Genomic DNA, 57,671 nt, shown 5'->3' on the forward strand with positions numbered 1-57,671 from the left:
AGTAATTTACTCTTGATAAGATCCAACACCTTCAAATGAAGATATTAAAACCACCGAAAGACTTAGAGAATGTGGACAACTTTTAGGTATTGATTTATTAGACCATGTCATTATAGGAGACCATGAATATTTAAGTATGGTAGAAGAAGGATATTTTGATTAAACTGTGTTAGTTTAAATGGAGTTAATATTGCTGATGATATTGAATGGCTCTGTCATTATATACTAAATAGTTATTTTGTATCCGAGACATCAAATTAGCTGGTTAAGCAGTAGGCAATATACTTTTAGTTGAGCTATTATTACCTGTGATTTATTAAATGCAAATGATTAAAATGATTATAATGCATTTATATAGTACTATTTTGATTTTGACGGTTGGCGGTATAGTTTCATCAACGCGTCTTAATTTTTGAAAGATTAGGATTATTCATTTTTAGTACGGTCGTCGTTAGATTAATTTGGGCGTTATTATTGTGTGCTTGTTATTAATGTAAGCGTGTAATTGCGAAAACAGTCATATGAATTAAAAAAAGGCGCTTATTGGACATCAATGTCTATAAGCGCTAAAATTTTAATTTATAAAACTGAAAAATTGATTATAATTTTCCATTAACCAAAGAATGCCTTGGTATCCTAGGTAAATACATAATACAATTATGCCAACATAGATTAAAAATCTTAAAATAGATAAACCTACTCTAAATAATAAGATAACTAAGAGTGCAAGCAGGATTATAGATAAAATACTCATTGTCTATTCACTCCTTTTAATATAGTTTAATATTAATGCATGAAACATACATCGGTCTATAGTTAAAATATAAATACACCTATAGTCTGATGATAAACTTTATTAAACATACTATAATTTTGATGAATAAAATAGGAGGATGGTTCATGCGTTTCATATTTAGCATTATAAAGAATATTATAGCTATTATTGCCATTATAGTAATTGTATTTTTCGCACTCAAATACGCGCCTTTTTTAAAAGACCAAGATTGGAATCCAATGCACAATGATGAATCATCCTTAAATAATAGCGCAAATAAAGGGCATCTAACAGGTGGACAAAGATATTCAGTGGAAGATAATGATATTTTAAATAACGTTCCACTTAGTCAAACGAAGAATATGTTTAATTGGATTGATAAACGAGAGTTTATGTCAGTAACTGGTATTGAAAGAATGGGATATAACGACTCTTATTTGGCTGGGCAACGTGGCGATGAATTTATTATATATAAATTTGGTTCTGAATCTATGAGAGTTTATAAAACTGAAATAGAGATGAATCAAGACCTTAATCAATTAGGTGAACATATAGAATTAAAGCCAGCATCAAATTATGAGTAATGGATTTGAATTCTTTTAATAAATAAGTTAGCCTTATATAAGTAATAAGAAAAGGTTGGTGTTTATAATGAGTGAAAAATCTAATGAAAAAAAAGCAGACGAACAAGCAAAAGCACAAAATTTATTTGCACGTTGGCGTAAAGAAGAAACGCTTTATAAAGAAGATGAAAAAGAATCTAGTAAGTCTAACGACTCTAAAACATCATCAGATGAAGAAAAAAATTAGATTTATTTAATCAAGTACTAAAAGTTAATCGAATGTGTATGTAAGAGCAGTTTACACTGCTTCTAAGCATTTCTTAGATTTTTAAAAATAAATAGGATAAATAAGCAGGACGAGTTTTAAAGTCGATTTGGATATGATTGATTTTGACTCGTTCTTTTTTTATGCGGTTGGATATTTATTGAAATGAATAATGGGTTACCTTGACGTTATTTTTAGTTGCCTATTATAAAAATTAATTGATGTGTTAAAATCAATACTAAATAATACACTATTCTATATAATTACTGCTATAATACAAGTTATCACAATGTTTGAATATAAAATATAATAAACTTATCTTCATATTTAAATCCGTAAATAAATTTTGTTCTATATTCTTTATGTTCGTGCTTTATTTCGTTTTAGTAGTAATATAAAATGATAAGAAGAAGATAAAATAGTTGGTTAATAGAGGTGTTTAGGTTGTCAAAGTTTTTTAGAAACAACAAATTGATTGTTATATTATGTGCAATCATTGTGTTTATAGCCTTGATTGGTGTGTCATTACGCTCACAATCACAATCACATGTTGAACAATATGTGGGAGATACGGTTGCTTTTGGCCAAAAAGCTGTGAGTTATCCAGTCCACTTTGTTACTGGATCTATCAATAGTATTTTTTCTAATGGCGACTCCAAAAAGCAATCAAGTGAAATAAAACAGTTAGAAGCAGAAAATCAAAGGTTAAAATCAGAAAATAAAAAGTATAAAAAAGAATTAGATATTGAAGATATATCTAAATTTGATCCAATTTCAAGCACAGTTCTTTCAAGAAATCCTGATCAGTGGATGAATACATTAGTGATTAATCAGGGTGCAAAAGATGGCATCAAAAATAATATGGCAGTAATGACTTCTGATGGATTAGTTGGACGTATCTCTAAAGTGAATCAATTTTCTTCACAAGTAGATTTAATATCAACAAATACAAGGGCGAATCGCTTATCTGTCAATATTCAACATGATGACAAAAATGTGTTTGGTCTCATAGACCATTATGATGCTAAAACTGAAGAGCTAGTAATATCTGATATAAACAATAAAGACAGTATTAAAAAAGGAGATAAAGTAGTTACAAGTGGATTAGCTGATCAGCTTCCAACAGGGTTATACATAGGTGAAGTAGCAAAAGTTGAAAATGATGAGTATGGCTTATCTAAAGAAGTTAGAGTGAAAACTGGTACTGATTTAGCTGATTTAAGCCATGTTTATGTTGCTAAAAGAGACCCTAATACGGTGCCTGATACTGAAAGTGGTGATAATTAATGCGTACGTTTTACTACTTTCTTATTGGTATCATTCTTTTTTATATTGATACTGCAATTGCACTAGTGATACCTATGCAAATTTCTGGAAATGAAATCATCTTCGTGCCTCATTTAACGATAATGTACATCTTAATCATGAGTGTCTATAGAGGTTTTGGTGTAGCAATGGTTTTCTCAATTGTCTTAGGATTAATTACCGATTTATATTATGGAAGTTTTTACGGACTATATTTATTTGGTTATATTTTATTAGTTGTCATCATGGATTTTTTCTTCAAAGTATTTTATCGAGATCATTCGATGCTATTTACAATCGTATTGTTGAGTACACTCGTGTTAGAAATTTATGTAGCAATTATATATAGTGCTTTAGGATTAGTTCAATTTAATTTATTTGAATTTGTGATTTTTAGAATGTTACCGACGTTTATACTAAACTTTATTTTATTAATTATTTTGTATCCGCTAATAACAAAATTTCTCAAAAAAATCCAATTGAAGATTGACAGTAAAAGATTGTAATGCTAAAATGCAGTAGTTGAGTAGTTTCTAGCTACATACAACCGCTCAAATTCAGGTTCAAGTACAGTGATGTCACCTGATTTTGGCGTGACTTAAATTATAGGAGGTGCAAAGTATGTTTGCTATTATTGAAACAGGTGGAAAACAAGTAAAAGTTGAAGAAGGACAAGAAATTTTCGTTGAAAGATTAGACGTAAATGAAGGTGATTCTTTCACTTTTGATAAAGTATTATTTGTAGGTGGAGATTCAGTTAAAGTTGGTGCGCCAACAGTTGAAGGTGCAACAGTTACTGCTACTGTAAACAAACAAGGTCGCGGTAAAAAAATTACTGTATTCACTTATAGACGTCGTAAAGACTCTAAACGTAAAAAAGGTCATCGTCAACCATACACTAAATTAACAATCGACAAAATCAACGCATAATTATGATTAAAGTAGATGTTACATTAAATGACTCGGGCCAAGTAACAGACGTTGTCATGGATGGTCATGCCGAACATGGTGAGTATGGTTATGACATTGTATGTGCAGGAGCATCTGCAGTTATTTTCGGTAGTGTTAATGCTATAATGGGATTAACAACCGAGAAACCCGACATTGACTATAGTGATGACGGTGGATACTTCCATGTTAGAAGTGTCGATACACATAACGAAAAAGCGCAATTAATTCTTCAGGCAATGTTAGTCTCTTTGCAGACAATTGAAGAAGAATACAAAGAAAATATTAGATTAAATTATAAGTGAGGTGCAACCAAATGTTAAAATTAAACTTACAGTTCTTCGCATCTAAAAAAGGGGTAAGTTCTACAAAAAACGGACGTGACTCTGAATCAAAACGTTTAGGTGCTAAGCGTGCGGATGGTCAATTCGTTACTGGCGGTTCTATTTTGTTCCGTCAACGTGGTACTAAAATTTATCCTGGTGAAAATGTTGGTCGTGGTGGCGACGATACATTATTCGCTAAAATCGACGGCGTTGTAAAATTCGAACGTAAAGGTCGAGACAAAAAACAAGTATCTGTATACGCAGCTGCTGAGTAATTTTTGTTAATGTTAACACCAGAAGTGATGACTTCTGGTGTTTATTTTTGTCTTTATTTTCTAGTTATCTAGAAAATGCTATAATATACAAGATATGTAAATTAAATTTAGTAAAAAAGAGGTGAAATCATGTTTGTTGATCAAGTTAAAATATCACTTAAAGCTGGTGATGGTGGTAATGGCATAACTGCATACAGAAGAGAAAAATACGTACCATTTGGTGGACCAGCTGGTGGTGATGGTGGTAACGGAGCTTCAATTGTGTTCGAAGTAGATGAAGGTCTAAGAACGTTATTAGATTTCAGATATCAAACACATTTCAAAGCTAAAAGAGGTGAAGGTGGCCAAAGTAGTAATATGCACGGGAAAAACGCTGAGCATTTAGTATTAAAAGTGCCACCAGGTACAATCATTAAAAGTGTTGAAACTGAAGAAGTATTAGCAGATTTAGTAGAGAATGGACAGCGTGCTACAGTTGCTAGAGGCGGTCGTGGTGGTCGTGGGAATTCACGCTTTGCTTCTCCACGAAACCCTGCACCAGATTTTAGTGAAAATGGTGAACCAGGTGAAGAAATTGAGGTTACTTTGGAATTAAAACTACTTGCAGATGTTGGTTTAGTCGGTTTCCCAAGTGTTGGGAAATCTACATTACTATCAACAGTTTCTAAAGCAAAACCAAAGATTGGAGCTTATCATTTTACGACTATTAAACCTAACTTAGGTGTTGTCTCTACCAAAGATCATCGAAGTTTTGTGATGGCGGATTTACCTGGTCTTATACAAGGCGCTTCTGAAGGTATCGGATTAGGTCATCAGTTTTTAAGACACGTTGAGAGAACCAAAGTAATTGTGCATATGATTGATATGAGTGGTTCAGAAGGTCGAGATCCTTACGAAGATTATCAAATTATTAATGAAGAATTAAAAGCTTATGAACATAGATTAGAAGACCGACCACAAATAGTTGTTGCTAATAAAATGGATATCCCCGATGCAGAAGATAATCTAACTATTTTTAAAGAACAATTAAATGATACCAGTGTACGTATTATTCCGTTGTCTACAGTAATGCACGACAATATTGATGAATTATTATATGCTATTGCTGATACACTAGAAGAAGTTAAAGATGTAGATTTTAATAAGGAAGAAGAAGATTTGGGTGTTAATAGAGTTGTCTATAAACACACGCCTAGCCAGGATGCATTTACGATTACAAGAGACGATGATGCTGCTTACGTAGTGAGTGGTAAAGCCATAGAAAGAATGTTCAAAATGACTGACTTTAATAGTGATCCAGCCGTTAGACGTTTTGCGCGTCAAATGCGTTCAATGGGTATTGACGATGCACTACGTGAACGTGGTTGTGAAAATGGAGATATTGTAAGAATACTTGGTGGAGAATTTGAATTTGTTGAATAGGAGTGCTTGATATGGACAAAAATGAAAATAAAAAGTTTTATTTAATTCGTGAAGATGTTTTACCTGAATCAGTGGTTAAAACTTTACAAATCAAAGAAGTTTTGAAAAATGACCCATCATTGTCCATATTCGAAGCAGTGAAGCAATTCGATTTATCCCGCAGTGCGTTTTATAAATATCGAGACACGATATTTCCAGTTGACGAAAAATTAGAGGAAACAAGAGAATTTACATTGATATTGTATGTAAATGACATCATAGGTATGTTAGCCAAAGTTTTAAATACACTTTCTAAATTAGATTTGTCAGTGCTGACGATTCATCAAAGTATACCGATGGACGGTAGAGCTACCATTACACTATCATTAGATGGTAAAGACACAGATTTAGAAATAGATGAAGTTATAAATTCATTGAAAAAGATTGAACATATTTCTAATGTTGAACTCATTAGTATGACTATATAAGGAAGTGTGACTGTGTACGCATATATTAAAGGAACTTTAACTGTTTTAAATCCTACTCATGTAGTGTTAGAAGCTTCAGGTGTAGGTTATGAGATTCAAACGCCAAACTCATATCGATTTCAAAAATATAAAGATCAAGAGATTTTGATCCATACTTCATTGATTGTAAGAGAAGATGCACAGCTGCTTTATGGGTTTATTAATCAAGAAGAAAAAGATATGTTCTTAAGTTTAATTAAAGTGACAGGTATCGGTCCTAAATCAGCATTAGCAATTTTAGCTAGTAGTTCACCAAATGAAGTGAAAGTCGCAATTGAGAATGAAAATGATGCTTATTTAACAAAATTCCCAGGTATAGGTAAAAAAACAGCGCGTCAAATTGTTTTAGATCTTAAAGGTAAAGTACAAATAACTGAGGAAGATAGTAGTCACTTATTTAATGTAGAACATGATGATCAGCAAAATTCTGCTATTGTTAAAGAAGCGTTACTAGCTTTAGAAGCGCTAGGTTATTCTAAGAGAGAGCTAAATAAAGTTGAAAAAACTTTAAATAAAGAATCTTTTGACTCAATAGACGATGCAGTGAAGCATGGTTTACAATTGCTCATAGCTTAAGTTTGTTGAAATTTTAAGAAGGGGGAATTACAAATGGATGATAGAATGGTAGATCAATCTATGCATGAAGATGAATCATCATTTGAGTTATCTTTAAGACCAGAAAGATTACGCCAATATATAGGACAGTCAACGATTAAATCAAATTTAGAAGTTTTTATCAAAGCAGCTAAAATTAGGAAAGAACCGTTAGATCATGTGCTATTATTTGGTCCCCCTGGATTGGGCAAGACAACTTTATCCAATATCATCGCGAATGAAATGGAAGTTAATATTAGAACCATATCTGGACCATCTATTGAAAGACCGGGTGACTTAGCAGCCATTCTGTCTAGTTTACAACCTGGAGACGTATTGTTTATCGATGAAATACACAGGTTAAGTAGTGTTGTGGAAGAAGTTTTATATCCAGCAATGGAAGATTTCTTTCTTGATATTGTAATAGGCAAGGGAGAAGAAGCACGAAGTATACGTATAGACTTGCCGCCTTTTACATTGATAGGTGCTACAACTAGAGCAGGAAGCTTAACTGCGCCTTTACGTGATCGATTTGGTGTTCACCTGAGATTAGAATATTATAAAGAAGATGAATTAAAAGAAATTATAATACGCACCGCAGAAGTATTAGGTACGACTATTGATGATGAAAGTGCAATTGAACTTGCGAAAAGAAGTAGAGGTACACCGAGAGTTGCGAACAGACTATTAAAACGCGTAAGAGATTTTCAACAAGTTAAAGAAGATGAATTGATTAGTATTGATACGACAAAACAATCACTAGCATTGTTACAAGTAGATGATGAAGGATTAGATTATATTGATCATAAGATGATGAACTGCATCCTAGAACAATATAAAGGTGGCCCAGTAGGTTTAGATACAATTGCTGTTTCTATTGGAGAAGAACGTGTCACAATAGAAGATGTTTATGAACCATTTTTAATACAAAAAGGTTTTATTGAACGTACACCAAGAGGGCGTAGAGCGACAGCTTATGCTTATGAACATTTTAGTAAGAATGGAAAGAAGGAATAGTTTTGGATATTGAAGCATTTGATTATCATTTGCCAGAATCATTAATCGCTCAAACGCCTCTAAAAACTAGAGATGAGAGTAGATTGCTTGTGCTTGGTAGAAAAACTGGAAATATTGTGCATAAACACTTTAAAAATATCATTGATTATTTAGAAGCAGGAGATACATTAGTACTTAATGACACAAAAGTTATGCCTGCACGCTTATTTGGTTTGAAAGAAGAAACAGGTGCAAAAGTGGAAATGCTGATGCTAACGCAACTCGAGGATAATGACTGGGAAGTCTTATTGAAACCAGCCAAAAGAATTAAAGTAGGAGACAAATTGTCTTTTGGTGAAGGCAAAATAATAGCTGAATGTATCGAAACATTAGATCAAGGCGGAAGAATCATGCGTTTAAACTATGAAGGTATATTACAAGAGCGCTTGGATGAATTAGGCGAAATGCCCTTACCTCCTTACATTAAAGAGCGTTTGGATGACCCAGATCGTTATCAAACCGTTTATGCAAAAGCATCCGGATCGGCGGCGGCTCCTACAGCTGGACTTCACTTCACCGATAAACTACTTGAGCAATTGCAAGCTAAAGGTGTTAATATCGCATTCATTACTTTGCATGTTGGATTAGGTACATTTAGACCTGTGAGTGTTGAAAATATAGATGATCACGAAATGCATAGTGAATATTATCAGATGGATCAAGATACGGCAGATTTACTAAACCATACAAAATCAAATGGACATCGTATTATTTCAGTAGGTACGACTTCTACTAGAACATTGGAAACAATCATGCAATCACGTAACAATTTTGTAGCAGACAGTGGATGGACTGATATTTTTATCTATCCTGGCTTTAAATTTAAAGCGATAGATGGATTAATTACCAACTTTCACTTGCCGAAATCCACATTAGTTATGTTAGTTTCTGCATTTAGTTCAAGAGATTACATACTGAACGCCTATCAACAGGCAGTCAAATTGGAATATAGATTTTTTAGTTTCGGCGATGCAATGTTAATTTTATAGGAATGAAACGAAAGGAGTTTTTGTATGCCAGCTGTAACGTATGAACATATAAAAACATGTAAACAATCTGGAGCAAGATTAGGAATCGTGCATACACCTCATGGATCGTTTGAAACACCAATGTTTATGCCTGTTGGAACCAAAGCCACAGTGAAAACGATGAGTCCTGAAGAATTGCATCAGATGGAAGCAAAAATAATATTAGGAAATACATATCATTTGTGGTTGCAACCAGGAAATGATATTATCAAAAAGAGTGGGGGATTACATCAGTTCATGAACTGGAATGGTCCAATACTGACAGATTCAGGTGGTTTTCAAGTATTTAGTTTAAGTAATTTAAGAAAAATTACTGAAGAAGGTGTTGAATTCCGTCATCATACTAATGGTTCGAAATTATTCTTGAGTCCTGAAAAATCAATGCAGATTCAAAATGACCTTGGTTCAGATATTATGATGGCATTTGATGAATGTCCACCTATGCCAGCTGAATATAAATATGTAAAAGATTCAATCGAAAGAACAAGTAGATGGGCTGCTAGATGTTTACAAGCGCATCAAAGACCCGAAGATCAAGCTTTATTTGGTATTATCCAAGGTGGAGAATATAAAGATTTACGTCAACAAAGCGCTGAAGAGTTAGTGGCGTTGGATTTTCCTGGATATGCAATTGGAGGTTTATCTGTTGGAGAACCAAAGCCAGTAATGTATGATATGGTCTCGCATACACAACAATTTATGCCTAAAGACAAACCGCGCTATTTAATGGGTGTGGGTTCGCCAGATGCATTAATAGAATGTAGCATTCGAGGTATGGATATGTTTGATTGTGTATTACCTACGCGTATTGCACGTAATGGTACATGTATGACTTCACATGGCCGTGTTACTATAAAAAATGCTAAATATGCTGAAGATTTAGGTCCACTTGATGATAATTGTGACTGCTATACTTGTAAAAATTATAGTAGAGCATACATAAGGCATTTAATAAAAGCAGAAGAAACTTTTGGTATCCGTCTTACTACTTATCATAATTTACATTTCTTGCTGAAATTAATGGAAAACATCCGACAAGCTATTCGTGATGATCGTTTACTTGATTTTAAAGAAGAATTTTTTGAACAGTATGGACTAAATGTAGAAAACCCAAAAAACTTTTAAAAGGGAGCAATAACTATATGCAATTTACTTCATTGATATTACCGATATTATTATTAGTATTAATGTGGTTCTTCTTAATTAGACCACAACAGAAAAAGGCTAAAGAGCATCGTGAAATGATTAGTCAGATTTCATCTGGACAACACGTTACGACTATAGGTGGCATTAAAGGAACTGTACGTAGCGTTGACGAAACTACAGTTGTATTAACTTTAAATGGCAACGGTACAGAAATTACTCTAGAAAAGCCAGCTATTAAACAAGTTGATCCTTCATAAATCACGTTATAATTACGAACTGATATATACTATCAGTTCGTTTTTTGTTTAACAAAACCTAAAGATATTGGACTTTAAAGATATAGTTGGTGTTATAATGAAAGATAGACAAAAGCAAATATTTTATATAGCTTAAGTAATCATTACAATTGATAACACTTACATTTAAAAAGAAGTTACAAATAAGTTAAGTTTGTTTTTACACTACATGTAATGTGTTAAAATATGTAAGGTTATTGAGAAAAAGTTTAATCGTCGAGTAAATGATAAAGATGGCGATTGAATTCTGAAAAAATTATAACATAAGCTTACAATGAGGTGTTCAAGTGAAGAAGAGTAGTAGAATAGTTGCATTTATATTACTTGTGGTTCTATTGTTAGGCGGGATAGGACTTACATATAAAAATGTAGTTAAAAATGTCAGCCTCGGATTAGATTTACAAGGTGGTTTTGAGGTTTTATATCAAGTTGATCCTTTACAAAAAGGAGATAAAATTGATGATAAAGCTGTCAAAGCCACAGCAAAAACACTTGAAAACCGTGTGAACGTTTTAGGGGTTTCTGAACCTAAAATTCAAGTGGAAGATAAAAATAGAATCCGTGTACAATTAGCAGGTATAAAAAATCAATCTCAAGCTAGAGAAATTTTATCATCACAAGCTAATTTAACGATTCGTGATGCTGATGACAATATCAAACTTACGGGTAAAGATATACAACAGGGTTCAGCGAAACAAGAATTCAAACAAAATACGAATCAGCCCGCGGTTACTTTTAAATTAAAAGATAGTGATAAATTTAAAAAAGTAACAGAAGAAATTTCAAAAAAAGATGAAAATGTCATGGTTGTATGGCTAGATCACGAAAAAGGTGATACTTACCATAAAGAAATGAATAAAAAAGATCCAAAATACGTGTCTGCTGCTTCAGTTGACAAACCTATCAATTCAGATAGTGTGGAAATTTCTGGTGGATTTAAAGGTGAAAAAGGGATTGAAGAAGCAAAACAAATTGCTGATTTATTAAATTCCGGGTCATTACCTGTAGATTTAAATGAAATTTACTCAAATTCAGTAGGTGCACAATTTGGACAAGATGCATTAGATAAAACCATATTTGCTGCGGCAATTGGTATTGCAGTTATTTATTTATTTATGTTAGGTTTCTATCGTTTACCAGGATTAGTAGCTGTTATTGCACTTACTGTTTATATTTACTTAACATTAGTAGCATTTAATTTCATTTCTGGTGTCTTAACGTTACCAGGCCTTGCAGCTTTAGTGTTGGGTGTCGGTATGGCAGTCGATGCGAATATTATCATGTATGAACGGATTAAAGATGAACTGAAAATTGGACGAACACTTAAACAAGCTTACAAAAAAGCGAATAAAAGTTCATTCTTAACCATAGTAGATGCGCAGCTTACAACTGTGATTGCTGCTGCTGTATTGTTCTTCTTTGGTGAAAGTTCTGTTAAAGGTTTCGCAACGATGTTGTTACTTGGCATATTAATGATTTTTGTAACAGCAGTATTTTTATCCAGATGGTTGCTATCATTGCTTGTTTCTTCAAATTTCTTCAAAAAATCATCTTGGTTGTTTGGTGTGAACAAGCATCATATTGCAGATATAAATGAAGGTAAGGAAGTTCATGATTTAAAAACCCCTTATGAGCGTTGGGATTTCATGAAGTTAGCCAAGCCATTGTTGTCACTAAGCGTACTAATTTTAATTGTGGGTGCAGTGATACTGTTTATTTTCAAACTAAACTTAGGTATTGATTTTACAAGTGGTACAAGAGTTGACTTTGAATCAAAAGATAAAATATCTGAAGCGAAAGTGACAAGAACACTTGAAGATCAAGATTTTAAACCTACACAAGTTTCTTTAGGTGAAAATGGTAAAAATGCAACAGTACAATTTAAAAATGATTTATCTAAAGATGAAGTTTCAAAAATTAAGAACACAATTGATAAATCATTTGGCAATGATCCAACGGTAAATACTGTTTCACCAGTTATAGGTCAAGAATTGGCTAAAAATGCGATGATGGCATTATTATATGCTGCCATTGGTATCATTATTTATATCACTTTCAGATTTGAATGGCGTATGGGACTGTCTTCAGTACTAGCATTATTACACGATGCATTTATGATTGTGGCAGTTTTCAGTCTATTTAGATTAGAAGTTGATATTACATTTATTGCAGCCGTGCTAACTATCATTGGTTACTCAATTAATGATACGATTGTAACGTTTGACAGGGTGCGTGAGAACTTGCATAAAATAAAAGTGATTACGAAACCTGAACAAATCGATGATATTGTCAATAGATCGATTCGTCAAACAATGACGCGTTCTATCAATACAGTACTGACAGTTATCATTGTTGTAGTTGCGCTACTAGCATTCGGTGCACCAAGTATTTTCAATTTCTCATTAGCGTTGTTAATTGGTTTAATATCTGGTGTGTTCTCATCAGTATTTATAGCTGTTCCTTTATGGGGAATTATGAAAAAACGTCAGCTTAAAAAATCAGACGACGATAAACTTATTGTATATAAAGAGAAAAAATCAAATGATGAAAAAATATTAGTTTAATTAATATCTAATAGGTACTAACTTAAAAATCAATCATAAATCAGTATGGGAGAAAAAGTCCGTTTCTAAAATAGATGACTAATCCGTGGTAAAAGCGGATTAGTCATTTTTTATATTGAATATATTGTAATTTTTGACTATGCATGTACTCATAGATAAATGATTTATTTATGTCATAAACTATTCAACTATTAAGAATAGGAGTTTTAAGTTATGGTTGAATTAAAGGTTACTACTTTTTATTTTTTGGATTCTTTTGTATAATTGCTTATGGAAATGAGGGAGAATAGTATGATTAAATCAAAATATAATTGGGACGTTAAATTACCTGAAGTTGAAATATCAGATCATATTTCAGCAGATTTAAAGCTAACTCCTATTGTAAAAAAAGTTTTGGAAAGTAAAGGTATTACAGATGAAACCGATATTCGTAATCTTTTAGAAGGAGTCCAAATGACACATGATCCTTGGAAGATGAGCGATATGGAAAAAGCTATTGAACGTATCAATGTGGCGATAGATCAAAATCAAAAGATTTTAGTATATGGTGACTATGACGCGGATGGTGTTACTTCAACGACTATATTGGTCACTACATTGAAAGAACTTGGTGCCCATGTAGGTTGGTATATACCAAATCGTTTTTCTGAAGGTTATGGTCCTAATGAATTGGCTTTTAAGAATGCCTATGATGAGGGGATATCTTTAATCATAACCGTAGATAATGGTATTCAAGGACATGATGAAATACAAATGGTTCAAGACTTGGGTGTTGATGTTATTGTCACAGACCACCATGAAATTGGTGAAACGATGCCTAATGCATACGCTATTGTCCATCCAATGCATCCTGAGTTTGAATATCCTTTTAAATATTTATGTGGTGCGGGCGTTGCTTATAAGCTAGCTCAATGTTTATTGGAAGAACCACCTGTTTATTTTTTAGGTTTGGTTGCAATTGGAACAATCGCTGATTTAGTATCTTTAACGGATGAAAATAGAACATTGGTTCAAAACGGTTTAGCATCATTAAATAAATATTGTCCTCCATCAATAAAAGCTATACTTAACCAAGCAGGTTATAATGATGAAATCAACGAGGAGACCGTCGGGTTTATTATAGGGCCTCGATTAAATGCTGTTGGTCGATTAGAAGATGCTGCACTTGCTGCAGAGCTACTAATGACTGAAACAGAAGATGAAGCGATGTTTTTAGCCGAACAAGTTGAATTTTTTAACCAAGAGCGTAAAGACATCGTGTCTCAAATTACCGAAGAAGCACTTGTAATGGCAGAAGAACAAGTACAGCAAGGCTCAAAATTTTTATTGTTAGCCAAAGCAGATTGGCATGAGGGTGTACTTGGTATTGTAGCGTCAAAAATTGTGGAAACATACAGTCTACCAACATTAATTTTAAATATAGATGAAGCTCAAAATCACGCAAAAGGTTCAGCTCGAAGCATCGATCAAGTGTCGATGTTTGAAATTTTAAGTGATTATTCTCAGTTAATTACAAAATTCGGTGGTCACCATATGGCAGCTGGGATCACAATGCCTATAGAAAATATTCAACAACTACAAAACAGTTTAAATGAGTGGATGGCACAATTAGCCAAAACAACTTCACTTGAACCACGTAAAAAAGTTGATGTATTGATTTCAGAAAGTGACATTACGATACAAAACATCAAAGATATTCAGAGATTACGACCATTTGGCACAGATTTCACTAGCCCGTGCTTTGAATTACAAGACGTTCTTGTACAACAAGTTAAAGGCATTGGTCAGGAGAAAAAACATTTGAAACTCGTTATCGGTGAAAGTCAATTACAAGCAATTTTTTGGCAAAATGGTGCTTTAGTAAAAGAATTGGGTGTACAACAGCCTATTAATGTCATTGGCACATTACAAATTAATGAATGGAATGGATTTCAATCGCCTCAATTTATGATTGAAGATTTAGCGAGTCATAATTTACAGATTTTAGACTATAGAAGTAAAAACAAAGTAAATGATTTAAATGCTGATGCTAAGGATGTTGCTTATTTAATTCATCAAAGAAGTGAAAAGTTAGGTGAAAATTATCATTATTATGGTGATGAAATTAGTAATAACTATGAAAAATACGTCTTTAGAGATCTGCCAACGTCTATAAATGATTTAAAAACAACATTAAAAACTGTTGATATATCCCAAATATATCTCGTGTTAAATCATGATAGATCAATATACTTTGAAGGTATGCCAAAAATGGAAACATTTAAACAATGTTTTAAGGCACTTGCTACTAAAAAAGAAACAAATTTAGCTAATGAAGGCGTACAACTATGTAAATTTTTAAATATTCAACCAAACATGCTTAAATTTATCTTGAAAGTTTTCTTGGATTTAGAGTTTATTCAAGTTGAAGATGGTATAATCAAATTAAAAGATGTTTCAACGAAACGTGACATTGCTTCGAGTAAATATTATCAAAGTCGTATTGATAGAATTGAAGTTGAAAAGTTATTGCTTTATGAAGATTTTAATCGCTTAAAGCAATGGATAAAAGATGAATTGGTACAATAATAGGAGGAAGTTTGTATGGATTTAAAACAATATGTATCTGAAGTTTCAGACTGGCCACAACCAGGGGTTAACTTCAAAGATATCACAACAATAATGGACAACGGTGAAGCTTATGGATATGCAACGGATCAAATTGTTAAATATGCAAAGCAACGAGATGTTGATGTCGTTGTAGGACCAGAGGCTAGAGGTTTTATCATTGGCTGTCCTGTCGCATATTCAATGGGTATTGGCTTTGCACCAGTGCGAAAAGAAGGCAAACTTCCTAGAGAAGTCATTCGGTATGAGTATAATTTAGAGTATGGCACAAATGTATTAACTATGCACAAAGATGCAATTAAACCAGGGCAACGTGTGTTGATTACGGATGATTTACTAGCTACAGGTGGTACGATTGAAGCGGCAATTAAGTTGGTTGAACAATTAGGTGGTATAGTTGTAGGTATCGCTTTCATTATAGAATTAAAATATTTAAAAGGTATTGAAAAAATTAAAGCGTATGATGTAATGAGTTTAATCTCATATGATGAATAATAATATTTATAATTGACGAAATTTTAAAGCCAAATGAAAACATTTAAGATGATTTCATTTGGCTCTTTATATTTATTAAAATAGTATTTATGATTAATTAACTGAAACATCTTTTATGTGTATTAAAAAAATTAAAATTCAACTACATTTTGCCAATTGTCAAAGGTACGCATTTATTTATTTAATAACATGTAGTATTATATAACTATTATACATAATTTGACCTAATAGCGTAAAAATACGTTACAATCGATATAAAATAATACTGGGTATCTAATCATGATTAATATTTAGTATAGGGGTGTCTTAAGTGAACAATGAATATCCATACAGTGTGGACGAAGTATTATCTAAAGCAAAATCATATTTGTCAAAAGAAGATTATGAATATGTATTGAAAAGTTACCATCTAGCTTATGAGGCACACGAAGGTCAATTTCGTAAAAATGGCTTGCCATATATTATGCATCCTATACAAGTAGCTGGGATTTTAACCGAAATGCATTTAGATGGTCCAACCATTGTTGCAGGTTTTTTACATGACGTGATTGAGGACACACCTTATACGTTTGATGATGTAAAAGGCATGTTTAATGAAGAAATTGCCATAATCGTAGAAGGCGTGACGAAGTTAAAAAAAGTAAAATATCGTTCTAAAGAAGAACAGCAAGCAGAGAACCATCGCAAGCTATTTATTGCTATCGCTAAAGATGTCCGCGTTATTCTTGTTAAATTAGCGGATCGGTTACATAATATGAGAACATTGAAAGCAATGCCACGAGAGAAACAAATAAGGATTTCAAAAGAAACCTTAGAAATCTATGCCCCTTTAGCACATAGATTAGGGATTAATACGATTAAATGGGAATTAGAAGATACAGCACTTAGATATATTGATAGTGTGCAATATTTCAGAATCGTTAATCTCATGAAGAAAAAACGTAGTGAACGAGAAGAATATATACAAAATGCTATCAATCGCATAGATACAGAAATGGGAAAAATGAATATAATCGGCGATATTAATGGTAGACCTAAACATATATATAGTATTTATAGAAAAATGGTTAAACAAAAGAAACAATTTGATCAAATATTTGATTTATTAGCTATTAGAATCATCGTTAATTCAATCAACGATTGCTATGCTGTATTGGGTCTTGTGCATACACTATGGAAACCTATGCCTGGTAGATTTAAAGATTATATTGCTATGCCGAAGCAAAATATGTATCAATCTCTACATACTACGGTCGTTGGACCCAATGGCGATCCTTTAGAAATTCAGATAAGAACTTATGAAATGCATGAAATTGCAGAACATGGGGTTGCAGCACATTGGGCATATAAAGAAGGTAAAAAAGTTACTGAGAAAACACAAAATTTCAATAAAAAATTAAATTGGATCAAAGAACTTGCTGAAACGGATAGTACTACGACCGATGCAGAAGAGTTTATGGAAACTTTAAAATTTGATTTACAAAGCGATAAAGTATATGCCTTTACACCAGAAAGTGATGTAATAGAGTTACCTTATGGTGCTGTGCCAATCGATTTTGCATATGCTGTACATAGCGAGGTAGGAAATAAGATGATTGGTGCTAAGGTTAATGGAAAAATTGAACCAATAGATTATGTGCTAAAAACCGGTGATATCGTTGAAATCAGAACAAGTAAGCACTCTTACGGTCCAAGTCGTGATTGGCTGAAAATTGTTAAATCTTCTAGTGCCAAAAGTAAGATACGCAGCTTCTTTAAAAAACAAGATCGGTCTTCTAATATTGAAAAAGGTAAGTTTATGGTCGAAGCAGAAATAAAAGATCAGGGTTACCGAGTAGATGCAGTCTTAACGGATGACAATATAGAAGTTGTAAAAGATAAATATAATTTTTCTAACGAAGAAGATTTATTTGCTGCAGTAGGATTTGGTGGCGTGACTGCTTTACAAATCGTAAATAAGTTAACTGAAAAACAACGGATTCAAGACAAACAAAAAGCCTTGAATTCAGTACAAGAAGTACAAAAATCTGTGCCCATTAAAGACGACATTACAACAGATAGTGGCGTTTACGTTGAAGGAATTGAAAATGTACTGATTAAATTATCAAAATGTTGTAATCCAATCCCTGGTGATGATATTGTTGGATATATCACTAAAGGTCATGGTATTAAAGTGCATCGAACGGATTGCCCTAATATCAAAAATGAAAAAGACAGATTAATTAGTGTCGAATGGGTACGCTCTAAAGATGCGACACAACGATATCAGGTTGACTTAGAAGTTACAGCTTATGACCGCAATGGTTTATTAAATGAAGTTTTACAAGCCGTTAATTCCACTAAAAGTAACTTAGTTAAAGTTTCTGGTCGTTCAGATATTGATAAAAATGCAATCATTAATATTGGTGTTATGGTGAAAAATGTAAATGAAGTCTATCAAGTTGTTGATAAAATAAAACAGCTTGGTGATGTTTACACAGTAACAAGAGTTTGGAATTAGAGGTGAAACATACATGAAGATTATAGTTCAAAGAGTGAAAGAAGCATCTGTTTCTAATGGTTCAATAGATAATAAAATTAATAAAGGCTATTGTTTGTTTGTTGGAGTAGGTAAATCATCTACAGAAGCTGATATTGATACATTAGTAAGAAAAATCGTGAATGCCCGATTGTTTGAAGATGATAATGGCAAACTTAATTTGAATTTGCAGCAAGTACAAGGCGAGATTCTTTCTATCTCACAGTTCACGCTATATGCAGATGTAAGAAAAGGCAATAGACCTGGGTTTTCCAATTCAATGCAGCCTGATAAAGCAAATGAACTTTATGAAAAATTTAATGATGCTTTACGCGATTATGACATAAATGTATTAACAGGTGAATTTGGTACAGATATGCTTGTAAATATTGCTAACGATGGACCAGTGACGATTATTTATGAAAGTCAGGATGGCAAAATCGTATGAAAACAATCAATACTTGGCTAGATAAACATAATTTTAAAAATTTTCCAACGCTAATTGTTGCGTTAGCATTTGTCATATTTATTTTTATGCTCATCGCTTTTCTAAATCATAATGATGAAGATTCGAATACGATATATATTACTGAAGATACTGATTTGAGAACAGGTCCTAATGCTGTATATCCAACTATTAAGCCGGCAAACCAAGGTCAAAGTTATAATAAAATTGGTAAGTCTGGTAAATGGATAGAAGTTGAGTCAAGTAATCATAAAGATAAAGGATGGGTGGCTGGTTGGCATACGAATCTAAATATTCAGGCAGATGCGAACGCAAACGAGAAACCACTAAAAGATAAAACAATTGTACTTGATCCTGGTCATGGAGGAAGTGACCAGGGTGCTTCAAGTAATACAAAAAAGAAAAGTACTGAAAAAGTTTACACACTGAAGACAGCTAAAGAAATGAAAAAAATGCTTGAAAAAGAAGGTGCTACCGTAAATATGACGAGAAGTTCAGATAGTTATGTGAGCTTGGACGATCGTAATATTAAAGGTGATGCTTTTATCAGTATACATAACGATTCACTCAAATCTTCTAAAGCTAATGGGACGACAGTTTATTGGCTTAAAAACAACCAAGAGGCACTTGCAGAAACATTAAATATGTACATACAAAAGAAAGCCTTACTGACAAATAAAGGCGCTAGACAAGAAAACTTCCAAGTATTGAGACAGACGAATGTACCCGCTGTTTTATTAGAGTTAGGTTATATTAGCAACCCAACCGATGAAAATATGATAACAAATCAATTACATCGCCATATTGTTGAACAAGCAGTTGTCGATGGTTTACGTGCATATTTTTCAGAATAAAAAGGTTGCATATTAATCAATAACTCGTTATTATTAAATATGAATTCTATATTAAAACCGTTATTATTCTTGACTATGCTAAATGAAACGTCAACATTTTTAAATGTGTAGAGACATAATTCGTGGCTGGAAAATTATGCTTAGTAGTTTAGTTATAAAAACACAAGAAGAGGTGCTTTATGAAATTAAAGCCGTGTGACGAACGTTATCCGTATGAAGTGGGTTAGAAAAAATTCATTGATGACTTTTTCTAATCAATTAGGGTGGCAACACGGATATTCGTCCCTTGTATAACTGAATAGTTATGCAAGGGACTTTTTATTGTATAAAAGGAGAGGTTTTATGATAAATATTCCTAGAGGAACACAAGATATTTTACCAAGTGAAACAAAAAAATGGCGATATATTGAAGCAAAATTAGATGAATTGATGGAATTATATAATTATGAAGAAATCCGTACACCGATATTTGAAAGTACTGAATTATTTGCACGTGGTGTTGGTGATTCAACGGATGTCGTACAAAAAGAAATGTATACATTCAAAGATAAAGGTGATCGCAGTATCACTCTGAGACCTGAAGGTACTGCTGCAGTCGTACGTTCATATATTGAAAATAAAATGCAAGGGTTACCTAATCAACCAATAAAATTGTACTACAATGGGCCAATGTTCCGGTATGAACGAAAACAAAAAGGTCGTTATCGTCAATTTACACAATTTGGTGTAGAAGCCATAGGTGCAGAAAATCCAAGTATCGATGCTGAAATTTTGGCAATGGTCATGCATATCTATCAGTCATTTGGTCTTAAACATTTAAAATTAGTCATTAATAGTATTGGAGATATTGATTCTCGTAAAGAATATAATGAAGCTTTGGTTAAACATTTTGAACCAGTAATTGGCGATTTTTGTAAAGATTGCCAAGCACGCCTGCACACGAATCCAATGAGAATTTTAGATTGTAAGATTGATAAAGATAAAGAATCAGTTAAAACCGCACCACGAATTACGGAATATTTAAATGCTAATTCAAAGACTTATTTTGAGGAAGTAAAACAACATTTAAATGATTTAGACATTGAATATGAAGAAGATCCTAACTTAGTAAGAGGTCTAGATTATTATACACACACAGCATTTGAACTTATGATTGATAATCCGAATTATGAAGGTGCAATTACGACATTATGTGGGGGTGGCCGTTATAATGGTTTACTTGAATTGTTAGATGGTCCAAGTCAAACTGGTATTGGTTTTGCACTTAGTATTGAGAGATTATTAATGGCTTTAGAAGAAGAAGGCATTGAATTAGACGTAGACCACGACTTTGATTTATTTATCGTTACGATGGGTCAAGAAGCAGACCGTTATGCAGTAAAATTATTAAATGATTTACGTCAAAATGGTGTGAAAGCGGACAAAGATTATATGGAGCGTAAAGTGAAAGGGCAAATGAAACAAGCTGATAGATTAAATGCCAAATATACTGTTGTGATTGGCGATCAAGAGTTAGCAGAAAAAAATATTAATGTAAAAAATATGGAGACCGGGGAATCAGAACGTATTGATTTGAACGAACTTGTTAACTATTTTAGAAATTAAGGAGAAGATATCATGAGTAAGCGTACAACATATTGTGGTTTAGTGACTGAATCACTATTAGAACAAGAAGTTATATTAAAAGGTTGGGTACACAATCGTAGAGATTTAGGTGGACTGATCTTTGTAGATTTACGTGACCGCGAAGGTTATGTACAAATTGTGTTTAATCCAGATTTTTCTGAAGAAGCATTACGTATAGCTGAAACAATTAGATCTGAGTATGTAGTTGAAGTAAAAGGTATTGTAAAAAAACGTGATCCAGAAACAGTAAATCCCAAAATTGCTACAGGTCAAGTTGAAGTACAAGTATCAGATATTGAGATTATTAATAAAGCTGAAACACCACCTTTTGCCTTAAATGAGGATAATCAAAATGTGGATGAAAATATAAGACTAAAATATAGATATTTAGATTTAAGACGTCAAGAATTAGCACAAACGTTTAAGATGAGACATCAAACGACACGTTCAATTAGACAATATTTAGATGGTGAAGGTTTTTATGATATTGAAACACCAGTGTTAACTAAGTCAACACCAGAAGGTGCGCGAGATTATTTAGTACCATCTCGTGTTCATGAAGGTGAATTTTATGCATTACCTCAATCACCACAAATATTTAAACAATTGTTAATGATTAGTGGTTTTGATAAATATTATCAAATTGTTAAATGTTTCCGTGATGAAGATTTACGTGCAGACCGTCAATCAGAATTTACGCAAGTTGATATTGAAATGAGCTTTGTTGATCAAGAAGATGTCATGGACATGGGTGAAGAAATGTTACAAAAAGTTGTAAAAGATGTAAAAGAAGTGGAAGTGCCTCGTCCATTCCCAAGAATGACTTATGATGAAGCAATGGCGCGTTTTGGTTCTGATAAACCAGATACACGATTTGGTATGGAATTAATGAATGTTTCAGAACTTGGTGAAATCATGGACTTTAAAGTCTTCAAAGATGCAGTAAATAACGATGGACAAGTGAAGGCAATTGTAGCTAAAGGTGCGTCTGATAATTATACTAGAAAAGATATTGATGCTTTAACTGAATTTGTTAATATATATGGTGCCAAAGGTTTGGCATGGGTTAAAGTAGTTGATGAAGGTTTAAATGGCCCTATAGCTAAATTCTTTGAAGCAGACCATGTTGAAAAATTAAAAGCCTTGACTGGTGCGCAATCTGGAGATTTAGTCTTATTTGTAGCTGACAAGCCTAATGTTGTAGCTCAAAGCTTAGGTGCACTTAGATTAAAATTGGCTAAAGAACTAGATTTAATCGACGAAAGTAAGTTGAATTTCTTGTGGGTAACAGATTGGCCATTACTTGAATACGATGAAGAGTTAAAACGTTATACTGCTGCACACCATCCATTTACAGCACCGAAACAAGAAGATATTAGCAAATTAGATACTGAACCTGAAAATGCTCAAGCTAATGCATATGATATTGTTTTAAATGGTTATGAACTTGGTGGCGGTTCAATTAGAATTCACAATGAAGATTTACAATCAAAAATGTTTGAAGTATTAGGATTTACTGAAGAACAAGCTAGAGAACAGTTTGGTTTCTTATTAGATGCATTTAAATATGGTGCGCCACCACATGGCGGTATTGCTTTAGGCTTAGACCGCTTAGTTATGTTGTTAACTGGACGTACAAACTTACGTGACACAATTGCATTCCCTAAAACTGCATCTGCAACTTGTTTATTAACAAATGCACCTAGTGAAGTATCAGAAAATCAATTGGAAGAACTCTCATTAAGAATTAGACATTAATTTTTATTAAGTCTTTATTCTTGCTAAATTCTAATAATGTGTTATTATACTTGCATAAGGTAGTCATCTGTAGTGTTCGTAAGTTTGCTTCATATTTGGGCCTAACACTCTTTGATCCGGGAGCCCAATAGGTTTTCTTGCAGCGCACACGCCTCTTAAGGAGGACTTGCAAAACAAGAAACAGGGCACCCACCTGTTAATAGCAGGCCGAATGATTAAGCAATTTATAACTACGGCACGCACGGACTCTATCGGTACGCAAGACTTCGGTCTTGCGTATTTTTTTTATCGTTATAATTTATTGTTTTACAATTAATCGGATCGTAAAAATGTTATGATTATAGTATTCGCTAAATAAGGAGTTTAAAAATGAAACATCAATTTTCAAGAAATGAATTGGCATACGGCAAAGAGGGTTTAGAATTATTAAAACAAAAAACCGTTGTTGTTTTAGGGGTAGGAGGCGTTGGCTCATTTGCAGCTGAAGCATTAGCGCGTACGAATATAGGTCATATTATATTAATAGACAAAGACGATGTTGATATAACGAACGTCAATCGACAGTTACATGCTTTAACATCTACAATAGGTCAAAGTAAAGTCACATTAATGGAAGAGCGCATCAAATTAATCAATCCTGAATGTGAAGTTACATCACTCCATATGTTTTATACAGAAGAAACATACGAAGCCTTGTTTAATAACTATGATATCGATTATTTTATAGATGCAAGTGATACACTGATATATAAAGTTCATCTTATGAAAGAATGTCTTGAAAGAGGTATTTCTGTAATTTCGAGTATGGGTGCCGCAAATAAAACAGATCCGACACGTTTCCAAATTGCAGATATTTCTAAAACTTATATGGATCCAATGGCTAAATTGATACGTCGTAAATTGAAAAAATTAGGTATATACAAAGGGATACCTGTAGTATTTTCAGATGAAAGTCCAATCGTTATAAGAGAAGATGTCAAAGAAACAGTTGGCGATGCAAATGCACCAACTAGGAAAGGGCAAATGCCACCCTCATCAAATGCATTTGTACCCAGTGTTGTGGGGTTGATATGTGCAAGCTATGTGGTTAATGACATACTCAAAGATATACCTGTAACAAGAATCAAAGATAAATAAAGATATCAACGAACCGCGTTAACACAGGAAGTCATTTCAAATGTGTTAACGCGGTTGTTTGATATAACCTTAAACTAATGATTATTTTGTTGTGCCTTGTTGATATTGTCAAAAATAGATTTAAGCTGTTGTTCTGTTTTTGATGTTGTTTTAGGTGTATAGTAAATTTTGTTTTTTAATTTATCAGGCAAATATTGTTGTGCGATAAATCCATTATCATAATTATGAGGATACTTATAACCTATTGCTCTACCCAAAGCTTTGGCACCTGAGTAATGACCATCTTTTAAATGGTCGGGAATTTGTCCTACATGACCTTTTCGAATATCTGACAGTGCTGCGTCGATAGCAGTGATTCCAGAATTAGATTTAGGAGACAGACACAATTCAATTACCGCTTGACTCAAAGGAATTCTTGCTTCTGGAAATCCTAGTCTTTCAGCAGATTCAATTGCTGCTAAAGTTCGTTGGCCTGCACCAGGTGAAGCTAAACCTATGTCTTCATAACTAATCACTAATAATCTTCTGACAATGGTGGGTAGGTCTCCAGCTTCTATTAAACGTGCTAAATAATGCAATGCTGCATTTACATCACTTCCTCGAATTGACTTTTGAAATGCACTCATCACATCGTAATGCATATCACCATCCTTATCACTGACAAAAGCACCTTTTTGCAAGCAATCTTTAGCATCTTCTAATGTAATATGTCTTTGATTTTCTTTAACTTCAGCACTGAGCACAGCTAATTCTAAAGCATTCAGTGCACTTCTAACGTCACCTTGGCTTTGTGTAGTGAAATAATTCATCGCATCTTCATCAATGACTGGATTGTATGAAGCTAATCCACGTGATTCATCGTGGAGAGCCCTTTCTAAAGAAATTTTTATATCATTATCATCTAATGGATATAATTCGAAAATTTGCGCTCTTGATCGAATTGCAGGATTAATTGCGTGATATGGATTTGATGTTGTAGCACCAATCAACACAATTTTTCCACTTTCGAGATGCGGTAGTAAAAAATCTTGTTTAGCTTTATCTAAACGGTGTATCTCATCTAATAATAAAATGACTTGTCCAGACATTTTTGCTTCTTCAACAATGAGTTGCATATCTTTTTTAGTATTTGTAACAGCATTTAGCTGACGGAATTTAAATTGAGTACTACCTGAAATTGCTTTAGCAATACTCGTTTTACCAATTCCAGGTGGACCATAAAAAATCATGGATGATAGTCGTTTGGTATTGACCATTCTACGTATAATACCTTTATCACCAACTAAGTGATCTTGTGAAATAATTTCATCAATATTATTTGGTCGCATTCTTGAAGCGAGTGGTTCGTTCGTCACAATCTTTCACACCTTTCTAATATTATCTTAACGTAAAAAATGATAGAATGTTAATATATAGTATTCGAATTAAGTGAGGTTATATAATGAAAATATCAACAAAAGGCAGATATGGCTTAACACTAATGATATCTTTAGCCAAAAAGCAAGGGCAAGGATGTGTTTCGTTAAAATCTATAGCTGAAGAAAATAATTTAAGTGATCTTTATCTAGAACAACTCGTAGGTCCATTAAGAAATGCTGGTTTAATCCGAAGTGTTCGTGGAGCAAAAGGTGGTTATCAATTGAGAGTATCAGCTGAAGAAATTACTGCTGGTGACATTATTCGTTTGTTAGAAGGACCAATTACATTTGTAGAAAGTATTGATTCTGAACCTCCTGCGCAAAAACAACTTTGGATTAGAATGAGAGATGCAGTTAGAGAAGTATTAGATAATACAACTTTAAAATATTTAGCAGATTATAATGAAACTAATAATTTAGATGGATATATGTTCTATATATAAGATGTAAAATTGTTATTTATTAAAACGTTTCTTTGTCATTAACTGAAAATATTTAAAAAAATTTGTTTTAAATGTTTACGTCTTAAGTATTGTGGTATTTAATAAATACATTGCTAAGGAGGTATTATTTATGGCAGATGAAAATAAATTCGAACAAGCAAAAGGAAACGTTAAAGAAACAGTTGGTAATGTTGCCGACAATAAAGACTTAGAAAAAGAAGGCAAAGAAGATAAAACTTCTGGTAAAGCCAAAGAAGTAGTAGAAAATGCAAAAGATAAAGCAAATGAAGTTATCGATAAATTTAAAAAATAATAATCGGTAACTAATACTAAAAAGGTGGTTTTATTATGTCTGATTTCTTAAATAAAGCAAAAGAAACTGCAAAAAATGTTTCTGATAAATTAAAAGATACGGATAACGAAAAAGCAAAGCAAGCATCTGAACAAATCGATAATTTCACTGGTGGCAGTGACGATAAAAAAGATGACAAAGATAAAAAAGACGACAAAAAATAAAATTGTCTTTAAAGTTTAAGTTTATTCGCTTAAATATAGAAAAGCCCAGGTTTCTAACTAGAAACTGGGCTTTTCTATATTTAATTAAAAAGTTGAAATAATATTTTTAAGTTTACGATACGATTCAAGTTGTGCTTCTTGATCATAGATGTAACTAATTGCCATTAATTCATCTATTTCACCATATTCATCAATAAATGATTGTAATTTTTGTTTAACCGTTTCTTCAGAACCGATGAGTGAACTTTGCATACGTTGTTTGGCAATTTCATATTCAGTAGGCGTGAGTAGTCCCTTTAAATCGTCAGTTGGTGGTTGTACAGGTTGCATTCTTCCTCTAGTAATGCTTACCATTACCTGAGCCTGTGTTGTTGCCAGATATTCTCCTTGTGTATCTGTATCAGCAACGATGGCATTTAAGCAAACAATCACATATGGCTTGCTTAATACCTCTGAAGGTTCAAATAGTTCTTTATAAATTTCAATTGCTTCTTTCATTTGTTGTGGTGCAAAATGACCTGCAAAGACATAAGGTAATCCTTTGCGTGCAGCCAAGTGTGCAGAATCAGTTGAAGAACCCAATATATAAAGAGGTACATTTTTACCAACGGCTGGATATGCACGGACATACGTTTGTTGATTACCTGGACCAAAATAAGTTGCAAGTTGTTCTACTTCTTCAGGGAATTCATAAACGCCATTGTGTTGATCTCTACGTAACGCACTTGCAGTCATCATATCAGTACCTGGCGCACGCCCTAAACCTAAATCAACGCGATTTGGAAATACAGTTTCCATTGTCCCAAATTGTTCTGCAACAATGAGAGGTGCATGATTAGGTAACATGATGCCACCAGAGCCTACCCTTATTTTAGAAGTATGTTCTAATGTATGTTGTATTAATAACGCAGTGGCTGAACTGACAAGGTTAGGTGCGTTATGATGTTCTGCAATCCAATATCTTTCATAATCCAGTTCTTCTAAATTTTGTGCTAATTTAACCATATCACTAATTGCATCTTGGTCCGATTGACCTTCTCTAATTGGAACTAGATTAAGTGCAGATAATTTAATATCGCTCATTTCACTATGTCCTCCTTAAATATATTAATATATTGCAGTATAACAGTCTAAATAAAACTTGCGTAAGAAATTGCTCACTGTTATACTATATGAAATTAAAAAGTTAGGTGGCCTTATTAAGACAATGGATAAATCTCATGAAAACAAACAATATCAATTATTTAATCAAAAAAGTAATATATGGGATAAGACCATGTCTTAATGCAAAATTATCACTCAAGTACCTAACATAAATAATGTTCGGATTGTTAAGGCATGTCGTATCCCTTAAGAAAGAGGGAATTGGTATGTCTTTTTATTTTGTTCAAAAACCATTTGAAAAATTTGGTAAAAATTTAATTAACTCTGTAGAAATTCAAATTGATAAAGGCGAACATATTGCAATGATAGGTAACAATGGCGTAGGCAAAACGACTTTGTTAGAAGCGATAAAATCGAAATATAAAGATGAAACTTATTTAATGTACCAAAATATGTTAGCTGATGAACACTTAACAGGGTTAGATTATGTAATGGAAATAAACCCCGAAATATTGCAGATAAAGCAAAAACTTGAAGACAATTATGAATATATTGCAGACTATAGTGCATTAAATGGTTACGAATTTGAACAGAGTATTATTACGCAAGCGAATCAAATGAATTTAACAGAAAAAGATTTAGAAAAACAAATTCAAGATTTGAGTGGTGGTCAACAAACACGACTGGCGTTATTAAAAGCATTCATGTCAAACAAACCACTGATCTTACTGGATGAACCCACGAATCATTTAGATTTAGAAATGTTGGAACAACTGATTAGAAAAATTCAAAAATCAAAACGTACGATTGTTTATGTATCACACCAGCGTGATTTTATCGATCAAACAGCGACTCATGTCATTGAAGTAACATCTGAAAAAACGAATAAATATAATGGTAATTATTCCAAGTACCGTGAAATTAAAGATTTAACGTTACAAACACAACAAAATATGTACGAAAAGCAACAAAAAGAAATAGCAGAACTTAATCGCACGATACAACGAATCCAAACATGGCATCATTCAGCACGACAAAAAGCAAGTGTTCGTAGCCCTATTGAGCAGAAGAAGCTTAGTAAGTTAGCTCAAAAGGCTAAAGTAAAAGAAAAACAAATGACCGAAAAATTAAATGAGAAGACCATAAACCAGCCAGATAACGAACAAAAACATTATCATTTTAATCATGAAGCCCAATTACGTAAGCGTTTTTTAATTCATTTTGAAGACTTCAATGTTGTTATAAGTGAACATCATGTATTTGAACATGCGCATTTCGAAATGAAACAAAAAGAAAACGTATTAATAACGGGACCAAATGGAAGCGGAAAATCTCTTTTAATTGCGATGATCAGACAAAAGATATTTGCTAATCAAGGACATTTAAAAATCACACCTTCACTAAAAATTGGATATTTCGATCAGACGAACAAAAATTTGAATGAAGCAGAATCTCCACTGATGATGCTATTAAGTACGAATAAAATATCAAGAAGCGAAGCGCAAACTATATTAGCTTCATTTGGTTTTAAAGAGGAAAAAATTAATGCACCAATTGGTCAATTATCTATGGGAGAGAAAAGTAGATTTCAATTTGTACTGCTATATTGCTCTGGTGCCAATTTATTAATTTTAGATGAGCCAACTAATTATTTTGATATTTCAACACAGGACTTAATTTTAAATATGATAAAAAGTTTTAACGGTCAAGTATTAGTTGTGAGCCATGATGAGTATTTTCAAGCTAGGTTTAAAGCGACACACTGGGAAATTAGAAATAAAAAATTATATAACTTAACCCAAAATAAAAAGACAAAATCAAATGTAAACGAAACATTAACATTGTTAGATGGATATGAAATGATAGATGAAAATGGTCATTTTGAAACAGACAACTAGAAAAATTAATTAGATGGTGCTATCATTGGAACATTGATAAATTTGTAAGGAGTGTCAAACATGGAAGTATATGCAGATTATGCTGCTACAACGCCTGTTAAACAACAAGTAATAGATAAAATGATGGAAATCTATACAACACATTACGGTAATCCGTCTTCTATACATAGTATAGGTAGAGATGCACGTAAATATTTAGATGAGTCTCGTCGTTTTGTAGCTAAACAACTCAATGCGAAGCCTAGTGAAGTAATTTTTACTAGTGGCGCAACAGAATCTAATAATACAGCGATTAAAGGTATTGCGTATGCAAACCAAGATAAAGGTAAGCATATTATAACAACTAAAATAGAACATCATTCTGTACTCCATGTTTTTGAACAATTAGCAAAAGAAGGTTTTGATGTAACATACCTTGATGTAGATGAAGAAGGTCTGATATCGTTAGAACAATTGAAAAGTGCAATGACTGATGAGACAATCCTTGTTTCAATCATGTTTGTTAATAACGAAATTGGCACAGTGCAACCAATGTACGATATTGATGAAATTGTTAGTCATTCAAATGCTTTATTTCACGTAGATGCTGTACAAGCTATAGGGCACTTAGACATAGATTTTCATGAATTTGATATCGATGCAATGAGTATTACGGCACATAAATTTGGTGGACCAAAGGGTGTCGGTGTATTACTAATAAAATCAGGTACAAACATTAAGTTTCCACAATTAGGTGGAGAACAAGAAGTGAAAAGAAGAGCAGGTACAGAAAACGTACCTCAAATTGTCGGATTGGCTGAAGCTTTAAAACTAGCAAACCAATATAGAGATGAAAACAATGTCCATTTGATGAATTTAAAAAACCAATTTCTTGTATCTTTACAAGAACGTTCAGTGCCTTTTGAATTAAATGGTTCAATGACTGATACTACTGGTCATATTGTTAATTTGTATTTTCCATTTATTGATGTGGAAACTATGTTAACATTGTTAGATTTAGCTAATATATATGTAGCTTCTGGTTCAGCATGTACTGCAGGTTCTACATCACCTTCACATGTTTTAGTAGCAATGTATGATGACGATACAAGAGCGAATCATTCTGTGCGATTTAGTTTTAATGAACAAACGACCGAACAAGAAATTAAATATTTAGTTACCGAAATTCACAAAATTTATCATAAATTCAAGGAGGAAGTTTAGTTGTCAAATAAAGATACACGTGTTGTAGTAGGCATGTCAGGCGGCGTAGACAGTTCCGTAACAGCACATATATTAAAAGAGCAAGGTTATGATGTCATTGGTATTTTTATGAAAAATTGGGATGATACGGATGAAAATGGTGTTTGTACAGCTACAGAAGATTATAATGATGTTATAGCTGTATGTAATCAAATAGGTATACCATATTATGCAGTTAATTTTGAAAAAGAATATTGGGATAAAGTGTTTACTTATTTCTTAGATGAATATAAAAAAGGCCGTACACCAAATCCTGATGTGATGTGTAATAAAGAAATTAAATTCAAAGCATTTTTAGAGCATGCGCTTAAATTAGGTGCAGATTATGTAGCAACTGGACATTATGCTCGTGTACGACGTCATGAAGATGGACATGTTGAAATGTTGAGGGGCGTTGACAATAATAAAGATCAAACTTATTTCTTAAATCAATTATCACAATCACAATTATCTAGAGTGATGTTCCCAATTGGCGATATTGATAAAAAAGAAGTGCGTAGAATTGCAGAAGCACAAGATTTAGCTACAGCTAAGAAAAAAGATTCAACTGGTATTTGTTTTATCGGTGAACGTAACTTCAAAACATTTTTATCTCAATATCTACCCGCACAGTCAGGTGAAATGAAAACTTTAACTGGTAAGAAAATAGGTACACATGCAGGATTAATGTACTATACTATCGGTCAACGTCACGGTCTAGGTATAGGTGGAGATGGAGACCCTTGGTTTGTAGTAGGCAAAAATTTAAATGATAATGTCTTATATGTAGAACAAGGTTTTCATCATGAAGCGCTTTACAGTGACTATTTGATTGCTTCAGATATTTCATTTGTTAACCCTGTTGATTTAGAAAATGGATTTGAATGTACAGCGAAATTTAGATATCGTCAAAAAGATACTAAAGTTTTTGTTCAAAAAGAGCATGATAATGCAATTCGAGTAACATTTGACGAACCTGTTCGCGCAATTACGCCAGGTCAATCAGTCGTTTTATATGATGGCGATGTTTGTCTAGGTGGCGCTACTATAGATGATGTATATAAAACATCAGGTCAATTAAGTTATGTTGTTTAAACAAATTAATTAAATGCTTCGTAATGATTAAAATAGCAAAATGACATTGCTATATTGTTAATTAAATATAAAGTTTCATAGTTTAATCGTATTTTGAGGAGTAAGCATACAATATCAAATTTTAAATTTTTGATTTGTGACTTACTCCTTTTTACTGTTTTTTCATTCTTAAATGTTATAATAAGATGTTGAGAGAGAGGGATAGCATGAATCAAGAACAAATTTATACATTGATTAAACAAGGTAATTTTGAGCAAGCTTTAACAGCATTATTCGAAAATATAGAAGCAAACCCGAATGAAGTCGAAAATTATATCAATGCAGGTATATTAATCGCAGAAGCGGGTGAAATAGATAAAGCGGAAAAGTTTTTCCAAAAAGCACTAACCATTGACCCAAAAAATGGGGCTGTTTATTACAATTTAGCTAATGTTTATTATAATGAAGGGCGATATAAAGAAGCGGTTAAATTATACCAACAAGCATTACAATATAAAGTTGACGAAATCGACACCAATTATATGATAGGTATGTCGTTTAACCAGTTAGAAGCATTTACAGAAGCACTTCCCTTTTTAATGACTGCTGCTGAAAAAGATAATCGCAAGGATGTAGAGGTACAATTTCAATATGGATTGGTATTATGTCACTTAGAAATGTACGAACAGGCTGTTTCACAATTACAGTATGTAGTCTCATTAGATGACAAACATACAGACGCTTTATATAACTTAGGTCTAGCAACTTATATGTTAACAGAGGATACTGAATGTGCTATCGAATATTTTGAACGTGCAGTTGCTATCAACCCAGAACATTTGATGAGTCAACATGCCATCAAAACGTTTAAATCCATCGCAGAGGAGGAGTAATTAAATGGACAACCCTACATTATTCAATAATTCAATGATTAAAGGTACTGTAGATGCTATCTTGTTTCAAAACAAAGACAATTTTTATACTGTTTTAAAAGTAGATACGATAGAATCTAATGAAGATTTTGATTCTATGCCTACAGTTGTAGGGTTCTTTCCAGAAATTGCTGAAGGCGATGTTTATACTTTTAAAGGTCAAGTCGTTTCACATCCTAAATATGGTAAACAGTTAAAAGCTGAAACGTTTGAAAAAGAGCTGCCTCAAACCAAAGAGGCTATTATTAGCTATTTATCTAGTGATTTATTTAAAGGAATAGGTAAAAAAACAGCTCAAAATATTGTGAATACACTTGGAGAAAATGCTATTTCAGACATTTTAAATGACCCATCTGTTTTAGAAAAAGTACCTAGTTTACCTGGGAAAAAACAAAAGCAAATTGCTGAACAAATTGCGAGTAATCAAGAAACAGAACAAATTATTATTCGATTACATGATTTAGGATTTGGGCCTAAACTCGCTATGGCAATCTATCAGGTTTATTTAGGTGATACACTTAATATTGTAGAAAATAAACCCTATCAATTAGTTTACGACGTGAAAGGAATCGGTTTTAACAAAGCGGATACTTTAGCACGAAATGTGGGTATTCAATTTAATGATGATGAGCGTTTAAAAGCGGGTTTATTATATGTATTAGAAGAAGAATGTATTAAGCAAGGGCATACATACTTACCAACACAAAATGTATTAGAAATGACACAAGATATGTTATCACAATCACCAAATGAAGTGATTGAACTTCAACAATTAGAAAATATGATTCAAATCTTAGTTGAAGATACCAAATTAGTAAAACAGGAACACGAATTAGCAATTCCTAGTTTATACTATTCGGAACTTAAAAGTGTTCAAAACTTATATCGTAATTACACCTATACGAATAAATTAAAAGAAATTGAGCAGTCTGAATTATTATTAGAAATTGGTGAAATCGAACAAAGCAATCAAGTCACTTATGCTAATTCCCAAAGAGATGCGCTACAGACTGCAATCAATAGTAAAGTTATGCTGCTAACTGGCGGGCCAGGAACAGGAAAAACTACTGTGATTAAAGGTATTGTCGAATTATATGCAGAAATACATGGTTTATCTTTAGATTATGATGATTATCAAAACGATGATTATCCAGTTGTATTAGCAGCACCTACAGGTAGAGCTTCAAAACGATTGGCTGAATCTACAGGGTTGGAAGCTATGACTATACATCGATTGATAGGTTGGAATCAAGACACACAGCCAGAAGATATTTTAGATAATGAGATTTCAGCTAAACTAATCATTATTGATGAAATGTCAATGGTCGACACCTGGCTGTTTCATCAATTTCTTAGCGCGGTACCTATTGATGCCCAAGTGATATTAGTAGGTGATGAAGATCAGTTGCCTTCCGTAGGCCCAGGACAAGTGTTTAAAGATCTCATTGATTCTAAAGTTATACCTAGAGTGAATCTGACTGAAGTTTACCGACAACAAGATGGATCTAGTATCATAGAATTGGCGCATAGAATGAAATTGGGAGAACCGATTGATATCACACAAAGATTTCATGATCGTAACTTTATTAATTGTTCAACTGAACAAATACCTTCAGTTGTTGAAAAGGTTGTTTCAAGTGCTGTTAAAAAAGGTTATGATATGAGTGATATACAAGTATTAGCCCCTATGTATAAAGGTTCTGCAGGTATAAAAAAATTAAATGCTGTATTGCAAACAATCTTAAACCCTAAAGAAAAGGATACGCGTGAAATTGAATTCGGTGATGTTGTCTTTAGAAAAGGGGATAAGGTGCTACAGCTAGTAAATAGGCCGAGTGATAATATATTTAATGGCGATATTGGTGTGATTGTTGGCATATTTTGGGCAAAAGAAAATGCCTTAAATAAAGATGTATTGGTCGTTGATTTTGACGGAAATGAAATTACTTTTGTAAGACAAGATTTGTTAGAATTAACACATGCATATTGTACGTCTATACACAAATCGCAAGGTTCTGAATTTCCAATTGTAATTATGCCTATGGTTAAGCAATATTTTAGAATGTTACAAAAACCTATATTATATACAGGATTAACAAGAGCTAAGCAATCACTAGTATTTCTGGGTGATCCACAAGCTTTTGAAATCGGTTTAAATACACATGGTCAAGTGAGAATGACTCAGCTCTGTTCATTCTTAAAAACGTATTTTAATAATGATGATCGTAAAGATGAGGTTGCAGTTGAAGATACGTTTGATGCCACGACTATTTTAACAGAAGAAAATATATATAAAATTAATCCTATGATTAATATGGGAGATATTTCACCATATGATTTTGTTGAACATTGACAACGTAGGTTAAAGTAAATACAATATAATTGATTGTGCATAAAGATGAGTAAATTATGGTAGTCGACAAGAGATGTACTGGCTGGTGAAAAGTACAGATAGCATAGTTGAAAGCTACTTTATGTTAAATAATAAATATACTTATTTTAAGTGATAAGCGGAATTATTAATTATGATTAATGCTTATAACTAGGGTGGTACCGCGAAACGTTCGTCCCTTTTGATAGGATGGACGTTTTTTATTTTCATTTTTATCAAATAACTGATATAACTTGAGTTGAGATGGAGGAATTTTAAGTATGAAAAACTTAAAAGCAAGTGAAATTAGACAGAATTTTATTGATTACTTTGTTGAACAAGGACATATGGTTGAACCTTCTGCACCTTTAGTACCTATAGATGATGATTCTTTACTATGGATTAACTCTGGTGTTGCGACATTGAAAAAATATTTTGATGGCAGAGAAACACCGAAAAAGCCTCGTATTGTCAATTCTCAAAAAGCCATAAGAACAAATGATATTGAGAATGTTGGCTTTACAGCTAGACATCATACTTTTTTTGAAATGTTAGGTAACTTTTCAATTGGTGATTATTTCAAAAAAGAAGCCATTGAATTTGCTTGGACATTTTTAACGAATGAAAAATGGATGGCTATGGATCCAAAACGATTGTATGTAACCATACATCCTGAGGATACAGAAGCTTATAAAATATGGAATGAAGACATAGGCTTAGAAGAGAGTAGGATTATTCGTATAGAAGGTAATTTCTGGGATATCGGTGAGGGACCATCAGGCCCTAATACAGAGATATTCTATGATCGAGGGGATCAATTTGGACAAGATGATGCTGCAGAAGAAATGTATCCAGGCGGTGAAAATGAAAGATTTTTAGAAGTTTGGAATTTAGTATTTAGTGAATTTAATCATAATAAAGACCATACGTACACACCATTACCAAATAAAAATATTGATACTGGAATGGGTCTCGAAAGAATGGCATCTATCGCACAAAATGTTCGTACAAACTACGAAACGGATTTGTTCATGCCTATCATTAATGAAGTTGAAAATGTTTCGGGTAAAAAATATCTTGAAACAGATTCTTATGATGTCGCATTTAAAGTTATCGCTGACCATATTCGCACAATTTCATTTGCAATTGCTGATGGCGCGTTACCTGCAAATGAAGGAAGAGGTTATGTGCTACGCAGACTTTTACGTCGTGCTGTAAGATTTAGCCAATCCTTAGACATTAATGAGCCGTTTATGTATAAATTAGTTGATATTGTTGCAGATATAATGGAACCATACTATCCAAACGTTAAAGAAAAATCAGATTTCATCAAACGTGTGATTAAATCTGAAGAAGAACGTTTCCATGAAACATTAGAAGAAGGCCTAGCGATATTAAATAATTTAATTACAAAAGCAAAGTCGACGACAAATGAAATTAGTGGTAAAGATGCATTTAAATTATATGACACATATGGTTTTCCAGTTGAACTTACTGAAGAAATTGCAACTCAAGAAAATCTTACCGTTGATATGAATACTTTTGAAGAAGAAATGCAAAAACAACGTGACAGAGCTAGACAAGCACGTCAAAACTCACAATCTATGCAAGTACAAAGTGACATATTAAAAAAAATAACAACAGATAGTCAATTTGTAGGTTATGATGTCATGGACCAAAAAACGATTATTACGGACATCATATATAATGGTGAATTAGTAAATGAAGCTGAAGCAGGAGAAACTATTTACTTTATTTTAAAAGAAACACCATTTTATGCAGTGAGTGGTGGACAAGTTGCAGACGAAGGTACTATAAGTAATGAACAGTTCGAAATCAATGTTACTGAAGTTACCAAAGCGCCCAATGGACAAAACTTACACAAAGGTGAAATTCAATTTGGCACTGTTAAAAAGAATGACGAAGTGTTTGCTAGTGTAAACCACATTGAACGTAGAGATATTAAAAAGAATCACAGCGCTACACATTTATTACATGCAGCATTAAAAGAAGTACTTGGAGACCATGTCAATCAAGCAGGCTCACTTGTTGAAGCAGAGAGATTAAGATTTGATTTCACGCACTTTGGACCTTTAAATCAAGCAGAAATTGATCAAGTTGAACGAAGAGTTAATGAAGAAATTTGGAATAGTATAGATGTGGATATTCAAGAAATGCCTATTGCTGAAGCTAAAAAGTTAGGCGCGATGGCATTGTTTGGTGAAAAGTATGGTGAGGTTGTTCGAGTAGTGAATATGTCTCCTTTCTCTATTGAATTATGTGGAGGTATCCATGTTAATAATACTTCTGAAATAGGTTTGTTTAAAATAGTAAGTGAATCAGGTACTGGTGCTGGTGTGAGACGTATAGAAGCATTTACTGGAAAATCAGCATTCCTATATTTAGAAACAATTCAAGAACAATTTAATGCAGTGAAAGCACAAATTAAAGTGAAATCAGATGATCAAGTTTTGGATAAAGTCATCCAAATGCAAGCGGATGAAAAAGAATTAACTAAACAACTTGAGCAAAAAAATAAAGAAATCACTACACTAAAAATGGGTGATATTACAAATCAAGTGGAACAAATTAATGGATTTAAAGTCCTTGCAACTGAGGTTGAAGTCGCAAATGCAAAAGCGATTCGTGAGACAATGGATGACTTTAAATCTAAATTGCAAGATGCTATTATAATTTTAATTAGTAATATAGATGGTAAAGTGTCATTAGTAGCAACAGTGCCAAAAGCTTTAACAGACAGTGTAAAAGCTGGTGATATTATTAAAAACATGGCACCTATTGTAGGTGGTAAAGGTGGTGGCCGTCCAGACATGGCTCAAGGTGGAGGCACTCAACCTGAAAACATAACAGAATCATTACGTTTCATTAAAGATTACATTAAATCTCTATAAGTTCTAACTATTGTCATGTAGAATTAACAATAAGTACTTTTTACTCGATATGAAGGAGTGTTACAAAATGGAAAACTTTGATAAAACAATGAAATTTAATTATGATGAAATTCCAAAAGAAGATGTCAAAACAGTACTTCAAAATGTCTATAACACATTGAAAGAACGTGGCTATAATCCTGTTAATCAAATCGTTGGTTACTTATTATCAGGAGATCCTGCGTATATTCCACGTAATAATGAAGCTAGAAACCAAATTCGTCGTATTGATCGTGACGATATCATGGAAGAATTAGTTTCAAATTATTTACAAGAGAATTCAAAGTAATTAATGCTAAAACATAAAATTTTAGGTTTAGATGTAGGAAGTAAAACTGTTGGCATTGCTATAAGCGATCTCATGGGTTGGACAGCCCAGGGATTAGATACACTCCATATAAACGAAGATAAGAATGAACTAGGTATAGACAGACTAGTAACAATCATAGAGAAAGAAAAAGTTGGTACTGTTGTCATTGGTTTGCCAAAGAATATGAATAATTCTATTGGATTTCGAGGCGAAGCTTCGTTACAATACAAGGAGCAACTTCAAGAAGCATTGCCATCTGTAGAGATAATCATGTGGGATGAGCGTTTAAGTACCATGGCTGCAGAACGTTCTTTACTTGAAGCAGATGTTTCTAGACAAAAACGAAAAAAAGTAATAGATAAAATGGCTGCAGTATTTATATTACAAGGCTATTTAGATTCTATACAATAAAAAGGAGCGTTTTATAATGACTGAACACAACCATGAATCTGAATTAGAAATTAATAATCAAGAGGAACTATTAACTTTATATGATGAAGATGGAAACGAAGTACTTTACCGTAAAGTATTAGAATTTTTCCATCCTGAATTTAAAAAAGAATATGTGATTCTTGCTGAAGAAGATGCAGAATCAGATGATGATGATTTAATCGAATTAGTACCAATGATTAATGAGCCTGATGAAGATGGTGAAGGCGGAAAATTCTTACCGGTTGAAACAGATGAAGAATGGGATATGATTGAAGAAGTCGTTAACACTGAAATGGACGATCATGATCATAACCATGAATAACCTCTAATCTGAACAACTCAAATAATTTGCACCACTAATTAAAACATAAACCTGAACGACACATTGATTTAATAATGTTTATGTTTTTCTTTGGTGACAAAGCTTGTTAGTCAAATCTTGTACAATCGTTAAGGGATAAAATATGAGATACAAAGTGCTTATTTCAAATTATCAAGCCGAGACTTAAAAGTCTCAACTCAGACTGTCAACAAAGTTTCCAGCTTTGTTGACAGTCTTTTTGTGTTTGAATTCTACTGGCGCTAATTTACTCTGTCTCTACCGGCTTTTATTTTATTACAGATGCCAGTTTAGTTTTCATATTCGAATAAGTCGAAGAAAAATATCGATTTAATAATGTCAAACTATTTTTAGATTCTGTTGTTTTAAAAAAAGTATCGTTTATTTTGAACATTTTTAATATCAAATCAAAAAGAAATTTTTCAAAAATACACACAAATGTAGCTTATCGTAACTGAGACTTTTAAGTCCCAATTTTTATATTTAAGAATAAAAGTACTCAATCAGCTACAGTTATATTAACTAGTTAATTATCACAATTTACACTTATAAAATATATGGGTTTGTGGTAAAATATATAAAGTTAAATTTTAAATTTATGAGATATTTTCAAAGAATTATATAAAGTAGTTCGAAAATAACAACTTATAGACGTCATTATTAACCATAATACAATCAGTCACGATTATTGGCTGATTTATTTTATTTGTCAAAAATGCTTTGAAATATCTACATTGAAGGAAGTTTTAAAATGGAAAATAATCAATCATATTTATTAGAATTGCACAAAGAGAATGATATTGCTATTGAACAACTTAGACCGTATGCGTTGGAACACCATGTTCCAATCGTTGATAGACTAACATTAGATATGATTAAACAACTGATCAGAATACATAAACCCAAGCGCATTTTAGAAATAGGTACAGCGATTGGTTATAGCAGTATGCAATTTGCTTCTGTTTCTGATGAAATAAAAGTGGTTACCATCGAGCGTGATGATGATATGCAATTAAAAGCCAAAGAAAATTTTGCGAAATTTGGATTTGAAACTCAAATTGAGTTAATTGAAAAGGATGCGTTAGAAGCTTTAGAAAATATCAAACATGAATCTTTTGATATGATATTTATTGATGCTGCAAAGGCACAATCAAAAAAGTTTTTTTCTTTGTACGCCCCTTTATTGAATGAAGGTGGGATAATAGTTACAGATAACGTTTTGTATCATGGTTTTGTTTCTGATATTTCCGAAGTGAGAAGTAGAAATGTTAGACAAATGGTAAAAAAAGTACAAGAATATAATGAATGGCTTATGGCTCAACCTCATTTCACAACTAATTTCCTTAATATGGATGATGGTCTAGCTATTTCGATTAAAGGAGAATCAAAATGACAGAATTATTAGTAACACCAAAATCTGTTAAACATATTGAGACACTAATTGAAAAAGGTGCAGATGCTTTTGTAATTGGTGAGCAAAGATTCGGCTTAAGATTAGCAGGAGAATTTAAAAGAGAAGCATTGATAGAAGCAGTGGAATTAATACATAATCATGGTAAAAAAGCCTACGTAGCAGTAAATGGTATTTTTCACAATTATCATTTAAATGCACTAAAATCATATATAGATTTTTTACACGAAGTAAGCGTTGACCGCATCATATTTGGCGATCCAGCAGTAGTTATGTATGTGAATGAACAACCAAATCCGATTCCATTAAATTGGGATGCAGAAGCACTAGTCACAAATTATTTCCAGTGTAACTATTGGGGGAAAAAAGGTGCACAACGTGCGCAATTAGCTAGAGAATTAAGTTTAGATGAAATATTAAATATAAAACAAAATGCAGATGTAGAGATTGAAGTACAAGTACATGGTATGACTTGCATGTTTCAATCAAAACGTATGTTATTAGGTAACTATTTTACTTTCCAAGAAAGACAAATGAAAATTCAACGAAATAAAGAAGCGAATGAGTTGCTTTTATATGATGAAGAACGGGATAACAAATATCCTGTTTTTGAAGATTATAATGGAACGCATATAATGTCACCTAATGATATTTGTTTGATCGAAGAGTTAGATCAGCTTTTAGCAGCCAATATTGATGCATTCAAAATCGATGGTGTATTACAAACTGAAGAATATATCAATGTATGTACAGAGCAATATAGAGAAGCGATTGATTTGTTCAAAGAAGATCCTGAAACCTATGATGATGAAAAATTTATGCTTGTAGATCCGATTGAGGCCATTCAGCCTGAGCACCGTCCGTTTGATGAAGGATTCTTGTATAAACAAACAGTCTATTAAAGGAGGTTTAAGTAATGGAATTATTAGAAAAAGTTGAAAATCGTACTAATAATAAGATTAAAAAACCTGAACTACTTGCACCAGCAGGTAATTTAGAAAAACTCAAAATAGCAGTACATTATGGTGCTGATGCTGTATTTTTAGGTGGACAAGCATATGGTTTAAGATCAAATGCAGATAATTTTACGTTGGAAGAAATAAACGAAGGTGTGACATTCGCTCAGCAATATGGGGCGAAAATTTACGTTACGACTAATATTATTGCTCATGATGAAAATATTGAAGGATTGGACGAGTATTTAAAAAATATTGAGTCAGCAGGCGCCACTGGTATTATTGTTGCAGATCCACTTATTATTGAAACCTGCAAGCGTGTAGCGCCGAACTTAGAAATTCATTTATCAACACAACAATCTCTTTCGAATTATAAAGCTGTAGAATTTTGGAAAAATGAAGGTCTAGATCGTGTAGTATTAGCACGTGAAACTGGTGCTATGGAAATGAAGGAAATGAAAGACAAAGTAGATATTGAAATTGAATCATTTATACATGGTGCGATGTGTATTGCGTATTCTGGTAGATGTACATTAAGTAATCACATGACTGCTCGAGACTCTAACAGAGGCGGTTGTTGTCAAAGTTGTAGATGGGATTATGATCTGTTGGAAGTTGATGAAGATGGTGAATTAGATTTATATTATGACGAAAATGCAGTGACTCCATTTGCAATGAGTCCAAAAGATTTGAAACTTATTGAATCAATCCCTAAAATGATGGATATTGGTGTGGATTCACTTAAAGTTGAAGGACGCATGAAATCAATACACTATATTGCAACTGTAGTGTCTGTATATCGCAAAGTCATCGATGCTTATGCAGAAGATCCTGATAACTTTAAAATTAAGCCAGAATGGTTAACTGAGCTGGAAAAATGTGCTAATAGAGATACTGCTTCTGCATTTATTGAAGGCACACCTGGATATGAGGAACAAATGTTTGGGCAACAAAATAAAAAGAACTCAGCTTATGATTTTTGTGGATTGGTTCTGGCTTATGATGAAACAACTAAGCTTGCTACGATTCAACAGCGGAACAAATTTGAACCTGGGGACGAAATAGAGTTTTTTGGTCCTGAAATCGATACATTTAGACAAGTTGTTGACACTATCTATGATGAAGAAGGTAACCAACTTGATGCTGCACGACATCCATTGCAAATCGTGCAAATTAAAGTTGATCATCCAATTTATACCAACAACATGATGAGAAAGGAAATTGGATAATGAAACGTACGACTATTATTGGAATCGCTGGTGGTTCGGGTTCGGGTAAAACCTCAGTGACAAATGAAATAATGAAAAATTTAGAAGGCCATAGTGTTGCATTATTGGCACAAGACTATTATTATAAGGACCAATCGCATTTAAGTTTCGAAGAACGTTTAGAGACCAATTATGATCATCCTTTTGCTTTTGATAATGACTTATTAATAGATAATTTAAACGATTTGAGAAATGGCAAACAAATCGAAGTACCAACATATGATTATACAAATCACACTAGAAGTGAAGAAACGATTGCATTTAAACCAAAAGATGTTATTATCGTAGAAGGCATATTTGCGCTTGAAAATAAAACGTTAAGAGATTTAATGGATGTCAAGATTTATGTTGATACAGATGCAGATTTACGAATTTTACGTCGCTTACTTCGTGATACAGAAGAAAGAGGACGAACAATGGATTCTGTAATAAGTCAATATCTAAATGTAGTTCGACCAATGCATAATCAATTTATAGAACCCACAAAAAGATATGCAGATATTATCATTCCAGAAGGTGGAAGTAATAAAGTTGCGATCGATATAATGACGACGAAAATTCAGACTTTAGTAAGTAAACAATAGTATTATAGTAAAGGAAGATGACAATATGGAAAACCAAAAACAATATCCTATGACGCAAGAAGGTTTCGAAAAACTAGAAAATGAACTTGAAGAGTTAAAAACGGTTAAGAGACCAGAAGTCGTAGAAAAAATAAAAGTAGCACGTTCATTCGGAGACTTATCTGAGAACTCTGAGTATGATGCTGCGAAAGATGAACAAGGATTTATCGAACAAGATATACAAAGAATTGAGCATATGCTACGTAATGCCCTAATAATCGAAGATACTGGTGATAACAACCAAGTACAAATTGGTAAAACTGTAACTTTTGTAGAATTACCTGGTGAAGACGAAGAGGAATACCAAATTGTTGGATCAGCTGAATCTGATGCATTTAATGGTAAAATTTCAAATGAATCACCAATGGCAAAAAGTTTAATCGGTAAAAAATTAAACGAAGAAGTTCGTGTTCCACTACCAAATGGTGCAGAAATTAATGTCAAAATTGTAAATATCAAATAATATCAAAATCCCCTTAACACTTATTGTTAGGGGGATTTTACACTTTATAAATAAAAACATATACTTATCTTCAACTATTTGATAAATTTATATCATTGATACAATAATTGAAATATTGAGATAATTTTGGATTAATTTGTATTTAACAATAGTAGTTTATTATCGACAATTATAACTATTTTTAATTAAACATAGTCTGACAGTTAATGATACAATTATAATGTTGCACACATATTAATGTTTGAATCATAGTTTAATGTATAAAATACAAAGGGGGAAATGTGTTGGAATATAAATTGATCAATGAAGAGACAATTATGATTTACTTTGAACAACAAATCAATCCTTCGACATTTAAGGAAGTTCAAAAAGTTGAAAATTATATTAAAGATCAACAACATAAAGCAATTATTGAAGTGATACCTTCTTATCGGGCAATTATGCTACATATAGATATTACAAAACAAAGTTTAGCGGAAGTAGTTAAAGCGTTGAATCTAGAACAATTAAATCAACTGGATTTTGATGAAAATAATAATGAAGTAAAAATAATTAGTTTACCAGTTCTTTATGGTGGTGATTATGGTCCAGATATTCAAGAAGTAGCTACACATCATCAATTATCAATAGAGGACGTCATTAATTTACATACAGAAAATCGATATTTAATTTATATGCTTGGATTTATGCCAGGCTTTCCGTTTTTAGGTGGTTTAAATCCAGAGCTGGCTACACCTAGAAGAGAAGAACCAAGAACGAGCATTCCTGCGGGTTCTGTAGGTATTGCGAATAATCAAACAGGTTTATATCCAAAACAATCTCCAGGTGGTTGGCAAATCATCGGACGTACACCAATTACTGTATTTGATATTTCAAAAACACCTATGTGTTTATATGAATCTGGTGACTATATAAAATTCTATCCTATCGATGAATCAACGTTCGAACAGATTATAGAAGAACAGCAAGGTGAATTTGATATTAAGAAATGGGTGAAAATTCAATATGAGTATTAAAATTATTAATCCAGGGTTATTTAGTACGATTCAAGATTTAGGAAGAATCGGCTATCAAGACCAAGGATTTTCTACTGCAGGTGTTTTAGATCGGTACGCTTATCGAACTGGACAAGCACTCATTGGCAATGAAGGGCCAGCAATTGAATGTACAATAATTGGCCCAACAATTGAATTCTTAGAAGACAATGCTTTTGTATTAATAGGTGCTGAGTTCAAAGCAACTGTTAACGAAGCAATTATTGATGAATCTACTGTAATAGCAGTAAAAAAAGGTGACGTTTTGAAAGTTGGACAGGTCACTAAAGGGGCTAGAGGGTACTTATTATTTGGTAAACCTTTGACAATTCATAAAGTAGCAAATAGTTATTCTACACACACACGAAGTCAAATTGGTGGTTTTAAAGGGCGCGCATTAAAATCTGGTGATGTAATTGAGTGCGAAAACGATTATCCATATGCACAAAATCTTGGATTGAGTGTACCAAAAGATGTTGGTGAAGTTGAAGAAAAACCTATTCAAATCATCAAAGGGCCTCAATTTGATAGCTTTAGCGAAGAGGCACAACAAAAACTAGTAGCTAATGAATTTAAAATATCAGAAAAGTCAGACCGTATGGGATATCGGTTACAAGGTGAAGCGATTTCACCAAACACATCGGCTGACATAATATCAGAGCCTGTTGCCTTAGGCAGTATACAAGTGCCAAATGATGGCAATCCGATCATTTTATTAAATGATAAACAAACAGTAGGCGGTTATACAAAAATAGCAACTGTTTGCGCATCTGATTTACATAAATTAGCTCAAATGCAACCTAATGATACGATTCGTTTTGAATGGACGACAATCGAAGAAGCAGTTAAAAAATTAGAGCAACAAGAAGAAGCGTTTAAAAATACAATCAATAATATTAAAGAGCAACCAATTTTTGATATTTCACAATTGAGAAATACATCTACTCGTATTAATCATTTATTGAAAGGGGAATTATAATGAATTTTGAAAAAGTAGAACAATTAATAAAGATGGTAAAAGATAACGGGGTTAAAAAATTTAATTATAAAGATTATGAAAATGAAATCACTATAGATTTTACCGATAATACATCTGCATCAACTGCGCAACAACAATTAGTTTCAAATAATGAATCAAGTTTAAATGAACAAAGTGCATCAAATGAAGAACAATCCGATCAAGTTGTCAAATCACCAATGGTTGGAACATTTTATTTACAAGACGAGAAGGAATTAACAAATCCCCTTATTCATGAAGGTGATGAAATTAAAAAAGGAGATACCATTGGTTATATAGAAGCGATGAAAGTCATGAATGAAGTAAAAAGTGATGTGAGTGGAGTAGTCGACACAATACATGTCAATCACGGCGCAAATGTTGAGTATGATCAAACGATTATAACTGTGAAATAAGTATAAAGGGGGTATTTGAGTTGTATCGTTGTTTAATTGCAAATAGAGGAGAAATTGCTGTAAGAATCATCCGCGCTTGTAGAGAAATGGATATTGAAACTGTAGCTATCTATGCTTTAGGGGATGAGTCTAGCCTACATGTCAGCTTAGCTGATCAAGCGATATGTATTGGTGAAGCCAATGCATTAGATAGCTATTTAAACCAAGATAGAATTATTAGTGCAGCAAAAATTAGTGGTGCAAATGCAATTCACCCAGGATATGGTTTTTTATCAGAAAGTACTTCATTCGCTAAAAATGTTGAAGAAAACGGTATTTATTTTATTGGGCCAACTGATCAAACTATGGAGATGATGGGTGATAAAATAACAGCACGACAAACAGTAGACCAAGCTAATGTGCCTATCATACCAGGTTCTACTTCTGCTGTAGAGTCAATCGAAGAAGTTAAGGAAATTGCGCAAGATATTGGTTATCCACTTGTATTAAAAGCTGCCAGTGGTGGTGGCGGTAAAGGGATAAGGATTGTCAAAAAAGAAGAATCTTTAGAAAAGTCATTTAAAGAAGCCAAAAGTGAGGGGCAAAAATATTTTAATGATGATCGCGTATATGTGGAAGCGTTTATCCCAGTAGCTAAACATGTGGAAGTTCAGGTGTTAGGAGACGGTAAAGAAAATTACATACACTTAGGTGAACGTGATTGCTCAGTTCAGAGAAAAAATCAAAAATTAATTGAAGAATCGCCTTGTGCTGCATTATCTGAACATATGAGAACATCTATGTGTAATGATGCTGTGAAAGTAGCAAGAGCATCTGGTTATAGAAGTGCAGGTACTATCGAATATTTAGTGACAGAAGATGCTTATTACTTCATAGAGATGAATGCGCGTATCCAAGTAGAACATACAGTAACTGAAATGAGATCAAATCGTGATTTACTACACGCACAGCTCTATTTAATGAAACACGGTACATTACCGTTCAATCAAGACGAAGTGATATTTGATGGTCATGTCATTGAAGCAAGAATCAACGCAGAAAATCCTCAGAAAGGATTTCAGCCTTCACCAGGTAAAGTAAAAGCATTACATTTGCCTCAAGGCTTTAACGTCCGTATCGACAGTTTACTTTATCATGGCTATACGGTATCGCCAAATTACGATTCACTTGTAGCTAAAGTGATTGTAAAAGCACCAAATAGAGATTCAGCAATAAAAAAATTAAAAGTAACATTGGATGAAATGGTAATCGATGGCTTTACTACGACAGCTGATTTCTTATATGCTGTTTTATCGTATCCGCAATATGCTAATGGTGATGCAAAAGATGTAGATATTAAATTCTTAGATAGACATCAAATAATTAAGGAGGAATCATGATGAAAGTTGATTTAAACTGTGATTTAGGCGAAGCTTTTGGAAATTATTCATTCGGTGGAGACAATCAAATTATTCCGCTAATTACTTCAGCTAATATTGCATGTGGTTTTCATGCTGGTGACCAACATGTCATGAATCAAACGGTGGAATTAGCTAAAGCAAATGGTGTTGGTATAGGTGCTCATCCTGGCCTCCCAGATTTACAAGGATTTGGACGTAGAAATATGGACTTGTCACCCAAAGAAATTTATGATATCGTCATTTACCAGCTCGGTGCATTAAGCGGATTCTGTAATGTTCACCAAGTTAAAATAAATCACGTGAAACCACATGGAGCACTTTATCAAATGGGGGCGCGTGATAAAGCAATTGCTCATGCGATTGCACAAGCTGTATATGATTTTGATAAATCATTAATTTATGTTGGATTATCAAATACACTACTTGTTACAGAGGCGCAAGCTGTTGGTTTAACTACTGCTGCCGAAGTGTTTGCAGATAGACGCTATGAAGATGATGGTCAATTAGTTAGTCGTAAAGAAAGTGATGCATTGATCACTGACACTGAAGAAGCTATTGAACAAGTTGTCAAAATGGTTAAGTCACAAAAAGTCGTTACGAAAAATAACAAGGAAATTGATATTCAAGCAGATACAATTTGTGTTCATGGAGATGGTGAACACGCACTAGAATTTGTTACAAAAATAAGAGACAGATTATCGAAAGAAGGCGTTTCTATATCTAAGCTGGGAGGCTAACACATGGGAGAAAAATTAAAAACAGAATCAAAGGATTTTGAATTTACAAAAAATCATAAAAGATTATTATTAGGTTCTGTATTCTTAATGGCTACATCTGCAATTGGACCCGCGTTTCTAACTCAGACAGCAGTATTTACTGCTCAGTTTACTTCAAGTTTTGCTTTTGCAATTTTATTATCAATATTGATTGATATAGGGGCGCAAATTAATATTTGGAGAGTGTTGGTAGTTACAGGTAAACGTGGACAAGAAGTAGCTAATGAAATCTTTAAAGGATTGGGTACTTTTATATCGATATTAATTGCAATAGGAGGACTTGCATTTAATATCGGTAATATTGCTGGTGCTGGATTAGGATTAAATGCAATTTTTGGCTTAGATGTAAAGATTGGTGCAGCTATTACAGCTGTATTATCAATACTTATTTTTGTAAGTAAAAGTGGTCAAAAAATTATGGATGTTGTCACGATGTTTTTAGGCGTTTTAATGATTGTAGTTGTTGCATTTGTAATGTTTAAGGCAAACCCACCATATGCAGACGCAGCTAAACATCTCGTGATGCCAGAGCAACCATTAGCGCTTGTCTTACCGATTATCACATTAGTAGGAGGAACAGTTGGTGGTTATATCACTTTTGCTGGTGCACATAGAATATTAGATTCAGGTATCAAAGGTAAACACTATTTGCCATTTGTCAATAAGGCGGCAATTTCAGGAATATTAACAACGGGTGTACTTAGAGCCTTATTATTCTTAGCGGTACTCGGTGTGGTCGTTACAGGTGTAACTTTAAATGATACTAACCCACCAGCTTCTGTATTTGAACATGTATTAGGACCAGTCGGTCGAAATATTTTTGGTGTCGTTTTATTTGCTGCAGCAATGTCTTCAGTTATTGGTTCAGCATACACAAGTGCAACTTTCTTAAAAACATTGCATAAATCTATCTATAATAAAACAAACATTATTGTAATTTCATTTATAGTCATTTCAACTTTTGTTTTTCTATTTTTAGGAAAACCAGTTACATTATTAATCGTTGCAGGTGCTTTAAATGGACTTATCTTACCAATTATATTAACGACAATACTAATTGCTAGTAAACGAAAATCAATCGTCGGAGATTATCATCATCCAACATGGATGTTAGTCTTTGGAGCAATTGCTGTGATCGTTACAGTTGTTACAGGTGTTTATTCACTACAAGGATTGACAGAATTAATGGGTAGTTAATAAAACAATAATAGTGACAAATAAACCATTCTCTAGTTCTTAATGCAAAACAAGGACTTAGGGAATGGTATTTTTTATGATTATTTTTTCACTAAATAGCCTCGAATAGTTTGATATATTAAGCAAGAAATTTACAGATTAATTCAATTGAAAGCAGAGAAATTATTCTTATGTTTCTTATGGAAAAGAATGAAATAATAAATTGATATAAATATCGTTCAATCGTCGAGCTATTGGTTTAAATGTGGTAGAATAACTAAGGTTAGGATTTTAAATTGAGGTGAAAAACGATGATCGGTATTATAGGAGCTATGGAAGAAGAAGTAGCAATCTTAAAAGATAAACTTGTTGACTTTGAAGAGATTAATATTGCACATGTATATTTTTATAAAGGGTATATAAATGATAAAGCAGTCGTATTAACTCAAAGTGGTATTGGTAAAGTGAATGTTGCAATTTCAACAGCATTATTAATTGAAAAGTTCAAACCTGATTTAATTATAAATACTGGTTCTGCAGGAGCATTGGATAAATCATTAAACGTAGGAGATATCGTGATAAGTGATATGGTTGCTTATCATGATGCTGATGCTAGAGCATTTGGTTATCAATTAGGACAAATTCCACAAATGCCAGCGCAATTCGTAGCAGATAAATCATTGATTGATAAAGCGACACAAGTAATTACTAATCAACAGTTAACTGCAAAGACAGGCTTGATTGTAAGCGGTGATAGTTTTATTGGAACAAAAGACCAACGAATGAAAATTAAAACAAATTTCCCTCAAGCGATGGCTGCAGAAATGGAAGCAACTGCAATTGCTCAGACTTGCTATCAATTTAATTTACCATTTATTATCACGCGTGCAATTTCAGATTTAGCTGATGGCGACGCAGGTATCACATTTGATGAATTTTTAACAAAAGCAGCAAAGTCTTCTAGTACAATGGTAGAAAATTTAATAAAAAAAATATAAAAAAGGTGAATAGAAATAATGGGTATAATAAAGAAATACTTTATGCCAAATGAATATGTACAGTCAATTTTTCAAATTGATATAGATAAGCTTGCAGAATCTGGCGTAAAAGGTATCGTTACTGATTTAGACAATACACTAGTAGGATGGGATGTGGCCGATCCTACTGAAGCGGTTAAAACATGGTTTGAAGAAGCAAGACAAAAAGGGATTACAATTACAATTGTGTCTAACAATAATGAAAAAAGAGTCGGTAGTTTTTCAAAATCATTAAAAGTAGATTATATTTTTAAAGCTAAAAAACCTAGAGGACGTGCGTTTGATCGTGCAATGCATTCTATGAGTTTAAATCCATCAGAGATTGTAGTGATTGGTGATCAAATGTTAACGGATGTATTTGGTGGGAATAGACGCGGTTTATTTACTATTATGGTAGTACCTGTTAAACAAACGGATGGTTTTATTACTAAATTTAATCGCCTTATTGAACGCAGATTATTACAACATTTTAGAAAAAAAGGATATATAAAATGGGAGGAAAATTGATTGAGTGAAGTGGATGTATTGAAATGTATAGGGTGTGGTGCACCATTACAATCTGAAGATTCTGATGCACCTGGTTATGTTCCGGAACATAATTTATTTCGTGAAGATGTTGTATGTAAAAGATGTTTTAGATTAAAGAATTACAACGAGGTACAAGATGTAGGTTTAGATAGTGATGACTTTTTAAATTTACTTAACGGTCTAGCAGATAAAAAAGGAATAATAGTAAATGTTGTAGATGTTTTTGATTTTGAAGGATCATTTATTAATGCAATCAAACGTATTGTTGGCAACAAAAAAATTATTCTCGTAGCTAATAAAATAGATCTACTGCCAAAACAAATAAATAAACGTCGTGTAAAAGAGTGGTTGAAGAAATCAGCCAAAAAATATGGACTTGATGCCGAAGACGTAGTACTTATTTCTGCTGACAAAAATGAAGGTATTGAAAATCTATTAACTTCTATTAACAATATTAGAAATGATGAGGATGTATATATAGTAGGAACTACAAATGTAGGTAAATCAACCCTAATTAACAAATTAATAGAACGCAGTGTAGGAGAAAAAGATGTTGTTACTACTTCAAGATTTCCTGGCACAACATTGGACATGATTGATATTCCACTTGATGAAACAACATTTATGTATGATACACCAGGAATTATTCAAGCGCACCAAATGACACATTTAGTATCTGAACATGAACTTAAAACAATTATGCCAAAAAAAGAAATTAAACAACGTGTGTACCAACTTAACGAAGGACAAACATTATTTTTCGGTGGACTCGCACGTATAGACTATATAAGTGGTGGTAAAAGACCGTTAGTCTGTTACTTTTCTAATGATTTAAATATTCATCGAACAAAAACAGAAAAGGCTAATGAATTATGGCGAAATCAATTAGGATCTGTATTAGCACCACCGCATAACCCTGAAAATTTTGATTTGAGTAATGTTAAAGCCGTAAGATTAGAAACAGGTAAAGAAAAACGTGACGTGATGATTTCGGGATTAGGTTTTATCACAATTGATGTAGGTGCAAAAGTAATTGTACGCGTGCCAAAAAATGTTGATGTTATTTTAAGAAATTCAATTATGTAAGGTGTGAAGAGTATGAAATATGCAGTAATAGGCCACCCTATCGATCATTCTTTATCTCCAGTGATGCATAATGCCAATTTTGAAACTTTAAATTGCAATGCAACATATGAAGCGATTAATATTCCTGAAGATAAATTCAACCAAATAAGAGAAATTATTTCAGATAAAGCACTCTCAGGTTTCAATGTAACAATTCCTCATAAGGAACGCATTATACCTTTTTTAGATGAAATTGACGAACAATCTGAAACTGTAGGTGCTGTGAATACAGTTAAAATAGAAGACGGCAAATGGACTGGTTATAATACAGACGGCATCGGCTACGTTAAAGGATTACAACGCGTGTACCCAGATTTAAAACAGGCTTATATTTTAATATTAGGTGCAGGCGGTGCTAGTAAAGGTATTGCGAATGAATTAACCAAATATGTACAACCGAAACTTACTATAGCCAACAGATCTTTAGACAGGTTTGATCAATGGCGTTTGAATGTAAATAAAATCCGCTTATCAGATGCTGAATTAGCTTTATCTGAATTCGACATTATTATAAATACGACACCAGCAGGGATGAATACAAATCAAGAAATACCAATTAGTTTGAAAAATTTGGACCCGGAAACTTTAGTAAGTGATATTGTGTATATACCCTTTAAAACACCCATTTTAGAACAAGCTGAAGCCCAAGGTAACCCAATTTATAATGGTTTGGATATGTTTGTTTATCAAGGTGCAGAAAGTTTTAAGATTTGGACAGGTACAGAACCAGACGTGGAAGTAATGAAACGCACAGTATTAGATTATTTATAAAAGGAGCATTTTATGTTAACAGGTAAACAGAAAAGATTTTTGAGAAGTAAAGCACATAATATTGATCCAACTTTCCAAATCGGAAAAGCAGGTGTTGGTGAAAATATGATAGAACAATTAAAAGATATTTTAGAAAATAGAGAATTAATTAAAATACATGTATTACAAAACAACTTTGAAGATAAAAATGACTTAGCACAAACTTTAAGCGATGCAACTCATAGTGAAATTGTTCAAGTAATCGGGTCTATGATTGTCTTGTATAAAGAATCACATGATAATAAACAAATTCAATTACCATAATGTCTAAAACGATAGTCTTATATGGTGGGCAGTTTAACCCGATTCATACGGCTCACATGGTTGTTGCTAGTGAAGTGAATCATGTTATTAAACCAGATTTGTTTTACTTTATTCCAAGTTATATGTCGCCGCTCAAAGCGCATGATGATTATTTAGATGCAGCATATAGAATCGATATGATCCGGTGTGCAATTAACGAACTAGGGTTTGGCTTTGTTTATTTAGATGAAGTAGAACGCAAGGGACAAAGTTACACATATCTCACAATTAAACACATTTTAGAAAAGCATCCTAATGCACAACTATATTTTGTTATAGGGACCGACCAATATATACAATTGGAAAAATGGTATGAGATTGATAAATTGAAATCGATGGTAACCTTTGTAATTGTGAATCGTGGAAAAGCAAAGCAAGAAGTTTCAAATAATATGATTGCAATTAATATTCCACGCATAGATATAAGTTCAACTCTGATTAGGGATAGAGTGAAACAACAAGGAAATATTCATACGCTTGTTCCTCAAAGTGTAGAAAAATATATCAGAGAGGAAGGATTATATGAAATTTGATGAAGCAGTCTCGTTAGTAAAAGATAAATTACCGGAGAAAAGATTTAATCATTCACTAAGAGTAGCAGAAACGGCTGTTAAATTAGCTGAATTATATGATGGGGATAAAGATAAAGCAGAACTTGCAGGTATCTTACATGACTATAGTAAATATGATGATTTAGGATCTATGTATCAGATTGTTAGACAAAATGATTTAGATAGTAACTTGTTGAGCTATGGATCAGAAATCTTACACGGCCCAGTCTGTGCAGTTATAATGGAACAAAAATTCGCTGTGAATGACGAAGAAGTTTTGCTTGCCATTAAAAATCATACTACTGGTCGTGCTCAAATGACTAAAACAGAAAAATTAGTTTTTATTGCAGATTATATTGAACCTGGTCGTCAAACCCCAGGCGTTGAAGAAATTCGAGATTTAGCATACAATCAAGGTAGCTTAGATAAAACCATTTATGAAATATCTAAGCGAACTGTTTTATATTTAATCACGCAAGATATTACCGTTTATGATGCCACGATTGCCTGCTTGAATTATTACAATTATAGTAACGAAAGAGTAAAGGATGATTAAATGAAATCAGATCAATTATTAAATTTAGCTGTCAATGCAACTGAGAATAAAAAAGCAGAAGATATAATTTCTTTAAATATGCAAGGTATTAGCGATATGACCGATTATTTTATCGTATGCCACGGCAATAATGAAAGACAAGTACAATCCATCGCACGCGCAGTAAAAGATGCTGCTAACGAAGCGGAAATTGAAGTGAAACGAATGGAAGGTTTTAATGAAGCAAGATGGATTTTAATTGACTTGGCCAATGTAGTCGTACACGTATTCCATAAAGATGAACGTGATTATTATAACTTGGAGAAATTATATCGTGATGCACCTTTAGAATCTTATGGACAGGCAGTTTATTAATAATGGTTCAATATGAAGAAATGAGCTATTACTATGATCAATTAACTTTAGATCAGCCTTACGAATCATGGCTTGATATTGTAGAATTTTATGCTAAAAATAAATCAACCATCTTGGATATAGGTTGTGGAACAGGCAGTTTCACCTCGAAATTAAATGATTTTGATTGTATAACTGGTATGGATTTAAGTGTTGATATGCTTTCGATAGCGATGCAAAAATCTAGTGAAGTAAATTGGATTGAAGGCGATATGACTGATTTCGACCTAAACCAACAATTTGATGTAATAACTATTTTTTGTGATTCTTTAAATTATTTAACAGAATATGAAGATGTTTTGTCCACTTTTCAGCAAGTATATCATCATTTAGAGCCGAATGAAGGTATATTTATGTTTGATGTGCATACAGAACATAAAATGAATACTTTATTCAATAATCAAAGTTATATTGATGAAACTGAAAATGTATTTTTAGCTTGGGAAGCTGTTCGCGGGGAAGAACCATTAAGTGTATGGCATGATATGACGTTTTTTATAAAACAAGATGATAAGCATTATAAGAGATTTGATGAGTCACATTATCAAAAGACTTATTCAAAAGATGTTTACACTAAAATGTTAGAATCATGTGGCTTTAAAAATATAACAACATTCGTTGATTTTGAAATCAATAACCATAATCAAAAAGGAGAGCGCTTGTTCTTCGTTGTAAAAAAATAAAAAGTAAAATCACTCCTTTATGCGTGTAAAGTATAAAGGAGTGATTTTTTGTTACCATTATGGGAATTATTCAAAGAAAGATTCAGTCGATGTAATTTAAAAATAAAGGCCTGTGTTATGCTAATTATAATAGTGATTGCAGTGCTAACACTATCATTTTTGATGAATCGTGGTGTTGATCAAATCAAGCAAAATGATGAATCTGCACTAATTGAAACATCTGACCATAATCAATCATTACCACATGTGAAAAGTGAACGGTCATCTAATAAAACTACTGCAAAAATCAATAATGATAGTAAAGATTCATTTGTTTATGTTGATATTAAAGGTGCAGTAAAACATCCTAATGTTTATAAAATGAGCAGTAATGATAGAATTAAACAGTTGTTGGACAAAGCTATTGCTACAGAACGTGCTGATTTAACGAACATTAACTTATCCGAACGATTAATCGATCAAAAAATGATATATGTTCCAGAAAAAGGGGAACAAACTAATAATCCATTGAATAAAAATAAAACTGTTACAAATTTATCAGAAAATAAGGATGCTGATGTAGCAAAAGTAAATATAAATACTGCAACAGAAAGCGAACTCACAACGATACCAGGGATAGGAAAGGTTAAAGCCAAATCTATCATTGAGTATCGTGAGCAGAATGGAAATTTTAAATCTATTGATGAGTTAAAAGAAATTAATGGTTTCGGTGCTAAAACGATAGAAAAATTAAGTTCACATTTAACAATGTAAAATTTTGTTGTATTTTTCTAAAAGCGATATAATCTATAATAAACATATTAAAGAATACATAAATTGGAGGCTAAGTATCATGGATCGTATTAAATGGGAAGAATACTTTATGGCGCAAAGTCACTTATTAGCATTGCGTTCTACATGTCAAAGACTATCTGTAGGGGCAACGATTGTAAAGGATAATAGAATTATAGCAGGAGGGTATAATGGTTCTGTGTCTGGCGAAGTACATTGTATTGATGAAGGATGTCTATTGGAAGATGGTCATTGTATTCGTACGATTCACGCAGAAATGAATGCTTTATTACAATGCGCAAAACAAGGGGTGTCAACAGAGGACGCAACGATTTATGTTACTCACTTCCCTTGTTTAAATTGCACCAAGTCTATTATTCAAGCAGGTATTAAAACAATTTATTATGCTGAAGATTACCATAATCATCATTATGCTTTAGAATTGTTAAAACAATCAGGTATTGTGTATAAAAAAATTCCATTTAATCAAGAACATGTAGCACAATATTTAATAAATAAATAAAATTGATTTATTATGCTTTAGCTTATTTAGCTGGTAACTTATTACTTTTTAATAAAGTTTTATCTCTTATTTTAATATTGGGCCTATTTATTATAATGAATAGAAAAAGATTTAATGTAATTCATTTTATAATGGTTGCCATCATATCTTTAAGTAGTTATATGATGTTTCAAAATGATTTAAAATTAGAAAAAAATAACCATGCTTTACTTTTGAACAAAGCAATTCAAGGAGAAGCAAAGTTAATTACAAAACCAATTTTGGAGCATCATAAACTTAAAGGTAAGATTGAAATAAATAAAAAACATTATACTTACGTTTATAATTTACA

Annotated in this window: 61 protein-coding genes, 1 other RNA gene, 1 pseudogene and 1 other annotated feature (1 of these 64 running past the window's edge); of the genes and pseudogenes, 60 read left to right on the top strand and 3 right to left on the bottom strand. The window is 32.7% G+C overall.

The features are described from left to right. Window positions 1–19: 19 nt before the first annotated feature. A pseudogene (locus tag KA814_RS04440) lies at window positions 20–163 on the top strand (JAB domain-containing protein); the annotation flags it as partial. A gap of 411 nt (window positions 164–574) precedes the next feature. Here KA814_RS04440 and KA814_RS04445 read toward each other — a convergent pair. Continuing rightward, on the bottom strand, window positions 575–754 hold the full coding sequence (locus tag KA814_RS04445) for a hypothetical protein (RefSeq protein WP_019468500.1): 180 nt from the start codon (window positions 752–754) through the stop codon (window positions 575–577). 146 nt (window positions 755–900) lie between these two features. Here KA814_RS04445 and KA814_RS04450 point away from each other — a divergent pair, with 146 nt between their 5' ends. The 24 genes from KA814_RS04450 (at window position 901) to KA814_RS04565 (ending at window position 24,530) form a co-directional block, all read left to right on the top strand. Beyond that, the gene (locus KA814_RS04450; RefSeq protein ID WP_046207927.1) at window positions 901–1,359 is read left to right on the top strand and encodes a DUF4930 family protein; all 459 of its coding nucleotides are present in this window, start codon (window positions 901–903) and stop codon (window positions 1,357–1,359) included. 67 nt (window positions 1,360–1,426) lie between these two features. Further along, complete coding sequence (locus KA814_RS04455; protein WP_164987239.1) at window positions 1,427–1,585, top strand: hypothetical protein; 159 nt, start codon at window positions 1,427–1,429, stop codon at window positions 1,583–1,585. A 462-nt stretch (window positions 1,586–2,047) separates the two neighbouring features. Then, entirely contained in the window at window positions 2,048–2,890 is an 843-nt protein-coding gene (gene mreC / locus KA814_RS04460) for a rod shape-determining protein MreC (protein ID WP_046207926.1), read from the top strand. After that, a complete protein-coding gene (gene mreD, locus KA814_RS04465; RefSeq protein ID WP_046207925.1) occupies window positions 2,890–3,414 on the top strand; it encodes a rod shape-determining protein MreD in 525 nt (174 codons plus the stop codon). Before mreC ends, mreD begins: the two co-directional genes overlap by 1 nt. Window positions 3,415–3,443: 29 nt before the next feature. Next, window positions 3,444–3,517 (top strand) — a sequence feature (ribosomal protein L21 leader region). Window positions 3,518–3,529: 12 nt separating this feature from the next. Then, window positions 3,530–3,838 (top strand): 50S ribosomal protein L21, encoded by a 309-nt coding sequence (rplU, locus tag KA814_RS04470; protein ID WP_046207924.1) that lies wholly within the window; start codon window positions 3,530–3,532, stop codon window positions 3,836–3,838. 2 nt (window positions 3,839–3,840) lie between these two features. Beyond that, window positions 3,841–4,161, top strand: a complete 321-nt coding sequence (locus KA814_RS04475; RefSeq protein WP_064208869.1) for a ribosomal-processing cysteine protease Prp — start codon at window positions 3,841–3,843, stop codon at window positions 4,159–4,161. 11 nt (window positions 4,162–4,172) lie between these two features. Continuing rightward, on the top strand, window positions 4,173–4,457 hold the full coding sequence (gene rpmA, locus KA814_RS04480; RefSeq protein WP_019468507.1) for a 50S ribosomal protein L27: 285 nt from the start codon (window positions 4,173–4,175) through the stop codon (window positions 4,455–4,457). Between the two features lie 129 nt (window positions 4,458–4,586). Beyond that, window positions 4,587–5,879 (top strand): GTPase ObgE, encoded by a 1,293-nt coding sequence (obgE, locus tag KA814_RS04485; RefSeq protein ID WP_064208870.1) that lies wholly within the window; start codon window positions 4,587–4,589, stop codon window positions 5,877–5,879. Between the two features lie 11 nt (window positions 5,880–5,890). Next, window positions 5,891–6,346, top strand: coding sequence for an ACT domain-containing protein (locus tag KA814_RS04490; protein WP_046207921.1), 456 nt, complete (start codon window positions 5,891–5,893; stop codon window positions 6,344–6,346). A gap of 12 nt (window positions 6,347–6,358) precedes the next feature. Continuing rightward, window positions 6,359–6,961, top strand: coding sequence for a Holliday junction branch migration protein RuvA (ruvA, locus tag KA814_RS04495; RefSeq protein WP_064208871.1), 603 nt, complete (start codon window positions 6,359–6,361; stop codon window positions 6,959–6,961). 33 nt (window positions 6,962–6,994) lie between these two features. Beyond that, entirely contained in the window at window positions 6,995–7,996 is a 1,002-nt protein-coding gene (gene ruvB, locus KA814_RS04500) for a Holliday junction branch migration DNA helicase RuvB (protein ID WP_064208872.1), read from the top strand. Window positions 7,997–7,998: 2 nt separating this feature from the next. Continuing rightward, window positions 7,999–9,024, top strand: a complete 1,026-nt coding sequence (gene queA, locus KA814_RS04505; protein ID WP_064208873.1) for a tRNA preQ1(34) S-adenosylmethionine ribosyltransferase-isomerase QueA — start codon at window positions 7,999–8,001, stop codon at window positions 9,022–9,024. A 24-nt stretch (window positions 9,025–9,048) separates the two neighbouring features. Next, a complete protein-coding gene (gene tgt / locus KA814_RS04510) occupies window positions 9,049–10,188 on the top strand; it encodes a tRNA guanosine(34) transglycosylase Tgt (protein ID WP_019468513.1) in 1,140 nt (379 codons plus the stop codon). 17 nt (window positions 10,189–10,205) lie between these two features. Next, on the top strand, window positions 10,206–10,466 hold the full coding sequence (gene yajC / locus KA814_RS04515; RefSeq protein WP_019468514.1) for a preprotein translocase subunit YajC: 261 nt from the start codon (window positions 10,206–10,208) through the stop codon (window positions 10,464–10,466). A gap of 326 nt (window positions 10,467–10,792) precedes the next feature. Then, on the top strand, window positions 10,793–13,069 hold the full coding sequence (secDF, locus tag KA814_RS04520) for a protein translocase subunit SecDF (RefSeq protein WP_064208874.1): 2,277 nt from the start codon (window positions 10,793–10,795) through the stop codon (window positions 13,067–13,069). A gap of 291 nt (window positions 13,070–13,360) precedes the next feature. Continuing rightward, window positions 13,361–15,637, top strand: coding sequence for a single-stranded-DNA-specific exonuclease RecJ (gene recJ, locus KA814_RS04525; RefSeq protein WP_064208875.1), 2,277 nt, complete (start codon window positions 13,361–13,363; stop codon window positions 15,635–15,637). 15 nt (window positions 15,638–15,652) lie between these two features. Next, the gene (locus KA814_RS04530; RefSeq protein WP_046208094.1) at window positions 15,653–16,171 is read left to right on the top strand and encodes an adenine phosphoribosyltransferase; all 519 of its coding nucleotides are present in this window, start codon (window positions 15,653–15,655) and stop codon (window positions 16,169–16,171) included. A gap of 310 nt (window positions 16,172–16,481) precedes the next feature. Then, window positions 16,482–18,671, top strand: coding sequence for a RelA/SpoT family protein (locus KA814_RS04535; protein ID WP_046208095.1), 2,190 nt, complete (start codon window positions 16,482–16,484; stop codon window positions 18,669–18,671). Window positions 18,672–18,684: 13 nt separating this feature from the next. Beyond that, window positions 18,685–19,137: a D-aminoacyl-tRNA deacylase gene (gene dtd, locus KA814_RS04540; RefSeq protein WP_064208876.1), complete on the top strand. Its 453-nt coding sequence runs from the start codon at window positions 18,685–18,687 to the stop codon at window positions 19,135–19,137. Beyond that, window positions 19,134–20,009: an N-acetylmuramoyl-L-alanine amidase family protein gene (locus KA814_RS04545; protein ID WP_064208877.1), complete on the top strand. Its 876-nt coding sequence runs from the start codon at window positions 19,134–19,136 to the stop codon at window positions 20,007–20,009. Before dtd ends, KA814_RS04545 begins: the two co-directional genes overlap by 4 nt. 342 nt (window positions 20,010–20,351) lie before the next feature. Then, on the top strand, window positions 20,352–21,614 hold the full coding sequence (hisS, locus tag KA814_RS04550) for a histidine--tRNA ligase (protein WP_046208098.1): 1,263 nt from the start codon (window positions 20,352–20,354) through the stop codon (window positions 21,612–21,614). Window positions 21,615–21,626: 12 nt separating this feature from the next. Next, window positions 21,627–23,393, top strand: a complete 1,767-nt coding sequence (aspS, locus tag KA814_RS04555) for an aspartate--tRNA ligase (RefSeq protein WP_210122678.1) — start codon at window positions 21,627–21,629, stop codon at window positions 23,391–23,393. Window positions 23,394–23,454: 61 nt separating this feature from the next. Beyond that, window positions 23,455–23,645: non-coding RNA, 6S RNA (gene ssrS, locus KA814_RS04560), on the top strand. 117 nt (window positions 23,646–23,762) lie between these two features. Next, complete coding sequence (locus tag KA814_RS04565) at window positions 23,763–24,530, top strand: tRNA threonylcarbamoyladenosine dehydratase (protein WP_046208100.1); 768 nt, start codon at window positions 23,763–23,765, stop codon at window positions 24,528–24,530. Window positions 24,531–24,604: 74 nt separating this feature from the next. Here KA814_RS04565 and KA814_RS04570 read toward each other — a convergent pair whose 3' ends face one another. Continuing rightward, on the bottom strand, window positions 24,605–25,885 hold the full coding sequence (locus KA814_RS04570) for a replication-associated recombination protein A (RefSeq protein WP_046208101.1): 1,281 nt from the start codon (window positions 25,883–25,885) through the stop codon (window positions 24,605–24,607). A gap of 86 nt (window positions 25,886–25,971) precedes the next feature. On the opposite strand from KA814_RS04570, the gene cymR reads away from it, so the two are divergent. From cymR to KA814_RS04585, 3 genes are all read left to right on the top strand, one after another. Continuing rightward, window positions 25,972–26,391, top strand: a complete 420-nt coding sequence (gene cymR / locus KA814_RS04575; protein ID WP_019469423.1) for a cysteine metabolism transcriptional regulator CymR — start codon at window positions 25,972–25,974, stop codon at window positions 26,389–26,391. 130 nt (window positions 26,392–26,521) lie between these two features. Beyond that, on the top strand, window positions 26,522–26,704 hold the full coding sequence (locus KA814_RS04580) for a CsbD family protein (protein WP_046208102.1): 183 nt from the start codon (window positions 26,522–26,524) through the stop codon (window positions 26,702–26,704). A 35-nt stretch (window positions 26,705–26,739) separates the two neighbouring features. Beyond that, a complete protein-coding gene (locus tag KA814_RS04585; protein WP_157947928.1) occupies window positions 26,740–26,907 on the top strand; it encodes a hypothetical protein in 168 nt (55 codons plus the stop codon). 84 nt (window positions 26,908–26,991) lie between these two features. Here the strand turns inward: KA814_RS04585 and KA814_RS04590 are convergent, their stop codons facing one another. Further along, complete coding sequence (locus KA814_RS04590) at window positions 26,992–27,990, bottom strand: LLM class flavin-dependent oxidoreductase (protein WP_210122679.1); 999 nt, start codon at window positions 27,988–27,990, stop codon at window positions 26,992–26,994. Between the two features lie 287 nt (window positions 27,991–28,277). Here KA814_RS04590 and sal point away from each other — a divergent pair, with 287 nt between their 5' ends. The 32 genes from sal to KA814_RS04750 all read left to right on the top strand — a co-directional run. Next, window positions 28,278–29,909 carry a Sal family ABC-F type ribosomal protection protein gene (gene sal, locus KA814_RS04595; protein WP_081254257.1) on the top strand — a complete coding sequence of 544 codons (1,632 nt, stop codon included), beginning with the start codon at window positions 28,278–28,280 and terminating at the stop codon, window positions 29,907–29,909. 60 nt (window positions 29,910–29,969) lie between these two features. Next, window positions 29,970–31,112 carry a cysteine desulfurase family protein gene (locus KA814_RS04600; protein ID WP_046208104.1) on the top strand — a complete coding sequence of 381 codons (1,143 nt, stop codon included), beginning with the start codon at window positions 29,970–29,972 and terminating at the stop codon, window positions 31,110–31,112. Continuing rightward, window positions 31,113–32,225 (top strand): tRNA 2-thiouridine(34) synthase MnmA, encoded by a 1,113-nt coding sequence (mnmA, locus tag KA814_RS04605; RefSeq protein WP_046208105.1) that lies wholly within the window; start codon window positions 31,113–31,115, stop codon window positions 32,223–32,225. A 185-nt stretch (window positions 32,226–32,410) separates the two neighbouring features. Further along, the gene (locus KA814_RS04610) at window positions 32,411–33,097 is read left to right on the top strand and encodes a tetratricopeptide repeat protein (RefSeq protein WP_336606217.1); all 687 of its coding nucleotides are present in this window, start codon (window positions 32,411–32,413) and stop codon (window positions 33,095–33,097) included. 4 nt (window positions 33,098–33,101) lie between these two features. After that, a complete protein-coding gene (gene recD2 / locus KA814_RS04615; RefSeq protein ID WP_064208879.1) occupies window positions 33,102–35,489 on the top strand; it encodes an SF1B family DNA helicase RecD2 in 2,388 nt (795 codons plus the stop codon). Window positions 35,490–35,788: 299 nt separating this feature from the next. Further along, window positions 35,789–38,419 carry an alanine--tRNA ligase gene (alaS, locus tag KA814_RS04620; RefSeq protein WP_064208880.1) on the top strand — a complete coding sequence of 877 codons (2,631 nt, stop codon included), beginning with the start codon at window positions 35,789–35,791 and terminating at the stop codon, window positions 38,417–38,419. A 67-nt stretch (window positions 38,420–38,486) separates the two neighbouring features. Next, window positions 38,487–38,747: an IreB family regulatory phosphoprotein gene (locus tag KA814_RS04625; RefSeq protein ID WP_046208109.1), complete on the top strand. Its 261-nt coding sequence runs from the start codon at window positions 38,487–38,489 to the stop codon at window positions 38,745–38,747. A 3-nt stretch (window positions 38,748–38,750) separates the two neighbouring features. After that, window positions 38,751–39,179: a Holliday junction resolvase RuvX gene (ruvX, locus tag KA814_RS04630; protein WP_019469412.1), complete on the top strand. Its 429-nt coding sequence runs from the start codon at window positions 38,751–38,753 to the stop codon at window positions 39,177–39,179. Window positions 39,180–39,195: 16 nt separating this feature from the next. Then, a complete protein-coding gene (locus KA814_RS04635; protein WP_210122680.1) occupies window positions 39,196–39,522 on the top strand; it encodes a DUF1292 domain-containing protein in 327 nt (108 codons plus the stop codon). 769 nt (window positions 39,523–40,291) lie between these two features. Next, window positions 40,292–40,933, top strand: a complete 642-nt coding sequence (locus KA814_RS04640) for an O-methyltransferase (RefSeq protein WP_046208111.1) — start codon at window positions 40,292–40,294, stop codon at window positions 40,931–40,933. Further along, complete coding sequence (locus KA814_RS04645; protein ID WP_046208112.1) at window positions 40,930–41,853, top strand: peptidase U32 family protein; 924 nt, start codon at window positions 40,930–40,932, stop codon at window positions 41,851–41,853. The genes KA814_RS04640 and KA814_RS04645 overlap by 4 nt, the downstream gene beginning before the upstream one ends. A 14-nt stretch (window positions 41,854–41,867) precedes the next feature. After that, window positions 41,868–43,136, top strand: a complete 1,269-nt coding sequence (locus KA814_RS04650; protein WP_064208881.1) for a peptidase U32 family protein — start codon at window positions 41,868–41,870, stop codon at window positions 43,134–43,136. Then, window positions 43,136–43,759 carry a uridine kinase gene (gene udk / locus KA814_RS04655; protein WP_064208882.1) on the top strand — a complete coding sequence of 208 codons (624 nt, stop codon included), beginning with the start codon at window positions 43,136–43,138 and terminating at the stop codon, window positions 43,757–43,759. Before KA814_RS04650 ends, udk begins: the two co-directional genes overlap by 1 nt. A 25-nt stretch (window positions 43,760–43,784) precedes the next feature. Beyond that, complete coding sequence (greA, locus tag KA814_RS04660; RefSeq protein WP_019469406.1) at window positions 43,785–44,261, top strand: transcription elongation factor GreA; 477 nt, start codon at window positions 43,785–43,787, stop codon at window positions 44,259–44,261. A 284-nt stretch (window positions 44,262–44,545) separates the two neighbouring features. Further along, complete coding sequence (pxpB, locus tag KA814_RS04665; protein WP_064208883.1) at window positions 44,546–45,277, top strand: 5-oxoprolinase subunit PxpB; 732 nt, start codon at window positions 44,546–44,548, stop codon at window positions 45,275–45,277. After that, window positions 45,267–46,274 carry a 5-oxoprolinase subunit C family protein gene (locus tag KA814_RS04670; RefSeq protein ID WP_046208116.1) on the top strand — a complete coding sequence of 336 codons (1,008 nt, stop codon included), beginning with the start codon at window positions 45,267–45,269 and terminating at the stop codon, window positions 46,272–46,274. The genes pxpB and KA814_RS04670 overlap by 11 nt, the downstream gene beginning before the upstream one ends. Then, complete coding sequence (locus KA814_RS04675) at window positions 46,274–46,708, top strand: acetyl-CoA carboxylase biotin carboxyl carrier protein (RefSeq protein WP_046208117.1); 435 nt, start codon at window positions 46,274–46,276, stop codon at window positions 46,706–46,708. The genes KA814_RS04670 and KA814_RS04675 overlap by 1 nt, the downstream gene beginning before the upstream one ends. A 20-nt stretch (window positions 46,709–46,728) precedes the next feature. Then, window positions 46,729–48,087, top strand: coding sequence for an acetyl-CoA carboxylase biotin carboxylase subunit (locus KA814_RS04680; RefSeq protein WP_046208118.1), 1,359 nt, complete (start codon window positions 46,729–46,731; stop codon window positions 48,085–48,087). Further along, window positions 48,087–48,845: a 5-oxoprolinase subunit PxpA gene (gene pxpA, locus KA814_RS04685; RefSeq protein WP_046208119.1), complete on the top strand. Its 759-nt coding sequence runs from the start codon at window positions 48,087–48,089 to the stop codon at window positions 48,843–48,845. Before KA814_RS04680 ends, pxpA begins: the two co-directional genes overlap by 1 nt. 3 nt (window positions 48,846–48,848) lie before the next feature. Next, window positions 48,849–50,081 (top strand): NRAMP family divalent metal transporter, encoded by a 1,233-nt coding sequence (locus tag KA814_RS04690; RefSeq protein ID WP_064208884.1) that lies wholly within the window; start codon window positions 48,849–48,851, stop codon window positions 50,079–50,081. 290 nt (window positions 50,082–50,371) lie between these two features. After that, the gene (locus KA814_RS04695) at window positions 50,372–51,058 is read left to right on the top strand and encodes a 5'-methylthioadenosine/adenosylhomocysteine nucleosidase (RefSeq protein WP_064208885.1); all 687 of its coding nucleotides are present in this window, start codon (window positions 50,372–50,374) and stop codon (window positions 51,056–51,058) included. Window positions 51,059–51,076: 18 nt separating this feature from the next. Next, on the top strand, window positions 51,077–51,604 hold the full coding sequence (locus KA814_RS04700) for a YqeG family HAD IIIA-type phosphatase (RefSeq protein ID WP_064208886.1): 528 nt from the start codon (window positions 51,077–51,079) through the stop codon (window positions 51,602–51,604). A 9-nt stretch (window positions 51,605–51,613) separates the two neighbouring features. Beyond that, window positions 51,614–52,711: a ribosome biogenesis GTPase YqeH gene (gene yqeH / locus KA814_RS04705; protein WP_406992545.1), complete on the top strand. Its 1,098-nt coding sequence runs from the start codon at window positions 51,614–51,616 to the stop codon at window positions 52,709–52,711. 12 nt (window positions 52,712–52,723) lie between these two features. After that, window positions 52,724–53,521 (top strand): shikimate dehydrogenase, encoded by a 798-nt coding sequence (aroE, locus tag KA814_RS04710; protein ID WP_064208887.1) that lies wholly within the window; start codon window positions 52,724–52,726, stop codon window positions 53,519–53,521. A 12-nt stretch (window positions 53,522–53,533) separates the two neighbouring features. Further along, window positions 53,534–53,824 (top strand): ribosome assembly RNA-binding protein YhbY, encoded by a 291-nt coding sequence (yhbY, locus tag KA814_RS04715; RefSeq protein ID WP_046208125.1) that lies wholly within the window; start codon window positions 53,534–53,536, stop codon window positions 53,822–53,824. Continuing rightward, window positions 53,824–54,396 carry a nicotinate (nicotinamide) nucleotide adenylyltransferase gene (nadD, locus tag KA814_RS04720; RefSeq protein ID WP_046208126.1) on the top strand — a complete coding sequence of 191 codons (573 nt, stop codon included), beginning with the start codon at window positions 53,824–53,826 and terminating at the stop codon, window positions 54,394–54,396. The genes yhbY and nadD overlap by 1 nt, the downstream gene beginning before the upstream one ends. Continuing rightward, window positions 54,386–54,970, top strand: coding sequence for a bis(5'-nucleosyl)-tetraphosphatase (symmetrical) YqeK (yqeK, locus tag KA814_RS04725; protein ID WP_046208127.1), 585 nt, complete (start codon window positions 54,386–54,388; stop codon window positions 54,968–54,970). The genes nadD and yqeK overlap by 11 nt, the downstream gene beginning before the upstream one ends. Then, on the top strand, window positions 54,971–55,324 hold the full coding sequence (rsfS, locus tag KA814_RS04730) for a ribosome silencing factor (protein WP_046208128.1): 354 nt from the start codon (window positions 54,971–54,973) through the stop codon (window positions 55,322–55,324). Between the two features lie 2 nt (window positions 55,325–55,326). Beyond that, on the top strand, window positions 55,327–56,046 hold the full coding sequence (locus KA814_RS04735; protein ID WP_046208129.1) for a class I SAM-dependent DNA methyltransferase: 720 nt from the start codon (window positions 55,327–55,329) through the stop codon (window positions 56,044–56,046). A gap of 48 nt (window positions 56,047–56,094) precedes the next feature. Continuing rightward, window positions 56,095–56,799, top strand: a complete 705-nt coding sequence (locus KA814_RS04740) for a helix-hairpin-helix domain-containing protein (RefSeq protein ID WP_081254258.1) — start codon at window positions 56,095–56,097, stop codon at window positions 56,797–56,799. A gap of 79 nt (window positions 56,800–56,878) precedes the next feature. After that, window positions 56,879–57,340 (top strand): ComE operon protein 2, encoded by a 462-nt coding sequence (locus KA814_RS04745; RefSeq protein ID WP_046208130.1) that lies wholly within the window; start codon window positions 56,879–56,881, stop codon window positions 57,338–57,340. A gap of 95 nt (window positions 57,341–57,435) precedes the next feature. Then, window positions 57,436–57,671, top strand: partial view of a DNA internalization-related competence protein ComEC/Rec2 gene (locus KA814_RS04750; protein ID WP_226857755.1) — the 5' end (the start) only. It continues 1,888 nt past the right edge of the window; 236 of the gene's 2,124 nt are visible here — the first part of the coding sequence; the start codon lies at window positions 57,436–57,438; its stop codon lies off the right edge, out of view.

The sequence above is a fragment of the Staphylococcus sp. GDY8P196P genome (assembly GCF_017891705.1).
Classification (GTDB): Bacteria; Bacillota; Bacilli; order Staphylococcales; family Staphylococcaceae; genus Staphylococcus; species Staphylococcus ureilyticus.

Coding starts and splice junctions, on each gene's coding strand:
- aspS (WP_210122678.1), top strand. CDS start 21,627: ATGAGTAAGCGTACAACATATTGTGGTTTAGTGACTGAATCACTATTA.
- KA814_RS04445 (WP_019468500.1), bottom strand. CDS start 754: ATGAGTATTTTATCTATAATCCTGCTTGCACTCTTAGTTATCTTATTA.
- KA814_RS04695 (WP_064208885.1), top strand. CDS start 50,372: ATGATCGGTATTATAGGAGCTATGGAAGAAGAAGTAGCAATCTTAAAA.
- KA814_RS04530 (WP_046208094.1), top strand. CDS start 15,653: ATGGATTTAAAACAATATGTATCTGAAGTTTCAGACTGGCCACAACCA.
- yajC (WP_019468514.1), top strand. CDS start 10,206: ATGCAATTTACTTCATTGATATTACCGATATTATTATTAGTATTAATG.
- pxpA (WP_046208119.1), top strand. CDS start 48,087: ATGAAAGTTGATTTAAACTGTGATTTAGGCGAAGCTTTTGGAAATTAT.
- ruvB (WP_064208872.1), top strand. CDS start 6,995: ATGGATGATAGAATGGTAGATCAATCTATGCATGAAGATGAATCATCA.
- greA (WP_019469406.1), top strand. CDS start 43,785: ATGGAAAACCAAAAACAATATCCTATGACGCAAGAAGGTTTCGAAAAA.
- rsfS (WP_046208128.1), top strand. CDS start 54,971: ATGAAATCAGATCAATTATTAAATTTAGCTGTCAATGCAACTGAGAAT.
- KA814_RS04545 (WP_064208877.1), top strand. CDS start 19,134: ATGAAAACAATCAATACTTGGCTAGATAAACATAATTTTAAAAATTTT.
- KA814_RS04590 (WP_210122679.1), bottom strand. CDS start 27,990: ATGAGCGATATTAAATTATCTGCACTTAATCTAGTTCCAATTAGAGAA.
- KA814_RS04675 (WP_046208117.1), top strand. CDS start 46,274: ATGAATTTTGAAAAAGTAGAACAATTAATAAAGATGGTAAAAGATAAC.
- mreD (WP_046207925.1), top strand. CDS start 2,890: ATGCGTACGTTTTACTACTTTCTTATTGGTATCATTCTTTTTTATATT.
- rpmA (WP_019468507.1), top strand. CDS start 4,173: ATGTTAAAATTAAACTTACAGTTCTTCGCATCTAAAAAAGGGGTAAGT.
- KA814_RS04580 (WP_046208102.1), top strand. CDS start 26,522: ATGGCAGATGAAAATAAATTCGAACAAGCAAAAGGAAACGTTAAAGAA.
- KA814_RS04645 (WP_046208112.1), top strand. CDS start 40,930: ATGACAGAATTATTAGTAACACCAAAATCTGTTAAACATATTGAGACA.
- udk (WP_064208882.1), top strand. CDS start 43,136: ATGAAACGTACGACTATTATTGGAATCGCTGGTGGTTCGGGTTCGGGT.
- yqeK (WP_046208127.1), top strand. CDS start 54,386: ATGAAATTTGATGAAGCAGTCTCGTTAGTAAAAGATAAATTACCGGAG.
- KA814_RS04650 (WP_064208881.1), top strand. CDS start 41,868: ATGGAATTATTAGAAAAAGTTGAAAATCGTACTAATAATAAGATTAAA.
- KA814_RS04635 (WP_210122680.1), top strand. CDS start 39,196: ATGACTGAACACAACCATGAATCTGAATTAGAAATTAATAATCAAGAG.
- KA814_RS04700 (WP_064208886.1), top strand. CDS start 51,077: ATGGGTATAATAAAGAAATACTTTATGCCAAATGAATATGTACAGTCA.
- obgE (WP_064208870.1), top strand. CDS start 4,587: ATGTTTGTTGATCAAGTTAAAATATCACTTAAAGCTGGTGATGGTGGT.
- ruvX (WP_019469412.1), top strand. CDS start 38,751: ATGCTAAAACATAAAATTTTAGGTTTAGATGTAGGAAGTAAAACTGTT.
- KA814_RS04670 (WP_046208116.1), top strand. CDS start 45,267: ATGAGTATTAAAATTATTAATCCAGGGTTATTTAGTACGATTCAAGAT.
- recD2 (WP_064208879.1), top strand. CDS start 33,102: ATGGACAACCCTACATTATTCAATAATTCAATGATTAAAGGTACTGTA.
- hisS (WP_046208098.1), top strand. CDS start 20,352: ATGATAAATATTCCTAGAGGAACACAAGATATTTTACCAAGTGAAACA.
- tgt (WP_019468513.1), top strand. CDS start 9,049: ATGCCAGCTGTAACGTATGAACATATAAAAACATGTAAACAATCTGGA.
- sal (WP_081254257.1), top strand. CDS start 28,278: ATGTCTTTTTATTTTGTTCAAAAACCATTTGAAAAATTTGGTAAAAAT.
- KA814_RS04625 (WP_046208109.1), top strand. CDS start 38,487: ATGGAAAACTTTGATAAAACAATGAAATTTAATTATGATGAAATTCCA.
- KA814_RS04565 (WP_046208100.1), top strand. CDS start 23,763: ATGAAACATCAATTTTCAAGAAATGAATTGGCATACGGCAAAGAGGGT.
- rplU (WP_046207924.1), top strand. CDS start 3,530: ATGTTTGCTATTATTGAAACAGGTGGAAAACAAGTAAAAGTTGAAGAA.
- recJ (WP_064208875.1), top strand. CDS start 13,361: ATGATTAAATCAAAATATAATTGGGACGTTAAATTACCTGAAGTTGAA.
- KA814_RS04585 (WP_157947928.1), top strand. CDS start 26,740: ATGTCTGATTTCTTAAATAAAGCAAAAGAAACTGCAAAAAATGTTTCT.
- cymR (WP_019469423.1), top strand. CDS start 25,972: ATGAAAATATCAACAAAAGGCAGATATGGCTTAACACTAATGATATCT.
- nadD (WP_046208126.1), top strand. CDS start 53,824: ATGTCTAAAACGATAGTCTTATATGGTGGGCAGTTTAACCCGATTCAT.
- KA814_RS04735 (WP_046208129.1), top strand. CDS start 55,327: ATGGTTCAATATGAAGAAATGAGCTATTACTATGATCAATTAACTTTA.
- KA814_RS04745 (WP_046208130.1), top strand. CDS start 56,879: ATGGATCGTATTAAATGGGAAGAATACTTTATGGCGCAAAGTCACTTA.
- dtd (WP_064208876.1), top strand. CDS start 18,685: ATGAAGATTATAGTTCAAAGAGTGAAAGAAGCATCTGTTTCTAATGGT.
- aroE (WP_064208887.1), top strand. CDS start 52,724: ATGAAATATGCAGTAATAGGCCACCCTATCGATCATTCTTTATCTCCA.
- KA814_RS04450 (WP_046207927.1), top strand. CDS start 901: ATGCGTTTCATATTTAGCATTATAAAGAATATTATAGCTATTATTGCC.
- KA814_RS04475 (WP_064208869.1), top strand. CDS start 3,841: ATGATTAAAGTAGATGTTACATTAAATGACTCGGGCCAAGTAACAGAC.
- KA814_RS04455 (WP_164987239.1), top strand. CDS start 1,427: ATGAGTGAAAAATCTAATGAAAAAAAAGCAGACGAACAAGCAAAAGCA.
- KA814_RS04690 (WP_064208884.1), top strand. CDS start 48,849: ATGGGAGAAAAATTAAAAACAGAATCAAAGGATTTTGAATTTACAAAA.
- KA814_RS04490 (WP_046207921.1), top strand. CDS start 5,891: ATGGACAAAAATGAAAATAAAAAGTTTTATTTAATTCGTGAAGATGTT.
- KA814_RS04610 (WP_336606217.1), top strand. CDS start 32,411: ATGTTGAGAGAGAGGGATAGCATGAATCAAGAACAAATTTATACATTG.
- yhbY (WP_046208125.1), top strand. CDS start 53,534: ATGTTAACAGGTAAACAGAAAAGATTTTTGAGAAGTAAAGCACATAAT.
- alaS (WP_064208880.1), top strand. CDS start 35,789: ATGAAAAACTTAAAAGCAAGTGAAATTAGACAGAATTTTATTGATTAC.
- KA814_RS04640 (WP_046208111.1), top strand. CDS start 40,292: ATGGAAAATAATCAATCATATTTATTAGAATTGCACAAAGAGAATGAT.
- KA814_RS04600 (WP_046208104.1), top strand. CDS start 29,970: ATGGAAGTATATGCAGATTATGCTGCTACAACGCCTGTTAAACAACAA.